Origin of the sequence: Microcoleus sp. N3A4, from assembly GCF_036701805.1 — a bacterium.
Taxonomy (GTDB): domain Bacteria; phylum Cyanobacteriota; class Cyanobacteriia; order Cyanobacteriales; family Microcoleaceae; genus Microcoleus.
Genome location: NZ_JAUBRJ010000003.1, coordinates 203683 through 261353 on the forward strand (window position 1 = coordinate 203683; position 57671 = coordinate 261353).

46 protein-coding genes (1 of these 46 running past the window's edge) are annotated in these 57671 nt (G+C 45.2%); 21 read left to right on the top strand and 25 right to left on the bottom strand.

What is annotated here, in order from left to right:
- Positions 1 to 514 precede the first annotated feature (514 nt).
- The 4 genes from QUA56_RS03300 to QUA56_RS03315 all read right to left on the bottom strand — a co-directional run bounded on the left by QUA56_RS03300 (position 515) and on the right by QUA56_RS03315 (position 1976).
- Positions 515 to 703 carry a DUF2949 domain-containing protein gene (locus QUA56_RS03300; RefSeq protein WP_333353157.1) on the bottom strand — a complete coding sequence of 63 codons (189 nt, stop codon included), beginning with the start codon at positions 701 to 703 and terminating at the stop codon, positions 515 to 517.
- A gap of 74 nt (positions 704 to 777) precedes the next feature.
- Entirely contained in the window at positions 778 to 924 is a 147-nt protein-coding gene (locus QUA56_RS03305) for a hypothetical protein (protein ID WP_333353159.1), read from the bottom strand.
- Positions 925 to 933: 9 nt separating this feature from the next.
- Positions 934 to 1338 carry a hypothetical protein gene (locus QUA56_RS03310; protein WP_333353162.1) on the bottom strand — a complete coding sequence of 135 codons (405 nt, stop codon included), beginning with the start codon at positions 1336 to 1338 and terminating at the stop codon, positions 934 to 936.
- 443 nt (positions 1339 to 1781) lie between these two features.
- Positions 1782 to 1976: a hypothetical protein gene (locus QUA56_RS03315; protein ID WP_333353165.1), complete on the bottom strand. Its 195-nt coding sequence runs from the start codon at positions 1974 to 1976 to the stop codon at positions 1782 to 1784.
- A gap of 51 nt (positions 1977 to 2027) precedes the next feature.
- On the opposite strand from QUA56_RS03315, the gene QUA56_RS03320 reads away from it, so the two are divergent.
- On the top strand, positions 2028 to 4937 hold the full coding sequence (locus QUA56_RS03320; protein ID WP_333353168.1) for a PAS domain S-box protein: 2910 nt from the start codon (positions 2028 to 2030) through the stop codon (positions 4935 to 4937).
- Positions 4938 to 5059: 122 nt separating this feature from the next.
- Here QUA56_RS03320 and QUA56_RS03325 read toward each other — a convergent pair whose 3' ends face one another.
- Positions 5060 to 5650, bottom strand: coding sequence for a rhomboid family intramembrane serine protease (locus QUA56_RS03325; protein WP_333353171.1), 591 nt, complete (start codon positions 5648 to 5650; stop codon positions 5060 to 5062).
- A gap of 470 nt (positions 5651 to 6120) precedes the next feature.
- Between QUA56_RS03325 and QUA56_RS03330 the strand changes: the two genes are divergently transcribed.
- On the top strand, positions 6121 to 6498 hold the full coding sequence (locus QUA56_RS03330) for a Mo-dependent nitrogenase C-terminal domain-containing protein (protein ID WP_333353173.1): 378 nt from the start codon (positions 6121 to 6123) through the stop codon (positions 6496 to 6498).
- A gap of 165 nt (positions 6499 to 6663) precedes the next feature.
- Here QUA56_RS03330 and QUA56_RS03335 read toward each other — a convergent pair whose 3' ends face one another.
- A complete protein-coding gene (locus QUA56_RS03335; protein WP_333353176.1) occupies positions 6664 to 6840 on the bottom strand; it encodes a hypothetical protein in 177 nt (58 codons plus the stop codon).
- A 52-nt stretch (positions 6841 to 6892) separates the two neighbouring features.
- Positions 6893 to 7075, bottom strand: a complete 183-nt coding sequence (locus QUA56_RS03340; RefSeq protein WP_333353179.1) for a ribbon-helix-helix domain-containing protein — start codon at positions 7073 to 7075, stop codon at positions 6893 to 6895.
- Between the two features lie 154 nt (positions 7076 to 7229).
- Here QUA56_RS03340 and QUA56_RS03345 point away from each other — a divergent pair, with 154 nt between their 5' ends.
- On the top strand, positions 7230 to 7463 hold the full coding sequence (locus QUA56_RS03345) for a hypothetical protein (protein ID WP_333353292.1): 234 nt from the start codon (positions 7230 to 7232) through the stop codon (positions 7461 to 7463).
- Between the two features lie 112 nt (positions 7464 to 7575).
- Positions 7576 to 8205 carry a Uma2 family endonuclease gene (locus QUA56_RS03350; RefSeq protein ID WP_333353183.1) on the top strand — a complete coding sequence of 210 codons (630 nt, stop codon included), beginning with the start codon at positions 7576 to 7578 and terminating at the stop codon, positions 8203 to 8205.
- Between the two features lie 37 nt (positions 8206 to 8242).
- On the opposite strand, the gene QUA56_RS03355 is transcribed toward QUA56_RS03350, so the two are convergent.
- The 3 genes from QUA56_RS03355 to bchB form a co-directional block, all read right to left on the bottom strand.
- Complete coding sequence (locus QUA56_RS03355) at positions 8243 to 8515, bottom strand: type II toxin-antitoxin system mRNA interferase toxin, RelE/StbE family (RefSeq protein ID WP_333353185.1); 273 nt, start codon at positions 8513 to 8515, stop codon at positions 8243 to 8245.
- On the bottom strand, positions 8512 to 8733 hold the full coding sequence (locus QUA56_RS03360; RefSeq protein ID WP_333353188.1) for a hypothetical protein: 222 nt from the start codon (positions 8731 to 8733) through the stop codon (positions 8512 to 8514). Before QUA56_RS03360 ends, QUA56_RS03355 begins: the two co-directional genes overlap by 4 nt.
- Before the next feature lie 82 nt (positions 8734 to 8815).
- Positions 8816 to 10342 carry a ferredoxin:protochlorophyllide reductase (ATP-dependent) subunit B gene (bchB, locus tag QUA56_RS03365; protein ID WP_333353191.1) on the bottom strand — a complete coding sequence of 509 codons (1527 nt, stop codon included), beginning with the start codon at positions 10340 to 10342 and terminating at the stop codon, positions 8816 to 8818.
- Between the two features lie 590 nt (positions 10343 to 10932).
- Here bchB and QUA56_RS03370 point away from each other — a divergent pair.
- From QUA56_RS03370 to QUA56_RS03380, 3 genes are all read left to right on the top strand, one after another.
- On the top strand, positions 10933 to 11373 hold the full coding sequence (locus QUA56_RS03370; protein WP_333353194.1) for a KTSC domain-containing protein: 441 nt from the start codon (positions 10933 to 10935) through the stop codon (positions 11371 to 11373).
- Positions 11374 to 11794: 421 nt separating this feature from the next.
- A complete protein-coding gene (locus tag QUA56_RS03375; RefSeq protein ID WP_333353197.1) occupies positions 11795 to 17308 on the top strand; it encodes an AAA family ATPase in 5514 nt (1837 codons plus the stop codon).
- Positions 17309 to 17991: 683 nt separating this feature from the next.
- Positions 17992 to 18195, top strand: a complete 204-nt coding sequence (locus QUA56_RS03380; RefSeq protein ID WP_333353201.1) for a hypothetical protein — start codon at positions 17992 to 17994, stop codon at positions 18193 to 18195.
- 133 nt (positions 18196 to 18328) lie between these two features.
- Here the strand turns inward: QUA56_RS03380 and QUA56_RS03385 are convergent, their stop codons facing one another.
- Positions 18329 to 18544 carry a hypothetical protein gene (locus QUA56_RS03385; RefSeq protein ID WP_333353204.1) on the bottom strand — a complete coding sequence of 72 codons (216 nt, stop codon included), beginning with the start codon at positions 18542 to 18544 and terminating at the stop codon, positions 18329 to 18331.
- Positions 18545 to 19114: 570 nt separating this feature from the next.
- On the opposite strand from QUA56_RS03385, the gene QUA56_RS03390 reads away from it, so the two are divergent.
- Together QUA56_RS03390 and QUA56_RS03395 are read left to right on the top strand one after the other, a co-directional pair.
- Positions 19115 to 20503, top strand: a complete 1389-nt coding sequence (locus QUA56_RS03390; protein WP_333353208.1) for an NB-ARC domain-containing protein — start codon at positions 19115 to 19117, stop codon at positions 20501 to 20503.
- Positions 20504 to 20530: 27 nt separating this feature from the next.
- Complete coding sequence (locus QUA56_RS03395) at positions 20531 to 21466, top strand: tetratricopeptide repeat protein (protein WP_333353211.1); 936 nt, start codon at positions 20531 to 20533, stop codon at positions 21464 to 21466.
- A gap of 349 nt (positions 21467 to 21815) precedes the next feature.
- On the opposite strand, the gene rph is transcribed toward QUA56_RS03395, so the two are convergent.
- Together rph and QUA56_RS03405 are read right to left on the bottom strand one after the other, a co-directional pair.
- Positions 21816 to 22535, bottom strand: a complete 720-nt coding sequence (gene rph, locus QUA56_RS03400; protein ID WP_333353214.1) for a ribonuclease PH — start codon at positions 22533 to 22535, stop codon at positions 21816 to 21818.
- A gap of 107 nt (positions 22536 to 22642) precedes the next feature.
- The gene (locus QUA56_RS03405; protein ID WP_333353217.1) at positions 22643 to 23197 is read right to left on the bottom strand and encodes a nucleoside monophosphate kinase; all 555 of its coding nucleotides are present in this window, start codon (positions 23195 to 23197) and stop codon (positions 22643 to 22645) included.
- A 354-nt stretch (positions 23198 to 23551) separates the two neighbouring features.
- Here QUA56_RS03405 and QUA56_RS03410 point away from each other — a divergent pair, with 354 nt between their 5' ends.
- A complete protein-coding gene (locus tag QUA56_RS03410) occupies positions 23552 to 24079 on the top strand; it encodes a P-loop NTPase family protein (protein WP_333353220.1) in 528 nt (175 codons plus the stop codon).
- A gap of 116 nt (positions 24080 to 24195) precedes the next feature.
- Here the strand turns inward: QUA56_RS03410 and QUA56_RS03415 are convergent, their stop codons facing one another.
- Together QUA56_RS03415 and QUA56_RS03420 are read right to left on the bottom strand one after the other, a co-directional pair.
- Positions 24196 to 24375, bottom strand: a complete 180-nt coding sequence (locus QUA56_RS03415; protein ID WP_333353223.1) for a hypothetical protein — start codon at positions 24373 to 24375, stop codon at positions 24196 to 24198.
- A gap of 306 nt (positions 24376 to 24681) precedes the next feature.
- The gene (locus QUA56_RS03420; protein WP_333353225.1) at positions 24682 to 26178 is read right to left on the bottom strand and encodes a GUN4 domain-containing protein; all 1497 of its coding nucleotides are present in this window, start codon (positions 26176 to 26178) and stop codon (positions 24682 to 24684) included.
- A 750-nt stretch (positions 26179 to 26928) separates the two neighbouring features.
- Here QUA56_RS03420 and QUA56_RS03425 point away from each other — a divergent pair.
- The 7 genes from QUA56_RS03425 (at position 26929) to QUA56_RS03455 (ending at position 36451) form a co-directional block, all read left to right on the top strand.
- Positions 26929 to 28380, top strand: coding sequence for a hypothetical protein (locus QUA56_RS03425; protein WP_333353228.1), 1452 nt, complete (start codon positions 26929 to 26931; stop codon positions 28378 to 28380).
- Between the two features lie 564 nt (positions 28381 to 28944).
- The gene (gene rimP, locus QUA56_RS03430; protein WP_333353231.1) at positions 28945 to 29412 is read left to right on the top strand and encodes a ribosome maturation factor RimP; all 468 of its coding nucleotides are present in this window, start codon (positions 28945 to 28947) and stop codon (positions 29410 to 29412) included.
- Between the two features lie 270 nt (positions 29413 to 29682).
- Positions 29683 to 30975, top strand: a complete 1293-nt coding sequence (gene nusA, locus QUA56_RS03435; protein WP_333353234.1) for a transcription termination factor NusA — start codon at positions 29683 to 29685, stop codon at positions 30973 to 30975.
- A 97-nt stretch (positions 30976 to 31072) separates the two neighbouring features.
- Positions 31073 to 31375, top strand: coding sequence for a YlxR family protein (locus tag QUA56_RS03440; RefSeq protein WP_333353236.1), 303 nt, complete (start codon positions 31073 to 31075; stop codon positions 31373 to 31375).
- 382 nt (positions 31376 to 31757) lie between these two features.
- Positions 31758 to 34943, top strand: a complete 3186-nt coding sequence (infB, locus tag QUA56_RS03445) for a translation initiation factor IF-2 (RefSeq protein WP_333353239.1) — start codon at positions 31758 to 31760, stop codon at positions 34941 to 34943.
- A gap of 305 nt (positions 34944 to 35248) precedes the next feature.
- Positions 35249 to 35986 carry a low-complexity tail membrane protein gene (locus QUA56_RS03450; protein WP_333353242.1) on the top strand — a complete coding sequence of 246 codons (738 nt, stop codon included), beginning with the start codon at positions 35249 to 35251 and terminating at the stop codon, positions 35984 to 35986.
- 243 nt (positions 35987 to 36229) lie between these two features.
- Positions 36230 to 36451, top strand: coding sequence for a hypothetical protein (locus QUA56_RS03455; protein ID WP_333353245.1), 222 nt, complete (start codon positions 36230 to 36232; stop codon positions 36449 to 36451).
- 370 nt (positions 36452 to 36821) lie between these two features.
- Here QUA56_RS03455 and QUA56_RS03460 read toward each other — a convergent pair whose 3' ends face one another.
- From QUA56_RS03460 to QUA56_RS03490, 7 genes are all read right to left on the bottom strand, one after another.
- A complete protein-coding gene (locus QUA56_RS03460; RefSeq protein WP_333353247.1) occupies positions 36822 to 37949 on the bottom strand; it encodes a glycosyltransferase family 4 protein in 1128 nt (375 codons plus the stop codon).
- Positions 37950 to 38674: 725 nt separating this feature from the next.
- Positions 38675 to 39883: a DegT/DnrJ/EryC1/StrS family aminotransferase gene (locus QUA56_RS03465; RefSeq protein WP_333353250.1), complete on the bottom strand. Its 1209-nt coding sequence runs from the start codon at positions 39881 to 39883 to the stop codon at positions 38675 to 38677.
- A gap of 674 nt (positions 39884 to 40557) precedes the next feature.
- Positions 40558 to 41133 (bottom strand): alpha/beta hydrolase, encoded by a 576-nt coding sequence (locus QUA56_RS03470; protein ID WP_333353252.1) that lies wholly within the window; start codon positions 41131 to 41133, stop codon positions 40558 to 40560.
- Positions 41134 to 41726: 593 nt separating this feature from the next.
- A complete protein-coding gene (locus QUA56_RS03475) occupies positions 41727 to 42035 on the bottom strand; it encodes a DUF3493 domain-containing protein (RefSeq protein WP_333353255.1) in 309 nt (102 codons plus the stop codon).
- Between the two features lie 168 nt (positions 42036 to 42203).
- Complete coding sequence (locus tag QUA56_RS03480) at positions 42204 to 43436, bottom strand: DUF445 family protein (RefSeq protein ID WP_333353289.1); 1233 nt, start codon at positions 43434 to 43436, stop codon at positions 42204 to 42206.
- 82 nt (positions 43437 to 43518) lie between these two features.
- Positions 43519 to 44220 carry a bifunctional demethylmenaquinone methyltransferase/2-methoxy-6-polyprenyl-1,4-benzoquinol methylase UbiE gene (ubiE, locus tag QUA56_RS03485; RefSeq protein WP_333353257.1) on the bottom strand — a complete coding sequence of 234 codons (702 nt, stop codon included), beginning with the start codon at positions 44218 to 44220 and terminating at the stop codon, positions 43519 to 43521.
- Between the two features lie 392 nt (positions 44221 to 44612).
- Positions 44613 to 45557, bottom strand: coding sequence for a response regulator (locus tag QUA56_RS03490; RefSeq protein ID WP_333353260.1), 945 nt, complete (start codon positions 45555 to 45557; stop codon positions 44613 to 44615).
- A gap of 156 nt (positions 45558 to 45713) precedes the next feature.
- Here QUA56_RS03490 and QUA56_RS03495 point away from each other — a divergent pair, with 156 nt between their 5' ends.
- Entirely contained in the window at positions 45714 to 46808 is a 1095-nt protein-coding gene (locus QUA56_RS03495) for a RuBisCO accumulation factor 1 (protein WP_333353263.1), read from the top strand.
- Between the two features lie 579 nt (positions 46809 to 47387).
- Here QUA56_RS03495 and QUA56_RS03500 read toward each other — a convergent pair.
- Positions 47388 to 48392 carry a DUF4349 domain-containing protein gene (locus tag QUA56_RS03500; RefSeq protein WP_333353266.1) on the bottom strand — a complete coding sequence of 335 codons (1005 nt, stop codon included), beginning with the start codon at positions 48390 to 48392 and terminating at the stop codon, positions 47388 to 47390.
- Positions 48393 to 48835: 443 nt separating this feature from the next.
- Here QUA56_RS03500 and QUA56_RS03505 point away from each other — a divergent pair, with 443 nt between their 5' ends.
- The 3 genes from QUA56_RS03505 to QUA56_RS03515 all read left to right on the top strand — a co-directional run bounded on the left by QUA56_RS03505 (position 48836) and on the right by QUA56_RS03515 (position 53311).
- On the top strand, positions 48836 to 51301 hold the full coding sequence (locus QUA56_RS03505) for an ATP-dependent helicase (protein WP_333353269.1): 2466 nt from the start codon (positions 48836 to 48838) through the stop codon (positions 51299 to 51301).
- A 257-nt stretch (positions 51302 to 51558) separates the two neighbouring features.
- Positions 51559 to 52305 (top strand): dienelactone hydrolase family protein, encoded by a 747-nt coding sequence (locus QUA56_RS03510; RefSeq protein WP_333353272.1) that lies wholly within the window; start codon positions 51559 to 51561, stop codon positions 52303 to 52305.
- A 106-nt stretch (positions 52306 to 52411) separates the two neighbouring features.
- Positions 52412 to 53311: a S1 RNA-binding domain-containing protein gene (locus QUA56_RS03515; protein ID WP_333353275.1), complete on the top strand. Its 900-nt coding sequence runs from the start codon at positions 52412 to 52414 to the stop codon at positions 53309 to 53311.
- Positions 53312 to 54200: 889 nt separating this feature from the next.
- Here QUA56_RS03515 and QUA56_RS03520 read toward each other — a convergent pair.
- Entirely contained in the window at positions 54201 to 56438 is a 2238-nt protein-coding gene (locus QUA56_RS03520) for a polysaccharide biosynthesis tyrosine autokinase (RefSeq protein WP_333353278.1), read from the bottom strand.
- A gap of 21 nt (positions 56439 to 56459) precedes the next feature.
- Positions 56460 to 57671 carry the 3' portion of an SLBB domain-containing protein gene (locus QUA56_RS03525; RefSeq protein WP_333353280.1) on the bottom strand. Its footprint extends 219 nt past the window's final position, so the window shows 1212 of its 1431 coding nt (coding positions 220-1431); the start codon falls outside the window, past its right edge — the gene reads right to left on this strand; it ends in the stop codon at positions 56460 to 56462.

A 57671-nucleotide genomic window follows, 5' to 3' on the forward strand; every position in this document is an offset into this window, starting at 1 on the left:
CACTTCCCGCCACCAAATTCGATAAGACAAGCCCCGGCACCTTAAAGGTTGCTGGGGTTTGTTTCATAATGTCTGCGATCGCTTACAATTAATCGCGGTAGGGACACGGCACTGCCGTATCCTCTATATACAGCATATTCCATGTATATGCGGTACACACAATAAGAGTCGTAAGTAAGGTGCGTCGCCACGCATCAATCTGCAAATTCCATTGAACCTGCTCCGCAGCGACGCACCCTACATAACACGTACCGCACAATATAGCTTTATAGTGTACTTCACGAACCACCGAATATGCTGTAATTCCGGTGCAACCGGAAATGATAGGAAAGCAGTTTATGTTAGCCGGCAACAAAAATGAGGACACGGCACTGCTGTGTCCCTACCGCATATTTGTATTTTAGCCAAAGTGAAAAAATTAACCTCGTACTTTTCGACAACCATTTGTGCAAGCTTTATTTGTCAAAAATCTGCAATCCGATATCCATGTTTTTAAACTCTGAATTTTAAATGGCTAAGTCGGCTGAGCTTCCATCCAATCAAATATCAGGTTTAACTGTTCCAGCGTAACTAACCCGTACTGCCACAGAACCATAGGCAGTTGGCTGCCGTCTTGTTCGCCGTGTCGTAGAGCAACGGCGATCGCAGAATTCGATATCGCCAACTCCCCCCGCAAATAATCGATCAGTTGAGCCTTTCCCATCACCTTCACCGCCAGTTTTATGCGCTATTGTAAAAATATGTAACCGCTAGGGCTGAATCAGAACTTTAATAGTCCTAATTGTCTTTTGAGAATCGGCGATGTGGTGTGATGGAAAGCGCACACAAATTGTGATAAAACTCATATAAAAAGGCGATCGCAGTCACAATAGTTCCGACCGTCAAAAATTGGGTTCCGCGATCGCTTGCTTCAAATGAATTCATTTAAAATTGCTAAAGTCCTAGCTGAAGCTGAACTCCCGCTTCTGTGCCGCTGTCGGTTTGTTTTGGAGGTAAAGGATTTCTTTGACGCTGGGCGTCCGAAGGAGTAGTGATAAATTCAAATTCGCTATTGAGTTTGAGACGAAATGTGTCGCCCAAGCTGCCCTCCCTTCTAGCAGAATTAGTCGCCGTTTGTGGTTCGCCAATCAAGTTTTGGTAGTCCGAGTCTACTGTTCTGTCCTCCACAGTCCTCAACGAGTCGCCGGATAAAGTCGTTTCCGAATTTTGGGGCGCTGGTTGCAGTCTTTGTTGGGCGAGAACCGCCGGGGTCAAACCGATAAAAATTGAGCTCAGTCCGAGAGCAGTGCCAAGAGTAGCAATAACTGCGTTCATCATCCATGCCTCTGCTAGTTGCATCCTACTATGCTTATTGTACCCAGCCGCAATTAAGTTGTACTCTATCAAAAGTAGCTGCTTGTGGAGATATCAATTAAAGTTGCTGTGAAAACTTATAACTTTCGATCGCGTCATCGGACAAGTCATCGGACAAATAGAACTGACGCAGCAACCGGGTTGAAACGACAAAATACGTCATTTCAGGAACGAGTCAACCAAAAACTCGGTTTATTTGATTAGCCCCCGTCAGGATTGGAAAAATAGTGAGTGCTGGACGCACGGGCGGCCATCCACCGGGGCATCCATCGGCTTTTTGTTTCGCGAAAATAGTTCGTTGCAGCCCGCCTAAACGCTAAAAAAACCCGGTTTCAGATACGAGTTTAAAAAAAGAATGCAACAGCAGGCAAGTTCTAAACCCTTACAGAATCTGTTTTTCCCAATTATTTAATTCTTTAATCTCAAATCTATAATAATATGAGCGTGTAGAGTGCGTCCAGGATTGATACTGCATTCATCCCGATCGCCAATGTACCCAAAGCTCCCGATCGCGCTAAGATGGCGGTGGCAGTGGTTAAAAATTTAATTACCAGCGACAAATTACGAGTTCTTAACAGCACTTTGCCTACTAAAACCATCTCAACTTCAAAATCTGCGCTCATCAGGTTGTACTTTACCGAAATGTTGTGGGTTTGTAATATTTCTGCTTCATCATGCCAATCAGATATCTGACCGACCAAATTTTTAAAATGTCGGGCCAAGTGCCAATTCGCATCATCCTTGTGGTGCCTTTTGCCCTCCAGACTTTCGGTGCTGTAGGGTTGACTGGGTGGCTGTCGCTGCGGAACGGGCGCATAGCCGTCAACGATGTTGCCGCACAACTGCGGGCAGAAGTCACATCGCGTATCCAGCAACATATTTATACTTATATCAAAACACCCCACCAAATCAATCAGCTCAATCTCGATGCCATCCGTCTCGGCATTTTGAACGTGCAGGATGCTGATAATTTGCAACGCTACTTCTCTAAAGAAATCAAAAACTTTGATAAAATTAGCTACATTCAATTCGCATCAGAAGAAAAAGATTTTATTGGAGTTGAACGCCTCGACGACGGCAGTTTGCAAGTTCAGATGTCTAATAAATCTACTGGCTATAACTTTCAAAGCTACGCGCCGTCAGAGTTCGGGGAACCAACCAAACTATTGAAAACTACTCTCAACTACGACCCCCGCATTCGACCTTGGTACATAGCTCCGGTGCTGGTAGGCAAACCGACTTGGAGTAAAATTTATACTTATTTTGACTCTCCCAAACTAGCGATTACGGCTGCTCAACCAGTTTATGGCGAGGATGGAAAACTGATAGGAATCCTGGGTTGTGACTTGACACTTTCCAAGATCGGTCAATTTTTGGAAAGTCTAAAAATTGGCAAATCAGGACAGACTTTTATTGTAGAAAGGTCTGGGCAATTGGTGGCAAATTCTACTCTTGAACCGCCATTTATTGTTAGCAACGGCGTTCCGAAACGGATTATGGCAACAAGCAGCAAGAATGCTCTGATTCGATCGACCGCCCGCTATTTGACAGAACGCTTCGGGGATTTGGGCAAAATTGACACATCTCGTCAGTTAGATTTTACGATCGACGGTCAACGGCAATTTCTACAGGTGACGCCGCTCTCAGACAGCAGGGGCCTCGATTGGTTGATTGTGGTGGCTGTTCCTGAAGCCGATTTTATGGAAAGGATTAACGCCAACACTCGCTACACAGTGTTGCTGTGTTTCGGTGCTTTGGTGGTGGCAACGGCGATTGGCGCTCTGACTTCTAGGTGGATTGTTGTACCGATTCAGCGTCTGAGTAAGGCTGCGGAGGCTTTGTCGCGGGGAGAATGGGACGGGATGGCGGTAGATCCCCGCTTGATGGCGTCTGTAGAGCGGGAGGATGAGGTGGGTGTCCTGGCTCGCTCTTTTAATACGATGGCCGGTCAATTGGAAGAGTCGTTTACTACTCTCGAAGATCGGGTGGAATCTGCGATCGCCGACAAAAATCAATTAATTATTTCTCTGAAGAAATCGCAGCAAAAACTGGCTCTCCATCTTCATCAAACTCCTTTGGGAGCCATTGAATGGAATCTAAACTTTGAAGTAGCGGAATGGAATTTGTCAGCGGAAAGAATTTTTGGATACAACCGCTTGGAAGCAATGGGACGCCACGGAGTCGATCTAATAGTTCCTGAAAGTGCTAAGGAGTATGTCAGGCAACTATCTATAACTTTGCTCGCTAATCAAGGAGGAGTTACCAGCATTAACGAGAACATCAGAAAGGACGGCAAAATTATTCTTTGCGAGTGGTACAATACCACTTTAGTTGACGCTGACGGCAGCATTATCGGGGTGGCATCGCTGATTCAGGACGTGACCGAATTTCACAGTGCTGTGGGGCAGTTGCGGGCCAGCGAGGAGCGGTTTCGCCAGTTGGCAGAAAATATTCATGAGGTATTTTGGATTAGAGAACCCAATCAAAAGCGGCTACTTTATGTGAGTCCTGCTTGCGAGAAAATATGGAATTTGAGCTATCAGAGTTTGCTGTCAGAACCGGAGGCTTTTTGGGATGTTATTCACCCGGAGGATCTCGATCGCGTCAAGGCTGCTTTTGAGAAACAGGTGCGGGGCGATTATGATGAGGAGTATCGGGTAGTGCGATCCCCTACGGGGGCTACGCCAACGGACGGTTCAGTTTGCTGGGTGCGCGATCGGGCTTTTCCAGTCCGCAGCGAAACCGGAGAAGTTTACCGCATCGTCGGCATTGCCGAAGATATTACCCAGCGCAAATTAGCAGAAGAATTCCAAAAAGCAGCCCAAACCGCTCAAGCTGCAAGCCAAGCCAAAAGCGCCTTTTTAGCTAATATGAGCCACGAATTGCGAACTCCCCTCAACGCGATTATTGGTTACAGCGATATGCTCAAAGAAGATGCCGAGGAGTTAGGTTGCGAAGATTTTATCCCCGACTTGCACAAAATTCAAACTGCCGGCAAACACTTGCTGTCTTTAATTAGCGATATTCTTGATATTTCTAAGATTGAAGCGGGGCGGATGGAACTTTACTTAGAAACTTTCAACCCGGTTAATTTAATTGAGGATGTAGTTTCGACTGTCGAATCCCTCGTGGATAAAAATTATAATAAGTTTGAAGTTGATTGTGGTAGCGACTTGGGAATGATGTATGCTGACATTACTAAAACTCGTCAAATATTGCTCAACCTGCTGAGCAATGCAGCTAAGTTTACGGAAAACGGCACTATTACCCTCTGCATTGAAAGAGTTAAACATGAAAGCTTAACAACTGAAGAAATAGCAGAACCTTCCGAATTAATAATTTTTCGCGTAGCTGATACGGGCATTGGGATTTCCTCCGAACAAATGCAGCATTTATTTCAAGCTTTCATGCAGGGCGACGCCTCAACTACGCGCAAGTACGGCGGCACGGGTTTGGGATTGACTATTAGCCGTCACTTTTGTCTGATGATGGGCGGCGATATGCACGTTCAAAGCGAGTTAGGTGGCGGTTCGGTTTTTACAGTGTGTTTGCCGGCGCGCGTTGAATTATTGGTCAGCAGTTAGTCTTGCTGTCCGGGACGCAATTGCTACAAAAGAAACCAGGTTTCTTGACAAAAAACCTACCCTTTCAGATAAGTTCGGGACAATAAACGAAGGTGACGATACCGTGCAGCATCAGTCTTATTCTAGTTGAGTCCGCGTTTCTGCCGCCCCAAAAGTTGAGCTGTTAATACCCCCCCAACAAAGCCAAAGAAATGCGCTTGCCAGGAAACTCCCGGCTGCTGCGGCAAAACTCCCCAAATTAAACTGCCGTAGAAGAAACCGACAATTAAAGATACCAAAATAGAGGTAAAGCTGCGTTCAAAATAGCCCCGCAGCAGCAAAAAGCCGAAGTAACCAAAGATTAATCCGCTAGCACCAATGTGAACGGAATTGGGCGCGCCCGTCAGCCAAACTCCGAATCCGCTGACTAGCACAGTGACGGCACTCACGATAAAAAAGTCGCTAATTTCTCGCAGCATTATCAACCAACCAAATGTCACAAAAGGGAGGGTATTGGCGGCTAAGTGAGCAAAACTGCCGTGCAGAAAAGGCATGAACAGGATGCCTTCAAGTCCGTCGAGGCTGCGGGGGCGGACTCCGTAGGCATTCAGCCTGCCTCGGAACAGGAATACATCGACAATTTCGATAATCCAGAGGAGGGAGACGAAACCGCCGAGAATGGCGGCGTGGCTTTGCAATTCGCGGGTGATAGTTTTGGTTTCTGGGTTGCTCATGGGTTGTGAGGGCGGTGATACCGATTATTTCTAATTGTAGGAGTTTCTGAGCGATCGCGAGCAAAGATAGTTGGGGCGGGGTTTCAGGGTTGTTTGCAGCAGAGCTTATTTAGAAATATGATAACTTTTATTAAAAGTTCCGCATTTTCACGTATAGAATTATTCAGCTCAATGCGTCACAATTGTAAATGAACTACAAAAGGAGAGTCAACCAAAGGTTGAAGCTAAAACGTAGAAAGCAGAATTTTTACCCTATCAATCAATCCTTGGGCTTGAAATGAGGACACTTTTTCGATCGCACACCGCATCTAAAAAAAATCAGGAACTACTTCGATCGCATAAAGTCATTAATTCAAGAAGTTCAATCCGGTAAAGTAAAACGAGATGCTGTAGATACTGATTGTAGATAATATCGCACAAGCTCTACAGAGAGTTCTTGGCACCTCGTTATAAAAGAGGAACAGAGCAAAATGAACGTATTTGAGCATACAGTCTCCTACCGAACTCTGCCAAATTGGGTAGGGTTTAGCAAACAAGAAACCGCAGTTAATGTCGCTACAAATTCTCAACCTTACGGTCAAAAGCCACACTTTGACCCCTTGCATCCGCTAAAACAATGGCTTGATAACACTGCAATTAAAAGTCAAAAGTTGGCTCGGTTGCTGTGTAAATTTATTCCCAGCCAGTGTCCGTTTGAGCGAGAAGTCAAAATTGGCGCTCGCACTTTATTTTCCATTCCCCCTATGTGCAAGTTAAATCCGCTTTACGAACAAGTCGTTGGGATTCGCTTCCGTGCTTTGTGTTATTTGGCTGATGAGTGCGGCGAGGATGTGACTCCTTATTGTTAATTCTGCAAAAACTTAAATTTATAACTGTGTTTTCACCCTCCCTTCTCCTTGTTGGGGAGGGTTTTTTTATTTTGAGATTATTTGGCGGTTGAAACCGCTAGCAACGCGATCGCACAAACTAAGTCTGCCTCCGCAGACAAGCGAGATCGAGTCGATCGCGAATTCCTACAATTTCGATTGAGGCAAATATTCCCGTGCAAATACCTCGATCGCCTCTGCAAAATCACCTGCAGTTGGGTCTAGCAGAGCCTTGGCGCGCAGTTCAGTACCCAATTCAAGTTGTATCGCTTCCATGCCAGTTCCTGCTTTGCCGCCGTAATTGCGGATGCTAATTTTTATCAATTTCGATAAGTGCGATCGCCCGACACGCACCCGCAACCCACGAGGGAAGTCTTTACGTGTCGCTTTTGGGCTTTTCAGGCCCTGGAGGTACTTCTCCTCTTTGTTGAGCTTCCAATAAAGCCGTTTCCACGAGAAAGGCTATCAGGTTAGCCGTGGATCTGCCTTGTTTGTCAGCCCATCGATCTAAAGCCTCATATACGTAGTCAGGAAACGTAACGTGAACGCGCTTACTCAATGTAAATGTTTGTTTTTGCCAACGCTCTTAATGGTACAAGCTGATGCTCTCGATCGTGTTGTTACCCTATTCTTAAAAATCTACTGACACATATTTGGGCTTATTATGTTACAATTCGTCTAATCCCATCAAGGCTCAGTCAAAAGCCAGTCCGATGCTTTCCGAGGGCTCAGGACTGGCTTTGGCTCCAATTAACAAAGGAGATACACCTATTATGCCGTATGAGAAACGTCTCAGACCCTGGATTGTGGTTCGCTTGCTTCCGAATCTACAAAGGGTCGTTGTCGGTCGCTTTCGCAGTTGGTCTGATGCAGAGGGTCATTTGCGAGTTCTCAAACAACTGCTTCCCGCTGCTCGATTGACCTTAGTTTTCGATCCGATCGATTAATTTTGGTTGCGAGTTGATAAGCGTGCGATCGCCCTTGGTTTGAGAAGGGCGATCGCAATTTCGGGCAATGTTAAACTGAACGCACAATATCAATTGAGTTGGGAAAAACACCGTGACAGCTATTCTACAAGTAACAGAACAGCCAACAGCACAGCGCTACTTCACTCCCGAAGAATATTTAGCCCTGGAAGAAGCAGCAGAGTACAAAAGTGAATATCGCGACGGAGTAATTATTCCAATGACAGGTGGAACTACAAATCACAATCGCATTGCTCTGAATATGAGCATTGCATTACGTCTTGCTCTTAAGGGACTTGACTATGATGTTTTCATGGGCGACGTGCGTTTGTGGATGACGAAAAATCGAATTTATACTTATCCCGATGTGATGGTAATTCCGGGTAAACCTGAGTATTTCAATAATCGTAAGGATACTGTGATGAATCCTCAAGTTATTATTGAAGTTTTATCGAAATCTACGAAAGCTTACGATCGGAGCGATAAGTTTAAGTTTTATCAAACGCTGCCGACATTTCAAGAGTATATTCTGATCGACCAATCTCAGGTTTATGTAGAACAGTATTGTAAGTTGGCAAACAAGCGGTGGTCGTATAGTCAGTACGATGAGGAGGATGCGGCGCTAGTTTTTAATTTTTTTCAAGTTGAAGTGCCGCTGGCAGATGTCTATGAGAAGGTGGATTTTGAGGCGGAGAATGAGCCAGAAGATAGCGGGGAGGAATAAGGGCGATCGCACTTGGTTTGAAAAGGGCGATCGTCAGTTAATATACTTCATCATGCGTCCCAATATCAATCAAGACGATCAATTCCTCTTGCGTTTCATTATCTTGCTCAAAAGTATAGATAATTCGGCAATCGGACTCAACCCAACAAGCCCAAAGCCCTTCCAATTGCCCCCGCAGTTTATGTGCCTTCAATGAAGGAGAAAATGGAGCGTTCACTAACAACTCCAAAACCGAAAATATTTTCTCACCTAATTGCGGATTTCTCTTGATAACCCGTTTAAAACTGTTGTTCCAAACTTGAGTTTTCATTCTTCATCCAGTAAATCAGCTTTTAACTGTGCAAGGTTGCCTCGCTTTGCTGTGCCGGCTTTTAAAGCCGTCAAAACCTCTCTTGCATTGTTAGCAATTTCCACTCGCCGATTTTCAATTCGCCGTTTCTGAATTAATTCAATTAACAAATCTTGCTCTTCAATTCCCAGAGATTCTACATATTCGATCGCGGTCTGGAAAGCAATAGAATTAGCCATAAAGAACTTTTCTATGTTTGAAAAGTGACAGTGCATTTCTATTTTACTAAGTAAGGCGGGCATTTGCCCGCCCAACAAATCATTAAGCCCCGACAGATTCCTTCGCTGCGTACAGCACCTCAACGGTAATCTTGTCAATTCCCCGATCGCGCGCAAACTTCTCAGTATTCCGCTTCACCTTACCCCGCACAAAACCGGGGATTTTATTCAACTCAGCTTGTCCATCCTTCGTCCAACCCATATCAGAATCAGCCGAAATTCCCTTGGTAATTACTTCCTTAGTATCGTGGCCGCCGAAGATTTCCAGCAAGTGGTCTTCCATTCCCAAAGTGAAGGAATTGTACACCAAATCTACGCACTGATTCGTGCCTTCATAACCCAAAAATGGCTTGTAGCCGATCGGGAAATTTTGGACGTGAATCGGTGCAGCAATTACGCCGCAGGGAATATCCAACCGCTTACCTACGTGGCGTTCCATTTGCGTGCCGAAAATTGCCGAAGGTTCTGCTTTGGCGATCGCATCTCCAATTTGCCCGTGATCGTCCGTCACCAGCACTTCATCACAATACTCGCTAACCTGTTCCCGGAACCAATCAGCATCGTGTTTGCAGTACGTTCCAGCCCAGACAACGTGGATTCCCATCTCGCGAGCCAAAATCTTCGTCATCGCCGCAGCGTGCGTATTATCGCCAAATACGACCGCTTTTTTGCCGGTCAAGTTTTGGCAGTCGATCGACCGCGAAAACCAAGCAGCCTGGGACACAAACCGCGTTTGTTGGTCAATGAAATCTTCGTAATCAACATCCGCACCTTGAGCGTTCAAAACTTGCTGAATCTTGCGGATACAGCGCGCAGTTTCTACCACACCCATCGGCGTAATATCCACCATCGGCGTGCCGAATTCTTTTTGCAAATACTCCCCGGCCATCATCCCCAATTCCCGATAAGGAACCAAGTTAAACCAAGCCCGCGGCAGTCTTTTTAAGTTGTGAACCGAAGCACCTTCGGGAATAACTTCGTTGACTTCTATTCCCAAATCTGCCATCAAACGCTTCAACTCGGTGCAGTCGTGCTGGTTGTGGAAACCCAGCGTTGACATACCGATAATGTTGACAGATGGTTTTTCGCTTTGGGCTTCTACTAAATCGCCTTTTTTGCGGGCTTTGTTGATGTAAAATTGGACGATTTGATCTAACGTGCGATCGGCAGCTTGCAGTTCGTTTACGCGGTAATGGTTGACATCCGCCAGCATTACATCGCCTTTAGCATCCAATTGAGCTCGGTTAACAAAGTTTTCCAAGTCTTCTTGCAGAATGCTGGAGGTGCAAGTCGGAGTCAACACGATTAAATCTGGGTGTTCTTCTCTGTCTTTGCGGGTGATATTGTCCACCACCCGTTCCTGCGATCCCCGCGCCAGTACGTGTCTGTCAACGACGCTGGTAGTTACTGGGGTGAAATCCCGTTCCCTCTCCAGCATGGAACGCATGACGTTGAAGTAGTCGTCTCCAATCGGTGCGTGCATGATCGCATGGACGTTTTTGAAGGAAGTTGCAACGCGCAAAGTGCCGATGTGGGCTGGCCCTGCGTACATCCAATAAGCCAATTTCATAGGTATTTTCCTGGTGCTGGTTGAGATTTGCCCGATCGGGCGATTACTGCTAAATTTTAAGGTTGTTTCTGATTTTCTCACCGGATGAATCCTTTAGAAATAGTAACTTTCTGAGGATTTTCAGGTTGGAGAAATGCTCAAACGCTTTTGCTGCTTGGGATTTAACTGGCAATTCCCACAACTTTACCTTTGTTTTATGGCAATAATTCTTAATTTATTGTCAAGTTTTGTTAAGAAATCTGCAAATTTTATCAACGTAGGATATCCCGGGCGCAACTTACACCTAGATTGCTGCCAGAATTTTCGCAAAGTATATATTGACTTTTTAGCCAACTCAGAATAAACTATTAATTAATACCAATTATCCAAAGTCTTGCAACAATGATGAGTGTGGGTTTGTTTCCGCTCACTATTCTGCACCGGTGCGTCGCTCAAAAATTGTGGATATTATTGAATATTTAAGGGTGGCGACGCACCCTACATATACTGTTGCATGAGTTTTGAGAATTAGTATAATTCACTATTTTCCCGGCATCAAAAGTTGCAAAGCGGGGGAGATATTGACGTAAAATCAATCCTTGACAAATCCCATGAAACTATCCAAAATAGACTTGAGCAACGTATTAGCAGTTGGTCACTCTAACGGCCAGCTAGGACTGTTAATCGATCGGGGATCGGAAGTAGAGTTTATTGAAATTAGCGCTCCCGAAGCTGCAATGCAAGGGCTGCAAATGGTTGATTTCATCGCGAATACAGATTCAACCGAACTCAGTGCTGGTATAGAATTAAAAGAAATTGCTTCAAGCCCAGAACCAATTGCGATGATGTCGGTAGATTCCGAAATGGCTAGATCGATCGGATACGACGAAGAGGAGCAAGTTTTGCAAATAGAATTTAGCAGCGGGTCAGTCTATCAATACAGCGATGTGGAACCCCAAATGTGGGAATCTCTACAAGATGCTGATTCTACAGGCAAATTTTTTAACTCCGAGATTAAAGGTTATTATTCGAGCCGGCGCGTTGATGACTAGCGTGTAGTTAGGAGTTGCACCTTTGGGCGGTGTGATTGAGGTGTGAGGCCTTCATTCAAGCAATCTCCTAAAAGCTGAGATTGTTTTTTTTGTCAGCCGTGCGATCGAGTCTCACAGTAAATCCTTGCACAAATCCTGTAGTTGTGCTTTTCATTACGTAACTGCTGAGGTGACGAAACCCCGAGGGCGCTTTTGTCACCTCAGCAGTTCTTTGCTGTCAAGGCGTGTCTTCCCACACATCCCAAAAGATATCTCTTGAGCGATAATGAAGAATAACATAGGATTTACGAAAAGAAACCCGGTTTATACGAAAAAATCTTGGGTTGGTCAACGACTAGCAACGAAGAAACCCGGTTTCTAGCCCGCCGCGCGTAAGTCCTGTAACATTGACCAAGCACACCTAATTTGAGAGAACCCAACTATGATGGCAATTCCCGGCGTTGCAGTTCTCGCTCTCATTTATGAAAGCAGCACTTCCCTGGTTTACCGCGGCCACAACGAGCAGGACAACCAACCTGTTATTATCAAACTTATCAAAGAAGACTATCCGACTCCTGAAGAACTGAATAGATACAAGCGCGAATATGAGATTACTGCCAACTTAAACCTGCTGGACGGAGTTGTTAAAGTGTACAAGTTGCAGCAGGTTAGAAATAGTCTGGCAATGATCTTAGAAGATTTTGGCGGCGAATCTTTAAAAATATTCATGGCTTCCCAAAAATTTACCAGTTTAGGATTTCTGACTACTGCCATCAAAGTTGCTGAAACTTTGGGAGAAATTCACAGCAAAAATGTAATTCATAAAGATATCAACCCCTCTAATATAGTTTTTAATCCGGCTACAGGACAAGTTAAACTTATAGATTTTAGCATTTCAACTGCATCAAACCTGGAAAACGTTCAGAATAAAAATCCCAATTTTTTAGAAGGCACTTTAGCCTATATGTCGCCCGAACAAACCGGCAGAATGAACCGGGTAATCGATTACCGCACCGACTTTTATTCCCTCGGCGTCACCTTCTATGAAATCCTGGCAGGACAGCTCCCTTTCCCCACTACAGATCCAATGGAGCTAGTTCACTGTCACATCGCAAAACAGCCAGTACCTCTCGCTGAAATTGCACCTGAAATTCCTCAAGCTATTTCACATATTGTGATGAAATTGTTAGCAAAAACCGCTGAAGAGCGCTATCAAAGTGCTTGGGGGCTGAAAGCCGATTTGGAATCCTGTCTGTTTCAGTTGCAAACATCTGATGTTATTTCCGAGTTTCCCCTCGGCAGCCAAGATATTTCCGACAAATTTCAAATCCCTCAAAAACTTTACGGGAGACAGCGAGAAGTTGAAACTCTTTTAGCTGCATTTGAACGGGTAGCAGCAACCCATAATCGAGGCAACCGCATCGAAGATTCCCAAATTTCTGTCATCAAGAAAGAGAGCAAATTTAAAAAAGAAAGTGCTCTGTCAGCGATCGCGAGAGGACAGCATAAATCCCGCAGCGAGATGATGCTGATTGCCGGTTATTCCGGCATTGGCAAATCTGCAATGGTGAAGATTTTAGACAAACCTATTACCCGCAGGCGCGGCTATTTTATTTGGGGAAAGTTTGACCAGTACAAGCGGACTATTCCTTACTCTGCCGTTGTCAGCGCTTTTTCGGAATTGGTGCGGCAACTGTTAACTGAAAGCGAATCTCAATTAGCAGTTTGGCGCGAAAAACTCCGCACTTCTTTCGGTCAAAACGGGCAAATTATTATTGATGTACTTCCCGAAGTTGAACTAATTGTCGGAGCTCAGTCTCCTGTAGCTGAATTGGGGCCGACGGAATCTCTGAACCGCTTTAATTTAGTCTTTCAAAATTTCATTCGCGTATTTTGCCAGCCAGAACATCCGCTGGTCATTTTTCTCGACGATTTGCAGTGGGCTGATTCTGCTACTCTCAAGCTGATCGAATTGATGATGACAGATGAAGCTACGCAATATCTGTTTTTAATTGGCGCTTATCGGGATAATGAAGTCAGTCCCACTCATCCTTTGATGATGACTGTGGAGACGCTGCGAAATCAGGAAGCTATCATTAATCAGATTGCTTTGTCGCCGCTGGGGGTAGAAAACATAACTCATTTGATTGCCGAAACTTTGCACAGCGATCGAGAATCTGTCAAACCGTTAGCTGAATTGGTAATCAGTAAAACCGACGGCAATCCTTTTTTTGTAAATCAATTCTTGCAAACATTGTATCAGGAAAACCTGCTAGTTTTTCACCCGCCACAGTCGGGTAGCAAGGGCGGCTGGCATTGGGATATGACTCAAATTGAGCAGTGCGCTATCACTGACAATGTAGTTGATTTGATGGTACAAAAATTGAGAAAACTGCCAAGTTCAACGCAGCAAGTTTTGCGTTTAGTGGCTTGTTTGGGAAACGAATTTGACTTAAATACTCTTTCTTTAATTCATGAAAAAGAAGCCTCGGAAACTTTTTCTCACCTGTTGCCGGCGATTAAGTCGGGACTGATTCTGCCAACTTCGGAATTGGAAAGCAAGTCATTAGATTACGTGCTGTTTCCGCTGTTAATTCTGAATTATAAATTTTTGCACGATCGCGTACAGCAAGCAGCTTACGCTCTGATCGACGACTCGCAAAAAAAGGCAGTTCACCTGAAAATAGGCAGGCAAATCCTAGAAAACACTCCGGCTCAATATCGAGCTGACAGAATCTTTGAATTAGTCGATCACTTGAATGTAGCTCGATCGCTAATTAAAGACGATCGAGAATTAATTGAACTGGCAACGCTGAATTTAGACGCCACCCGCAGAGCCAAAGATGCCACTGCTTATGTTTCAGCATTGCAGTATTTGACCGCAGGCATGGACGGTTTGACCGCCGATATTTGGGATTCCCACTACGATTTAGCCTTTGCCTTGCACATGGAGCGGGCAAATGTTGAGTATTTAAACGGTTTTTTTGAGAACTCCGAAGAATTTATTAATATAACTTTGGAAAAAGCGCGATCGGCATTAGAAAAGGTAGAAATTTACAACCTGCTGATCGTGCAGTACACCCTCCGGGCGAAGTACGAAGAAGCCGTTAAAGCCGGAATCAAAGCTTTGAACTTGCTGGGAATTGACTTGCCGCTAGACGGGCTGCAAAAAGTCATATCCGAAGAATTTGCAGCAGCCACAAACTTTTTAGCAGGTAGAGAAATAGCTTCCCTGATTGACGCCCCCGAAATGACTGTACCCGAAAAAAAAGTTGCCGTCAAATTAATTACAAACTTGCTCACATCGGCGTACCTCAAAAATCCCGACTTGTGGAAAGTCAGCGTTTTAAAAGGAGTCAATCTTTCTCTACAATACGGTTTAGTACCCGAAGCCTCTCTTTGCTATGCTGGCTACGGTATGTTCTTAAACGCAGTTTCGGGAGATTACAAAGCTGCGTATCAATTCGGCTTGCTCTCGCTGAATCTCAGCGAAAAATCTGGCAATATCGGCTTGAAGTGCAGAGCTTGTTCATCCCTGGTAAGTATTTTTTATTACTGGTTCAACCACATCAAAGATTCCCACGCGATCAGCAATGAAGGATATCAAGCAGCTTTAGAATCAGGAGATTTAGAATATGCGGGTTATATCCTGTCCAACCGCATAGCTAACTCATTTTTTCAAGGTAAAGAAATCTCGCAAATTCTGGCCGACACGAGCAGGTATTTGCAGTTCAGCCAAAAAACCAAAAATCAGCTCGTAACCGATATATTATTAGGGGTAGAGTTAATTCTACGCAACTTGAGCAAACTCACTCCTGAAAAGTTTGTATTTGACAGCGAAGATATCAGCGAAGCTGAATACGTACACAACTGTCAAGCTCATCAAAATTTGTACTCGCTGTGCCTTTATCAGATTCGCAAATGCCAGGTAATGTACTTGTACGGCAACTTCAACGAAGCCCTGCAACTAGCTTTGGAAGTAGAAAAACAGCTATCTTTTATTACCGGAGCGATACCCGCTACCGAATGGAATTTTTTCTTTTCTCTAGTTTTAGCGGCTGTTTTCCAAAATGTTTCAGAAGACAAGCAAAAGCAATATCTCGAAAAGTTAGAAGCCAATCAAAAACAAATGAAAATTTGGGCAGACAACTGTGCCGAAAATTTTCTGCACAAGTACCTTTTAGTACAAGCAGAAATAGCCAGAATTTCCAAAAAAGATTCAGAAGCTGTAGAGCTGTACGATTTTTCTATAAATTTAGCCCAAGACAATGAGTTTGTCCAAAATGAAGCGCTAGCCAATGAACTAGCAGCCAAATTTTGGTTGAGTAAAGGCAAGTATCAATATGCCAAAATCCACTTGCGCGAAGCTCACTCGTGCTACTTGCGCTGGGGTGCAGTCCGCAAAGTAGAAGATTTAGAACAGAAGTATCCACAATTGCGGGAAATGACGCCGCTCAACGGAAGTTTTAACAACAATCAAACTACAACAACTATTCATACTTCTACTGGCAGTGATGCGAGAGTGCTGGATTTAGCAACTGTAATGAAAGCATCTCTGGCGATTTCCAGTGAAATTGTCCTAGACAAGTTGTTGGCTTCTTTGATGAGGATCTCGCTGGAAAACGCGGGCGCACAATCCGGTTTTTTAATCTTGCTTAGAGATGGAAAACTGTTAATTTCAGCTCAAGCGTCAGTAGTTGCTGAAGATGTAGCGGTGCTGCAATTTACGCCTGTTGAAGAATGTCAAGATTTACCTGTGGCGGTGATTAATTATGTGGAAAGGACTCGCTCGGACTTGGTGTTGAGCAATGCGGCGGCTGAGGGGCGATTTACGGCCGATCCTTACGTCGCCAAACACCAGCTCAAATCTCTTTTGTGTACGCCGATCGTCAATCAAGGCAAACTAATCGGCATTCTTTATTTAGAAAACAACTTAACTGTCGGGGCGTTTACTCCCCACAGATTAGAAGTTTTAAGGTTGCTTTCTTCCCAAGTTGCTATTTCTTTGGAAAATGCTCTGCTTTACAATTCGGTGGAGCAGAAAGTGCAAGGGCGAACGCAGGAATTAAATGAAAAAAACGAGCGTTTAGAACAAACTTTGCGCGAACTAAAACTAACTCAAGCTCAGTTAATTCAAACGGAAAAGATGTCGAGTTTGGGGCAAATGGTGGCTGGTGTAGCTCACGAAATTAATAATCCTGTAAGTTTCATCTACGGAAATCTCAATCCGGCTAGCGAATACGTGAAGGACTTGCTAAAATTGATTGAGCTTTACCAGCAGCACTATCCCGAACCTGCTGATGAAATCCTAGAGGAAATAGAAACAATTGAACTGGAATTTTTGATCGAAGATTTGCAAAAGCTCCTGGATTCTATGAAAGTGGGAGCGGAAAGAATCCGGGATATTGTGCTCAGCTTGCGGAATTTCTCGCGCCTCGATGAAGCGCAAATGAAGTCGGTAGATATCCATCAAGGCATCGACAGTACGGTGATGTTGCTGCAACCGCGCCTGAGAAAAGAGGGTGGCCGTTTGGGAATTGAGATGATTAAAAATTACAGCAAGCTACCATTAATTACTTGTTATGTGTCTCAGTTGAATCAGGTATTTATGAATATTTTGACAAATGCGATCGATGCGCTCCTCTTAGCAAGAGATTGCCAGGACAGCTCTCAGAAACAGCCTGCTATTACAATTTCTACAGAGGTGACAGACCGGAATTCTGCTATAATTAGAATTGCTGACAACGGCCCGGGGATGAGCACTGAGGTGCTGCACAAGATATTCGATCCGTTTTTTACAACTAAGCCGGTGGGTTCTGGTACTGGTTTGGGATTGTCTATTTCTCACTCGATTGTTGTTAGTTCTCACGGCGGAAATTTGACTTGCGTGTCTGCACTGGGAGAGGGTTCAGAGTTTGTTATTGAAATTCCGATCGCCCCACGGCAAGTTTTGTAAGGAAATAAAGAAAAAGGGCGAATATAAGGCGAATATAGGGCGAATTATAGGGCGAATAGAATTCGCTTCTTGTCAAACCAAGTCCGCCTTCGCGGACTAAGAAAATTGGGCTTTGCTGATTTACGGTATGAATCAACTTTTATCCGAAGTTACAAAACTCACCATACTTGGCCCATAGCAATTGGGAAATCTTGAATTCATACCTGTATTCAGCAACGCCGCTACTTCAATTACTGGGGATGGCGATTTGCCTCCTTTAGCAATTTTGTAGCTTTCAATAAACTGTAGTAGCGATTGTGATATGGAAGTTGATATTTTTTCAGCTTGCATTATCTTAGCAATTGGTAATTACAAAGATTTTTACTCAATTATAGCACAAGTAGTAAAATCGAGTTAACTCTACTATTTACAGGGCGACCGCCTACGGGATAGCTCCGCTTCACGCACTTTTTTGAAGCGCTGAAGAAGCACAGGCGGGACGCGGGCTTTTTGCCCACCTTAGTTAAAATGCAAAACTGCTTCCCCATCATGGTATTCACTGTTGTCGATCGCGTGGGGGAGTCAGAAACCGGGTTTCTTGAGCTATCTAATGAGGATGTTGAGATTTTCGTAGAAACCCGGTTTTTTTGGTATTTATGCGTAAGTGCTATATTAATTAAGGACACTGATATGTGTTGCCATGCTTGTCTATACAAATCTTTGTCGATCGGCTATTCTTCCACAGGGTATCAGTTTTAGCTGTTGGGGTAGTTGAGGTACTCCCAACTGCCGCCAATACCCACGTCGAAGGGGCGATCGCCGACATTAGTATTAATAAGGGGAAAATCAAAATTTTGCAATTCATTTTCGTGTCTCCTAATCTAATTGTTGAGTGGAAAACGATTTAACGCTAACTGTTGTTGGTAGCGACATCTTCGTAACTACTTTTGGATTGATTGGTATTGAATTCATGACAGACGCACTATAAACTTAAAAAAACCACTTTCTCGTGATGACAATTTTCACCCTACTTGCTGTTTACTAAAGCGCTGTGTTTGTACAGACTTCCTGACCGTTTGGATACTGAACACAAGCGTAGAATTTGATGCCAGCGTCCCGCATATCCGTGAAGTTCACTCCCGAAACTTTAGCGAAATATTCAACGTACTTGCGACCTGATTCATCTTTAAGATATAGGCGCGAATCTCTGGGAACATCAGCTTTCACCCAATTAGCGTTGCATCTTTGTGAATACATTAGGTGAATTTTTACTTCGCGTCGCTGGTAACCACCTAAGCCAATAGTTGAGTAAGATCCCCCTGATGTGAATCCTATTTCCCATATTGGCTGCACTTTGTATTTTGTGGATCTTGTCCAGAGTAGTCGGCTCGATCGCTAGGCGCCAAAGCAATAGGAGTAGTGAATATAGCTAGTAAGACAAGTCAAATAAGCTGTCTGTTCATATCTAAGCTAAAAGAAACTGTGGTGGGTATTCCATTGGAAAAATTTGGATTCAATAGTAAAGTGGGCATTGCCCACCCTACTCTGTATCGCCGACTTCTCCATTTCGCTGTTCTATTTGTTCTGTGCGTTCGCGATCGTATCCTTTATATTCTTCAGGCATTGCATTTGCTCCTTTTATATTGAATTGAGTCTGGGAAGTTTTTACTTAAATTTGCTTCCCACATTTCTAATATCTCAGATACAAATTAGCTTGGCGGCTCAGTTTGGCTCATTCTTTTAGCTCACTAAATAGCTCACTGCTTCCGTTACTGAACCAAAGTGAGCTAAAATTGGCTCGGAGCACCGTTGGGGTAATAGTAAAGCATGGCTGATAAGCTGAAGGCATCAGAACAGGGGCTAAAAATCGTTGACGAAGCGAGACGCAAGAAACGCTGGCAGAAAATTTCTTTAACATGGGTACAAGCTGCCGCAACCTCAGAAGCCACACTAAAGCGATTTTGGGCAAGAAAGTCTGCCATTGATGGGTTTACCTTTATTGCAATTTGTAAGTCTGTAGGTGTTAACTGGGAAGAAGTTGCTGAACTCAGCCAAATTCAGAAAATAGAGTTACCTGTGGTATCTGTTGCAACCACAACACCTTCACTGGAAGACCAAATTAACGTATTACCACTACAACCAACTGACGGTTACAGCAAAAACCAGCGTGGGGTATGGATTCCCAATTTACGATGCCGAAAGGTGTGGGGAAGAGAGAGTTTCAGCGAAGAAGTGTTACACCGGCTAAACGACCCGCAAGAAGCACCTATCCTCTCTCTATGCGGTAGTGCGGGGTACGGCAAGACAGAAGTAGCCTGTAAAGTTGCTATGGCAGCAGTGCGTAACAATCTCTTTGCTGATGTGCTATGGGTCAAAGCAAGAGACACCGAATTTTTAGATGGTAAAATCAGCCAGTCAGAACGAGATGAGGCGCTTAGTTGGAATCAGTTACTTCAAGAGATTGCCCATCAACTAGATGGCTGTTCGGTAAAGCGAGTTCACCAGCGCATTAAAGAAGAAAAGAGGCTGATTGTACTAGACAATGCTGAAACTGCACAACTTGAGGATATTTTACCCAAACTTAATGAAATGCTTAACCCTAGTCGGGTATTGCTAACCAGTCGCTTTCAAACCAATGCTTGTTATGTTGGACTGATTAATATTCCGCCCTTGGAAGAACACTGCTCTTACCAGTTGTTGCAGGATGAAGCGAAATACAAAAACGTCCCTGCACTACTACAAGCAGACACAGCTCAACTTCAACAAGTCTATCATTTATCTTGCGGTGCTCCGCTTGCATTACATTTCATGGTTGGGCGTGTCTTGGACGATGGAACATTGAAGCCAGTGTTGTCGGCACTAGAACAAGCTAGCGGAGATGTTGAAAAAATTTACGAGTTTTCTCTAAAGACAGCTTGGCAGCGAATTAGCGATGCAACTAAGAACGTACTCCGTTACATGGGGGACTCTGATGCAGGTGTGACTTGGGAAGAATTGTCTGGTGCTAGACAGGTACAGGAGTCAGACTGGAGCATAGCGCGACGCGAACTGAGGCGATGGTATTTGATTGAAGACGAAACAGATGCCCAAGGTAAACCGCGATATAACTTACATCCTTGGGTAAGACGCAGCTTGCGAGGAGGATTGGTAGATAAGTGGCAACTGTCACTTCAGGAATGGGAACAGATAGCAAAATGGAAGTACGATATTGACTAATCCAGACAATTAAATGGAAAGGTAATTATGGCTATAGATTTCACATCACATGAAGATAGAGCAAATATATTTAGTGATTTGAGCGGGATGGCTACGCTCTGTTTATCCCGAAATGATGAAAGTGAAGATTCATTCAGCTTACTATTTTATGTCTGGGAAAAAGTCAGTATAAAATTATGGTTTTTATGTTACTGGAACGATTATTTTCGCTGTGGCAATATCGTTCTTAAAGCTGCTATACATATAAATGATGTCAATGTTCAAGCACAGCTATTAGGTGAACTGGGCTACGCTTACATGGAAAGCGAAGATTTTGTCCAGGCTCAGCAATGTTTCCAGGAATCGCTACAGAAGTATCAACTGCTTAAAGAATTTTTAAAAGAATGTAAGTTGCTACGCTATTTGGGAAATTTGGCAAATCGGCAAAAGCAGTATGAACTTTCTTTAGAGCATTATTATCAAGCTTGGGAAATTTTGAAGACCAAACGCAGTCAAATACCTATTGACGATCAATTGGCTCTTCATGAAGCAGAGTTACCAAATGTTATTGGATGCGTGTATCTTGAGTTGAGAGATTTTTCGGCGAGTTATCAGCAGTTTAATCTATCTCTAAAAAACTATCAAATTTTGCTAGAAGATTATCCTAATGTGAGAATTCGATATCGCTACTATCAAGCCGATCCACTAATGAATTTGGGACAATGGCACTTTCTACAAGGAGATTACGATCAAGCTAGACGTTACTATCAAGACTGCCTCCTACTCAGCAGAGAAATTAGTCGCAATGATACAATAGCTAATGTACTACTAAGTTTAGCTGAGTTAGCAGAGGTAGAGGGCAACAAGGAAGAGGCTATAAAACTAGCAACTGAATCTGAGCTTGTTGCTGGTACTGAAATTACCTCTGTACGGGAGCGAGCTGCTATTTTCAAGGAAAAATTGCTGTCAAAGACAATCTTTTGACTCTGGAATAGTGAGACTATACCGGATTTATTCTAAGCTGTCGCGCATTTAAATTGCATATTAGAGGCGGGCGGGATGCTCCCACCCCTACTCCCCACTCATTGTTTGATTGTTTTTTGACAGACAATTTAAATGCCGCAACAGCTTATTTCTATATACAGCATATTCCATGTATGTGCGGTACACACAATCTTGTAGTAAGTAAGGTGCGCCGCCACCCGTCAATCTGCAAGTTCCATTTAAAAGGTCGCAGATCCGCACCCTACTGATTAACATCATACAATATAAATATAGCGGCTACTGTAGTTCATAAATGTGGAATCTGCTGTATATTATGAATTAGATTGACCTACTCCACCAAAGCTTGCCGCTGAGCCTCCAACAATTCCTGAATTCCAGTTTCTGCCACATCCAAAATTTGATTTAACTGACTCCGGCTGAAACTTCCTGCTTCCGCAGTTCCCTGAATTTCGATGATATTCAAATCTCCATTCATTACCACATTACAATCAATTTCAGCCGCCACATCTTCAAGATAATTCAAATCTAAAAATGGCTCGCCTTCCAAAAGCCCCACAGACACGGCCGCAACTTGGTGAATAATGGGCGATCGCACTAAATCACCTTTTTGCACCAACTTGTTCAAAGCGTCAGCCACAGCCACAAACCCGCCATTAATTGAAGTCGTGCGAGTCCCCGCATCCGCTTGCAAAACATCCGCATCGACAAGTATTGTGCGATCGCCCAATAGTTGCATATCCAAGCACGATCGCAAACTGCGTCCAATCAACCGCTGAATCTCTTGAGTCCGTCCCGATAATTTCATAAATTCCCGCTCTTGGCGCTGCGGCGTAGATCCCGGCAACATTCGGTATTCCGCTGTCAGCCAACCTTGTCCGGTATTCTCCAGAAACCTCGGCACTCCAGGCTTGATTGTAACGCTGCAAAGTACCTGAGTATCGCCGCTTTTCGCTAGCACGGAACCGCTAGCAAATTTGGTAAACTCTCGATCGAAACTAATCGGACGAAGTTGATTTGGTTGTCTGCCATCGGCACGTTTTGTGGACATAAGTTATTTGTTATTTGTTATTTGTTATTCGTTATTCGTTATTCGTTATTAGTAACAATCAACAAATAACAGCTACTGCCAACTACCAACTACCAACTGCCTACTGACTACGGACTACTGACAATTTTTAGAATATCCTGCTGGACTTGTTCTGGGGATCGATCGCCATTGACAGTTAACAGCTTCTTGCGATAGTCGTAATAATCTAAAATCGGGATCGTTTGCTCGTGGAATAAATCGAGCCTGCGCTGCAAAATTTCTGGACTATCGTCCGATCGATCCCGCTCGATCGACCTGCTCAGCAAAACCTCGATCGGCACTTTCAACCAAATCGCCCAATCTAGCTCCTGCGCCAAATCCTCTAATAAAAAATCCAACTCCTCAGCTTGAAAAGCCGTTCGCGGATATCCCTCCAACAGCCAGCCATTAAAGACATCCCACAGCAGCAGCCGGCTACCGATAAATTTAATCAAAATTTCATCGGGAACTAGCTCCCCTTTTTCCACATAAGGCACCGCCAACTTGCCCAAGTCTGTTTCACCTGCGATTTCCGCGCGGAGAATGTCCCCTACTGCAAGCAAAGGAATGCTCAAATTGCTGCACAGTTGTTCAGCCTGCGTTCCCTTCCCCGCTCCTGGCCCTCCCAGAATCACCAATCTCACAGTGCCTGCTCCTAGTGCCGCGACATTCAAATTTTACGCGATGTGTACCTTTTCTTAACAGTCCTGGATTTCCCAAGACTCTCATCGCCTTGCTTTTTTACCCTCTAACTATCTAACTGTGGCGCTCCCCGCCGTATTTTGGTAAAAAACCGGGTTTCTGCGTAAGTGCTAATAGAGTTCAAAAATCGAACAAACGACTGCTAATGCCTCTGCCGCTAGCTTTTGACAACTTGTATATCTAGCGTTCGATCGGATGTGCACTCAGCCCAGTACACTATATATTGTCAAGCAGGCTTCAGCCGCGCCAAGGTCGGAGCTGCACTCAAGACTTAGTTGCTGATTAAATATTGCCCTATGGTTGCTCAGTTACAAACCCCTAAACTCAATTTAACCCACAGCTTGCCCTACACAGTTCAAGGGCTGGTGCAAGTTTTTACAGGCCCGCACCGCTGCTTTTTTACCAGTGTCATGGCTGGGGCCCTCAGAATTGCAGGACAGGGAGCTCCGGTACTGGCGGTGCAGTTCCTCAAAGGAGGAATTAATCAAGGACACCAGCATCCAATGCGGCTGGGACAAAATTTAGATTGGGTGCGGTGCGATTTGCCACGCTGCATTGACAAGGCCGATTTAGATGAGCTTGAGACGCGATCGATCGAACAATTGTGGCAGTACGTTCAAAATGCGGTGCGCGAAGGTCGTTATTCTTTAGTTATTCTCGATGAATTGAGTTTAGCGGTTAATTTGGGCTTGATTCCCGAAGCAGAAGTAGTGGCATTGATTGACAGCAAGCCGCATCATTTGGATATGATTTTTACCGGGCCATCCATGCCTCAAAGAATTTTGGATGTTGCCGACCAAATTACTGAAATTCGCCGCAGTTAAGGACAATGATTCAAGTTGCGATCGCCTTTTTAGCGGTCGCATTTTTTATTATCTAAAAAAAGAGGCGATCGCTTAGCTCAAAGAGCGATCGCACGTTTATCAATTTAGCAACAACATTACGCTGGAACTACCGGATCGAACACAACACTCAATCGATCCGCCGGAACCATCCGCTTGAGAATTTTCAAATGACCGTCTGCATCAGACCAACTGCGAAACTCACCCACAACCACCTTTTCGACATTCGGAAGCGAGCGAACTACAGTCCACGGCTTGAGACGTTTTTCTTGCAACATAATTATATCTCCTTGGTAAATTGGAGTCAAAGCCAGTCAACCATGCTTTTCCAGGGCCGAAGACTGGCTTTTGACTTTGTAAACTTGCCCTTCTCTCAAAACATAGCACAAAAAAAATGGTTTGTGATTATATCTTATTTTCCGCTTTTTTTATACCTATTTTCTACATAAGATATGATTAAACTCAAAACTTGTTAACTACTTAATTCGCAACTCAAAACTATTTAATTACTAACACTTCCACTTCGCTAGCGTGCAGCGTGACTAATAACTTCTGCCTTCTGCCTTCTGCTTTCTACCTTCCTTCTACAAATCCCGCCGCGACAGCAGAAACCAGACCCCACCCAAACCCAAAACACCGCACAAAACCCCGCCTTCCCACCCAAAAACAGCCCCTGCCGGCAAATGTCCAGGCTTGGCCTTAGAAATAAAATTCAGATCCGAATAGTATACCCACTGATTGTTAACCCGCCAACCCACTCGATCGCCAAACTTCTGCCAAACTTTAGCATCATAAACACCAGCCCTTCCCCCCAACTTTACCCACAAACCCTTTTGCACAGAAAAACCGAACCTGCGGTGACTGTACCGCACCCAAAGTTGGTCGATAGTCAGCAAATCCTTAGCTGGAAAATTCCTAATATCTTCCTCCGTCAAATAACCCCTTGAAATTTGCTGCATCGCCTCCAGCATTTTTCCAGAAGTTTCCTCATCAGCACCGCGCCAATTTTTAGCCGCCAGCAGCCTTTCCAACTGAGAATAATCAATCCCTTTTTCCGACTCTAAATTTAGAGAAACTAGCGGAATCTGAGTCACAGGTTGAGTGGGTATATCGGGACTAAGAACAGTTGCCTGCTGCAAGTTTTTCCGTGCTGGGACAACAACACGAGGTTTTAAAGCCTCCAAAACTTCCACAGCAGATTTGTAGCGGTCTTTAACATATTCCTGAATCAACTTATCCAAAACCTGACCTAAATCCTGGCTAATTTTTGTTCCTTTCGGCAAAGCGTCCCTCCAAAGCCAGCGGCCTTCAAGCGGGTCGTAAAGGTTATCGTGAATGTCCCCGTAGATATCCAGATAAGGCATAACGGAAGTCAGCAAGCGAATGCAAGTCACCCCCAAACTGTAAAGGTCGCTAGCAGGAACAGCCCTACCGTGACGCTGTTCAAGAGCCGCGTAGCCGGGAGTTCCCAACTTAGTTCCTGTTTTTGTTGGAGCAGCAGCTACTACCTGTTTGGAAACCCCAAAATCTATCAGCACCAACTTACGATCGCGATATCTGCGGATCACATTCTCAGGCTTAATATCGCGGTGAATTACATTTTTTTCGTGAATAAACTTCAACAAAGGCAACAAATCTAACAGCAGTTCCCTAGTTTTAATTTCGCTATAAGCACCGTACTTGTCTAACTCATCCTTTAAATTATTGCCATCAATAAACTCTTGCACCAAATACAAGCGCCCATCTTCCTCAAAATAAGAAATCAATTGAGGAATTTGCGGGTTTTTCAGTTCGTATAACCGCCTTGCCTCTTGTTCAAACAGTCGAATATATTTTTTAAAATGACCTGGCTTACGCTGAAATTCTTGAGGGGGCGACAACTGTTTAATGACGCACAATTCCTCAAATTTTCCATGATTGACAGCTCGGAAAGTCCTGCCAAATCCCCCGTCGCACAGCGGCTCAGTTGCTGCATAAAGGTCTTTTAACAGCAGCTTTGAACCACAATTAAGACAATACTTTGTGCCTGGTGGGTTCTGACGCTTGTCTCTTGGGCAATCGAGATTAAGGCAGTATGTCATATATTAGAAAAATGCGAACAAAATTATACTGAGGGTTTCATATTATTCAAGAGTCCGATCGCGAGCTGGTTTTTGTAGAGACGAGACCCCGAACCTTACGGAGGCGGCAGCCACCCTCGCGGAGGGGGCGCTCTCGCCCGACAGTCCCTGAGCAAGTATAACTCTCTTGAGGGTTTGACCTCAAACTAAAAGTCCAAATCTAACCTTAAACTCCGATCGGTGCAATACATTTGATTTAGCGGTCATTCGATTTTAGATTTTAGATTTTGGATTTTGGATTGACTTGCGCGAGATAAATTCGGGGGCTTGAGGATTTTCGATTTGAGATGCTTTCGATTGATTCCACGGATCGATCGCGTGGCGGGTACCACCTTTGAAATTATTGTCAAATAGCCAGTAGATTAAACAGAAATAGTAATTTATTCTCCGCCTAGTTAGCTTTGCAACGCCGAAAAAAAACTTATGATTCCGCCTGAGATATAATTTTATTACCAGAGAGAAGCAGACTAACGGGAGCCGCAGCTTCCGTCAAGTTCGATCGACCTTAATATTTTACGAGTATAATTTTTTACCTAATCAGGCCAAATCAACAATCCAAAATTCTCCAACAAACCCACGTTAAAATAGATACTAGCTGGCTCGATCGCAATCCGAGCGCGACCAGACAATTAGCCAGTTTTCTCTGTTTCCTTTCTTCAGCTATTACCAGTTACATTTATTTCGCTCGATCAACTTAATTAGGAACTGCCAGTGATACCAAAACTACCGCCCTCTCCAACTTCCAAATCCCGCAAAGAATCACCAAAAGTACCCTGGTTCGAGCGGTTCATGGCACTGGTCGCCCTAGGAAATTTAAGCCTAGTATTATTTGACATCAGTTATGTCCCCTGGCGAGATTTCTACTTCCGGCAACTGCCAGTTCTCACCCAAGTATACGACTCATTTAAAGGCATTAAACCCCACCGAGACACCCAGAAATATCTAGAAACCTTAGAAGAATTAAAAAGTCAAGTAGTGCAAACAGGCTTGCCCTCTCCCCAAGTAGCAGCCAAATTGCAGGAAATAAACAATCTGAGCGCGAAAATGATCGACGAAGATCCATTTCGAGTAGCATCAAAAAGCGGCACCCTAGAAAAAATTAAAGACCGCATACGCGATCGCGCCCCGAATCCCCAAGACTCCGCCAAACAATCATTCCAAACATTCTGGAGCCAAGACTATTTAAACAAACAAGGCTGGCAACAAGAAATCAACTGGTTTGATACCAAAATCAAGCCATTAATCGCCACCAACTATTACCGCGAGATCGGAGAAAACGGCGATTTCACCGACAACTTCTGGCAAATAGACCTGCCTTTTATTGCCATATTCGCGATCGAATTTTTAGCCCGCACCTACTTCATCAGCCGCCGCCACCGCAGCGTCACTTGGCGAGCAGCCATGCTCTGGCGGTGGTACGACATCTTCCTGTTCCTCCCATTCTGGCGCCTGTTGCGAGTATTACCCGTCACAATTCGCATTCACCAAGCCAAAATGCCGGATCTCCAACCCATACGCACCCAAGTCAGCCGAGGTTTCGTCGCCAACTTCGCCCAAGAATTGACCGAAGTAGTAGTAATTCAACTCATCAACCAGATGCAACAATCAATTATCACAGGCGAACTAGCCCGTCAACTATTTCAATCCCAAAAACAGCGCTATCTAGACATCAACAATATCAATGAAATAGAAGCGATCGCCACCCATCTAGTGCAAATAACCGTTTACAAAGTCCTCCCCCAACTCCAGCCAGACCTAGAAGCCCTCCTCCGGTACAATATAGAAATATTTCTCAAACAATCCCCCCTCTATCAAGGATGGAAGCAAGTACCCGGACTGGGAAACCTGCCCGCACAGCTAGCAGAGCAATTAGTTGCAGAACTGTCCAAATTAGTCACACTCGGCCCCCAAGATGCCTACGAAGCCTTCAAAATTGCCAGCGAAGACCCCATCGGCACCAAACTCTCAAGCCAGCTAGTTCAACATTTTGGGCAAGCTTTAGGAACCGAACTGCAACAGCAGCAAACTTGGCAAGAAATACAAGTGCTGCTGTGCGACTTCCTAGAAGAGTTTAAAATCAACTACATTCAGCGGTTGAGCGAAGAAGACTTCGAGAAAATTTTAGAACAAGCCAAAGAACTGCAACGGATAGCCCCGCGTTAGGAAGATTTCAGTGGTTATTGGTTATTGGTTATTGGTTATTGGTTATTGGTTAGTTGTTAGTTGTTATTTAAATGACTAATTCTCAATAACCAATTCTCAATGACCACTTCCCAATGACCAATTCCCAATTCCCAATGCCCAATACCCAATTCCCATGCCCCATTCCCAATTCTCCCACTCTCCCCTCCGGGAATAGGCGAGATCCGAAGGCGGTTTGTCACTGGGCGGGCGATCGAGCTAAACTGAGAACAGAGGCCAACTTCGATCGGAAGGAGTCCTCAACTTCTTGGAAGAAAGTGTTTTACCTAGGAGTGGGTCAAGCCCACTTTTTTTGTTGCATTAGTCGCAGGAAAAGAACTCAGGGCGTCAGACTTGCAAGTTAAGGACTGCTCTAGTAGGGGTAATCCCCCCGTGATAGCCCCGGCAGGGATGTTGCGTCAAGTCCCAAAGTTGAAGACGAAAGTCGCAGCGACTCAATAAAACCACCTCAAAACCAAGCAATCTCAACACCAAATTTTTCCATGCCCGTGTCCGAGTTCAGGAGTTTTAACTTAAGTATTCGATATGACTCATCCTCTAATCCCACAAATCATTGACTTAGCTACCCCCGTTGCGGAAACACTGGGATTGGAAGTAGTGGGAGCAGTGTTTCACACCAACCAAAATCCTCCCGTCTTGCGGGTAGACATCCGCAACCTCCAGCAAGACACCGGTTTAGCCGACTGCGAGCGGATGAGCACAGCTCTGGAAGCCGAGTTAGACGCAGCCGAAATCATACCCGACGCCTACGTGTTAGAGATTTCCAGTCCCGGCATATCCCGGTTGCTCAGCAGCGATCGAGAATTCATTACCTTTAAAGGTTTCCCCGTAACAGTCAAAGCCACCGAACCGGACTCGCGAATCAAAGAGTGGAAAGGACTGCTCGTCTGCCGGGATGAAACAGCGGTTTATCTCAATCAAAAAGGGCGACAGGTTAAAATTCCCCGCCCTCAGATTGTCAAAGTTGAACTAGACGAAGGAAAGGAGAGGTAAAGGGAATTTTTGAGTTTTGAGTTTTGAGTTTTGAGTTTTGAGATTGCCTCGCAGCAAGTTGAAAACGCTTCGCTGCGAGTTAATTTTTAACAATCACATCTTTAGCAGCGGGTTGAATAGGAACAACAAATAAATTGTTACAGCACCCAGCTACCCTAATCCTATCAAGTAACTCATCAATCATCTGCCATCACTTTTTCTCGAAAATTTCCCAGTACCAATTGCCGATTACCAGTTACTTATTACCAAACAAAAAAAGGAGTGTTTTATATGTCAATGGTTCCCCTGCCCGGACTAAAAGAAATGGTCGAAGGTATTAGCAAAGAACGCAATTTACCAAAACACGCCGTCCAAGCAGCCTTGCGAGAAGCCCTGCTCAAAGGATACGAACGCTACCGCCGCACCCAAAAACTCGACCACTTCAGCGAAGAATACTTCGACAACTTTGATGTAGAACTCGACGCAGAACAAGAAGGTTTCCGTGTTTTAGCCAACAAAACTATTGTCGAAGAAGTCACCAATCCCGATCACGAAATCTCACTTTCCGAAGTGCAAGAAGTAGCCACGGAAGCTCAACCGGGCAGCATCGTGCTCGTAGACGTAACACCAAATCAAAAAGAATTTGGTCGCATGGCAGCCATCCAGACCAAACAAGTCCTGGCTCAAAAACTGCGCGACCAACAGCGCAAAATGATTCAAGAAGAATTTAAAGATTTAGAAGAAACCGTTCTTCAAGCAAGAGTACTCAGGTTTGAGAGGCAGTCGGTAATTTTAGCAGTCACCAGCAGCTTCGGTCAGCCAGAAGTAGATGCCGAACTCCCGAAGCGCGAACAGTTGCCCAACGACAATTACCGGGCCAACGCTACATTCAAGGTTTATCTCAAAAAAGTAGGCGAAGGCTCTACTAGAGGGCCGCAGTTACTTGTTTCTAGAGCCGACGCAGGTTTGGTGGTTTACCTGTTTGCTAACGAAGTACCAGAAATAGAAGACGGGGTGGTGAGGATTGTCGCCGTAGCCAGGGAGGCAAATCCGCCCTCCCGGCACGTCGGCCCCCGGACTAAAATAGCAGTTGATACTCTCGATCGCGACGTAGACCCCGTAGGAGCCTGCATCGGAGCGCGGGGATCGCGGATTCAGGTAGTAGTCAACGAATTGCGCGGCGAAAAAATAGACGTGATCCGCTGGTCTCCAGACCCCGCAACCTATATTGCCAACGCTCTAAGTCCCGCTAGAGTAGACGAAGTGCGTTTGGTTGCCCCAGAAGGCAGGAGGGCTCACATTTTGGTCGCTGAAGACCAACTCAGTCTTGCCATTGGCAAAGAAGGTCAGAACGTCCGCCTCGCAGCCCGCCTGACCGGTTGGAAAATCGATATCAAAGATATTGCTAAGTACGATCGCGCCGCCGAAGACACCAAATTGGCAGCAGAAGCAACTAGGCTCGAAGAACTAGCAGGCGATTACTACGAAGACGACGAAGCATCAGACTTCGACGGCTACGAGGAAACCGCAGAATTTGAGGAAGAAGAGGCAGCCACCACGGAGGAAACCGAAGCCGCAGTCTAAAAACTGCTACATTCACCAGATTTTCTCTCTTCGGGAGACAAGGAGGACTCGTCCCCTACTCCCCCTCTCTCCTCTCCCTCTCCCCCTCTCACAAGAAATGAAACCGAACTACCGGTGCTGTGCAAGTTGTCGAAAAATAGCTAATAAGGAAGCTTTTTGGCGAGTAGTCAGGCTCTATCCTTCTCATCAGGTACAATTAGATCGTGGCATGGGCCGTTCTGCTTACCTTTGTCGGGAAGCCGAATGCCTCAAAGCAGTTCAGAAAAAAAATCGACTTGGGCGATCGCTCAAAGCGCCTGTGTCTGACGAACTTTACCAAACACTTTGGCAGCGTTTAGCCACATCTGACTGTGCCTCAACCGGGCGAAAAACCGACAATAGTTCGGCCTCGACTGTATAAACCCTCTTGGCAGCCCTACCAGTAATTACCGGTAGCGCCAGCTCTAAAACCCCAATCCGATCTGCCCACCAGTCTGGAAAGATTTGTGTCAGATTAGATAAGGGTGGGGTACTAGCAGAGGTATCCTCAAGGTGGAAAGGCAAACTTTGAAGCTTGATTTGTGGGTTTTGCCAAAATTCAGACTTCAGAGTTCCAAGTTCCAAAACACACTTGAGAATTCTCCAAACGCAGACTTCAGCGAGTTGCATCTTTTTAGATAAAATTGCTGAGCGAGTACCAAAACCCCGATTCCTGACACTGAATCAATCACAGCGAATGATGTCGTCATTAGAACAAAAAATCACAATGTAAAAACTGGTTGGCACAAAAGAGGGCAGAGTGGATGAACAACGGCAAAGTAAGAATTTACGAATTATCACGGGAACTAAATTTGGATAATAAAGACATCTTGGCAGTTTGCGAGCGGCTCAATATTTCAGTCAAGAGCCACAGCAGCACAATTACAGAATCAGAAGCAGAGCGCATTCGCAAAACGGCGGAAAAATACGTAGCCAGCAGCCACTCTTCCCCCGGCAAGCCAGCTCCCCCCGAAAGAGCAGCAGCGCCATCTAGAGAATCTGGCCCTCACCCTAACGACCAACAAAAAAAGCAGCAAATTTTAGAAATACGCAGTCCAAAAGTACGGCAGGCTGGTGCAAACTCCCAGCCTGGGGGCAACGAGGAGAACAAAAACCAGCCTGCGGCAACCGTGGCAACTCCTCCCAAGTCGCCTGCAGCTCAACAACTCCAGCCTCCAGCTAAACCGAATATCAACCGACCTGTACTGTCGAAGCCAAATGTCGCTGTGTCGGCGGGTTCGTCAGAAACATTGTCGGAAACATTGTCGGAAACTGTAGGTGCGATCGCCCCGGAAACAACCGCCCAGGCTCAAGCACCAGCGGCACTTCAACCGCCGTCGGAAAAGGCTCCCGAACGCACCCAGCGCCCGCCGATCGCCCCTCCCGGGCCGTCGGCAAAACTCACGTCGCCGCCAGTCAGACCGGCGTCCGAGTCGGCAAACCGCACCCCACAAAATTTGGGGAACAAGCCGGTGCTCAAACTTGCCCGAACCGAGCAAGAGCAATCAGAACAGTCAGAAACTCTGGAAGCGCCGGCTAAACCGAGCCGCCCCAGCAGACCTGCACCTGGATCTGCGACCGAATCTCGCGACGCGCAAAGACCTCGCCGGGAAGGCGCGGGTGGCCCAGTAAAAACTCAACTGGCCGATCGACCCCAGCCCGGTGGCCCGCGGCGCAGCCTGGCCCCCGCAACGTCAGCTACCGGCCTCCGCAGCCGGGGCGGTGACACCGGAGCCGCAGGGGATGACACTGACGATAATGAAGAAGATAATACGCCGGAGTCCGGGATTCTTCTCCTCGAAAGGCCCTCCCTCCCTCGTCCTGCCAAAAAGACTTCCGTCATTTGGGAAGAAGATGACGAAGAAAACTCAGATGCTGCCAAAGCTGCTAAAGCTGCCAAACTCAAGCAGCGTAGTCGTCTCAAACCTATAGATGACGATGACGATGACTTAGAAAATGGCTTGGATCTGCCGGCACCAGTTACCGTCAGCCTCTCCCTAGCCCGCCCAGCTAAAGCGAAGTCACAAGCAGCACCCAAGTCAACACCAACTCCGGGCGCACCCGGAAGCAGCGGAAAAAATAAGAGACCAGGCCCTTCTCACGATAAAAGTTCTTCTTCTGGTTCTAGCGGGGGACGCGGCAACCGGGGCAAAACAGCCGAAGCTAAGGTAGAACGTCCTGAAAAGCTGCTGCTGAGCAGGCCGATGACCGTTCAAGAACTAGCAATTACTTTGGCAGTTCCCGAAACCGAAATTATTAAACGGCTGTTCTCTAAAGGCATTGCGGTCAACATTACCGAAACCCTGGACATTTCAGCGGTGAGAATGGTAGCCGAAGAAATGGGCGTAGAGGTAGAAACCCCAGAAAAAGTAGCCCCAGCGGAAAAACTGATCGAGATGCTGGACGCCACAGATATGGAATACCTCCAGCGCCGTCCGCCCGTGGTAACGATTATGGGCCACGTGGATCACGGCAAAACTACTTTGCTAGACTCGATCCGCAAAACAAAGGTGGCTCAGGGAGAAGCTGGGGGGATTACCCAGCATATCGGCGCTTACCACGTGGATGTGGTACACGAAGGCAAGAGCCAGCAGGTGGTATTTTTGGATACGCCCGGCCACGAAGCCTTTACAGCGATGCGGGCTCGGGGAACGCGAGTTACTGACATCGCCATCTTGGTGGTGGCGGCGGACGACGGGGTGCGACCTCAGACAATTGAAGCTATTAGCCACGCGAAAGCGGCGAAAGTGCCAATTGTCGTGGCTATCAATAAAGTAGACAAGGAGGGCGCTCAGCCGGAACGGGTGAAGCAAGAGCTTACTGAGTACGGCTTGGTCGCAGATGACTGGGGCGGCGATGTCACGATGGTTCCAGTCAGCGCTATCCGAGGCGAAAACCTGGATACGCTGTTGGAAATGATTCTGACAGTCGCGGAAATGGAAGACCTCAACGCTAACCCGAACCGACCTGCTAAGGGTACGGTGATTGAAGCTCACCTCGACAAGGCAAGGGGGCCTGTGGCAACTCTGCTGGTGCAGAACGGCACTCTGCGAGTGGGCGATATTGTGGTCGCAGGCTCTGCTCTGGGCAAGGTGCGGGCAATGATCGATGACCGGGGCGATCGCGTAGACCGAGCAACTCCTTCCTTCGCGGTGGAAGTGCTGGGGCTGCGGGAAGTTCCTCGCGCCGGAGACGAGTTTGATGTCTTCGGAAACGAAAAAGAAGCAGCGGCGATCGCAAGCGGAAGAGCTACATTCCAACGAGATTCGCGCCTGCTGCAAGGCGGCCGGATCAGCCTCAGCGGCTTCTCTCAACAAGCTAAGGAAGGCGTTCTCAAGGAACTAAACTTGATCTTGAAGGCAGATGTTCAAGGCTCGCTCGAAGCAATTGTCGGCGCTCTGACTCAACTTCCTCAAAAAGAAGTTCAACTCAGGCTGCTGCTATCTGCTCCTGGGGAAATCACAGAAACGGATATTGACCTCGCCGCAGCCAGCAATGCTGTGATTATCGGGTTCAATACTACTCTCGCCACCGGCGCTCGCCAAGCGGCCGACCAAGCGGGCGTAGACGTGCGGGAATACAGCATCATCTACAACCTCTTGGATGACATTCAAGGGGCGATGGAAGGCCTGCTGGAACCCGAACTGGTGGAAGAACCTCTCGGAAGCGTGGAAGTGCGCGCTGTCTTCGCGATCGGTCGCGGGGCTGTGGCTGGATGTATGGTACTTTCTGGCAAGGTCATCCGCAACTGCAAGGTTCGGGTACGCCGCGGCAACAGTGTCGTTTACGAAGGTGTCCTCGACTCCCTCAAACGGATGAAGGAAGATGCCAAGGAAGTCAATGCTGGCTTTGAATGCGGCATTTCCTTGAGCGGGTTTAGCGACTGGACGGATGGCGATATTATTGAAGCCTACCGGATGGTTACTAAGCGCCGGACTCTATCTCAATAGTTTTGAGTTTTGAGTGTTGAGTTGGAAGAGAAGTTTTGAGTGAAAGGAACTAAATTGCCTCTAGCTCGCAACTATTCTCTTCACTCAATACTCCAAAATTCATCATCACTCTCAACTTTTGTTTTTCACTTAAAATTCAAAATTCACGCACTCAAATAGGACTTACGGAAAGAAACCGGGTTTATTGCCAACATCCTCGGTTCGATCGCTAGATATGTACTCCTCGCAGCAGGTTTCAGGGTCAAGAGTGCGTCCGAGACTCTCAAAACTCAAAATTCAAAACTCATAACTCATAACTATTTAAAGTGCGTTCTTTTTGGTCAGATCCTTTCTTGTGGATTCACCTTTCTGGGGCGGCTGCACTGCCGATTTTCCTGGGACTGTGTTTGCTGGGACTCGCCGTGGGTTCTCCCCTGCTCCCTGTCTGGTTAGAAGTGTTGTTAGTGGCTGTAGCAGGTATTGTTCCTGTACTTTGGATGCAGTGGTTCCGCCCTTTTTACATTTTCAGTATTTTAGTCGTCGCGGTGAAACCGCAGAATTTAACTAATGTGCAGCAGCGGATTCTGACTCGGTTTAAAACTAAGTTAAATCAAGGAGTCGCTCTGTTTGCCGCTGTTTTGCTGGGAGTAATTTTGTGGCAGCTATACCGATTAGCTCCCCTCGCGGCTTCGGTGGCTCCGTTTCCTCCTTCTTGGCGGTGGGCTGGATTGGTGTTAGCAGCCTCTGCTTTTTTAGCTAGCAATTTGTTTTTGCAGGTGTCTGCTAGTGTCATGGCGGTTTTGCTGACGCCCGAATCAGAATTTGCAGCGACAAAGCCTAATGTTTTAGAAAAAATTCGGCAGGATTTTACGATCGCGGGTTGGCAAGTCGATCGACTTTTGCCGGCTTTTGCCGCCGAGACAACTGCCGCGGAGGCTGCACCCGCAGAGCCAATGGGGCCAGCGTCCGGCATAGGAAATTCGTCAGCCGGCAGTATTGTCAACCCCCAACCTGCCGACACCAACGGCGCTACATCCCTACCCGAACAGTCGATCGAAAAGTGAAATCAAAAACGAATAGAGACAGAATTGTTGTTTAAGCTACTTTACTTTAGACAGATGTATGCTGAAAAAAAAATAGGTAATCTCCCTGCTCTGATAGAAATTATTAATAGTCTTAATTTATTTAATTTTTAATTGCAGGTTGTGGATATTTTATATTGGCTATTTGGAGAGAAGAATCTATAATATAAAGTGTCAAGCTAAGCTTTCAATCCTTACAGGCGATTACAACAGAGGTATAACAATATGGCGAATTATCTACCGCTCGCACAAGAACCTCAAGCCGCAGAGCCGATCGAGCTGTGCGAAGATTCTGAAATCTGGGGCAGTCTCAAATCCGCGATCGGCGCAAGTTCAGGATTTCAACGCTGGCAGCTAGAACTCAATTTTGAGCGTCAGCAAAATGCCACCATCGATCAGCAGGTTCGCTCCTATCTGCGCGAAACATTAGAAACTTTGGCTTACTGAGTTCCCTAAAACCAAATATTGTCAAGGTTTGTGAATTTTTGCAAATTCAGCAGGCATCCTCTTCAATATGCTAAGTGAGTGTCCAAAGTGAGCGCAGAGCGCAACTTCGGACATCAATTTGCAGGGAGAGTATTTCTGCTTACTGAGTCGGGATTAATTCCCGCATTCTACTTGCAACACACTCTCAGAAAAATCAAGAGAAAATCAGCCTGAAACCCCCCATACAAAGCGGCTGCGGCCGCTATATATTGACTTGGCTGTTGCCGAAATTCTTTATGATAATGCTGAAGCAAAATAAAATTAACAGTGCTAGAGTGGCAGTAGATCGACCTGACTGCAAACCTTTTGCACCGTAACTCCTATTTAGTTTTCATTTTGTGTTCATTTTCTGCAGAATCTGCTCTCCGCGCCTAGCAGCAACTTGTGGCCAAGTCAAATCCAAAGCTCGCTTGCGGGCGGCGGCTCCCATCTTAGCCCGCAAATCAGGAGAATTAGATAGTTTGCGAAGTCCCTCCACCCAGGCGTCAGTATCGTAGGGAGGAAGAATTATGCCCTCAATGCCATCACGCACAACACCGCCTCCTCCCATCGGTGAAGCGAGAATGGGCAAACCATGACCCATTGCCTCATAGATGACGAGTGGGCTACCTTCCTCAAGACTGGGAAAGGCAAAAAAGTCAGCTTGGCGATAGGCAGAACTGTAGTCCAAGGCATAATCAAAGTGAACCACATCAGGACGTTCCAGCAAATGACTGCAAGTTTGAGCGATCGCCGGTTCGAGTTTGCCAAAAATTGTCAGTTTTCCCTTAATCCCTGCTCGCTCCCAAGCCTGCAAGAGCAGGTGAGTCCCTTTGCGGACGCAGGCAAAACCTAGGAAAAGGACGTTAACTTCCTCTGAGGGCGGTTTTTGGAATTGATAATTGGGGAAACGCTCGGGCGACCAACCTTCAGTCGTTAAAAGCAGTTTCTCTTCAGGAACTCCAGCTTCTTGAAACGATTTTACTACTGCCGGACTGGGACAAAACAGAAAGTCAACTAGCTTGAGTTTTTGCTCTTCGGTCTTAATTGTTTCTGGGGTAATTGTGTGTTGAGGTTGCAATTCCAAGCGAGAGTAAGCATCGTCAAGGATACTCTTAGCTTGCCTTTGACAAGTATTAACTCGCTCCCAAAAAATCGGCTTGCTCTGCTTGTTAACGCTCTTTACAGTATCTAATGAGAGACCGGGCCACAAGTAGGCAGCATCAAAATTTTTGAGATCTTTGAGAAAACGCTTTTCTGTCTTAATTTTGGGAAGACTGGGGCTGCGGTAATACAGTTTTTTCAGAAATGACGGAATTGCTTCAACTATATTGGAGCCGCGGCACGAGCGATCGCAGCTCGGGACAACCATGCGAGCCTTCAGCTCAGGGTGTTGCCATTCTTTGCACACTGAAAAAAATACGTGGCTGATGGCTCGGTCATTGCAATGAATTGGGAATAAAGCACTCAGTTTTAACATGGGATTCATCTTGAGTTAACTAGAGGTTTTCTACTGTTTTCTAAACACGGACATAAGAAAATGAGGCTCGGTTTGGAGACCAGTCTCGTTTGATTTAAAAGTAGATTTCGCAGCCTGACAATGATTGTATAGTGACAAGATAACATTTCAGTAAATACACTGACAAGGCCCTGAACCCAAAATTATGTATTTTTACTGTAAAGAATGAAACAGCAGCATCCAAAACGGAGTGAGAATTTTTCCAATATATTTAGCGTCTTACTAAATAGGGCTTTTCAAGCGTTTTAGATAACTTGGCGGTTGAAATTGCTGCTACACACTCTCCTCCTGGATATTACGTACTAAAACAACTGACCGAAAACATCCAGCATACAAGCTCCCGGATCGCGGCCGCAGATCGGGTCTCACTCATCTGGGCATCCGATCGAAGGGAGAATGGTACAGGGCGCTTTTGTGGCATCTAAAATCTCAAATTTCAAATCTCAATTCCATCGACTGGGTAGTAAACCCGGATTTGGTATAGCAGAAGGAACAAGGAAGAAGGGAGAAGTTAACCATCCCTGCCCCCTCCTTGGGGGAAATCAGAAGGTAAATGCAATAAAATCGATGGTTTGGGCTATTAAAAACGTCACCTTCCAAAGGGCGTTGTGGAGAAAAAAACATCCTACCTGCTTTTATTAATAAAAAAAAGCTAGGATTTTTTAAGGACAACCTATTTCACGACTTTAGTCTGCGGTTGCTAAAACTGCACTTTTAGCTTTCGCGATCGTCAAACATTTTTTAACAGCAGCAATGACATCTTCCACATCTGCATCTGTTAATTTTGCCGAAATCGGCAAGCTAACTGTATGCCGCCCAATGTAGCCAGCATTCGGATAATCTTCGGTATGCCATCCAAACATTTTTTGATAGACAGGATGTTCCGGCATACTCATATAATGTACGCCGACACCGATATTTTCAGCATTGATAGCGTCGAGAAATTCGTCACGGCTGATTCCAGTTTTGGCTTCATCTACCAGAATGGTATACAGGTGATAAGCATGAATTGTATCCGGTTCGGGGTTGGCTGGCAAAGTAATCGGCAAATCCGCAAATGCTTCGTTGTAGCGCTGCCAAATCTGCTCCCGCCGCTGCCAATAAGGCGTGACTCGTTTCAATTGATGAATGCCGATCGCAGCTTGCAGATCCATCATATTGTATTTAAAACCGACTTCCACCACTTGGTAGTGCTTGTAACCCGAGTCGCTGAAGCGCTTCCAAGCATCTTTGCTCATACCGTGCAGCGCTAAAATGTTGAGCCTGTCAGTATCTTCTTGACGGGCGGCCAGAATCATTCCTCCTTCCCCGGTCGTAATGTTTTTGGTAACATAAAAGCTGAAGCATCCGAAGTCGCCAAATGTGCCTGCTTTCCGCCCCTTGTACTCTGTTTCGATCGCGTGAGCGCAGTCTTCAATTAACTTCAAGTTGTGACGGCTAGCAATCTCGCAAAGCGCATCCATATCGCAGGGACGACCTGCGAAGTGAACAGGCAAAATTGCTTTAGTTTTTGAAGTGATTTTAGCTTCGACTTGAGCCGGGTCAATATTCATTGTCACCGGATCTACATCCGCCAATACCGGTGTTGCCCCTGCATGGATGATGGCATTAACGGTAGCGCAAAAAGTCATCGGAGTAGTAATGACTTCATCCCCCGGTTCCAAGCAAGCAGCGAGGACGCTCAAGTGCAGTCCCGCCGTACAGGAATTGACTGCAATCGCGTACTGGGAACCCTTGTAAGCATTGAATTCGTCTTGAAACTTCCTGACTTTAGGGCCTGTACCCAACCAACCTGTTTTCATGGTTGCCACCACTTCTTGAATTTCAGCATCTTCGATCGCCGGAGCGCCGAAAACCAAGAAACGGTCTTTTGAACGAATAGGATTGTTGTTCATGTTCCTAATGTTACCGAGTAAGTAAGCTGCTACCGATTTAAATTGAATCCAGATCCGGGCAGGATGCCCGTTCCACAATAATTGTCGAAAAATTGACTTTCAAATTAGATGCACAACAGCTTAGAGTAGAAGGATGGAAAGTTTTAATTAATGGTGTCTCAGCGTTTTTTATTTCATTTTTTTTGATTCAAGAGTTTTTCCTAATACGTTGCGTAATGGCATCTTTTATACCACGAGCTTACTGATCGCCAGCCGTTTTTCCGCATCGCTATACTCTGACAGCGTTTCCATATCTTAAGATAGATAATCTGCAATGTCCACCCGATCGTATTTCAGTTTATGAGGGATACACAAGCTCTTGCCCGCATTTTTTGGTTCAAATACTTTTTTCACCACAAATACCGTTACTCGATTTAAACTTTTTGTAAACTGTCGAACATCTATCCAGAGATAGATTGTACAGCCAAGTTATACGATTTGAGATTTGAGATTTGAGATTTGGGAATGACTGATTGCCGTCAGGTTTGGAGCTTGTCTACCGTTGATTTTTTTTAAAACAGGTGTCAAAATTAGGCAAATTTTGCAAAAATAAAATGTGACTCCCCTGTAATTTATGCAGGTTGAGCAACATTGTGCGATCGGTCGAAGCAATCAACCGTCCTTGACAAAATTCACTACAATCTAGGCAGACGAATCTTGTTCAAAATATCTTGCAGCCGTTCTGAAACGCCGCCCAATTGTTCTGACAAAGCTACAAGTTTACCGTAAGCTTCAACTAAGCGATCGCCCTCAACATAAACTTCTGGAGCCGGATAATTTTTCATCGCTTCCAGCAGCGTAATCTCGTTATCATTAGTTGCAGACAGCACCAATGCCTCGCGCAAAGCTTCTCGATTTGCATTCCCAGAAGGAGTGCGAATTACCTGACCCACTTCATCGAGAATTATTTCCCCAACCTGGCTGTTGAGCGTTCGATCTAAAAAGCTTTGACTGACTTTCACCGGTCTCGTCAGACTGCTGCGAACAGCTTCCGGCTCTTTTTTTGCCTTTCCCAGCAGCATTTCTAACGCGGGCGACATTTTCCCAGTTTCTGCAAAGATTTCTAATTCGCTGACTGGTAAAGTCATTCGGATCGCACTGTATTTGAGCACTACCTTTTCGGCAGCCGCAGCAGGACTGCTGTAAAATACAATTCCCGCACCTGCGGCTAAAAATAACGTCCACCGCTCTTTGAAAAACGATCTGCCCATAGTAAAACCTCCCAACATCTTTTTCTACTTCGACTTTGACACATCTCATTAATTACTGCACAGACTAAGCTCTTCAGGAAATGCCAAATTATTCGATCGCCCAACACTTATACCATTTTAGATTTTAGATTTTAGATTTTAGAATTGCCAATGACTGATGACGATCGTGGTTTGGAGCACGGGCCTACAGTTGCATGATTTTGGGGAACTGGTATGACGTATATCGGACGCTAGCCAAAAAACTCTATTTAGTGTGTTGGTACGGGCTGAGTTGTGCGCGGTACGCACCCTACTGATTCTATCTTCCAATCTCCCGCTCTTAGCAAAATAGCCAACGCCAGCTCTTCGATCGGTAAAGGCTGGCGCTGGGCTTAAATTTATTTTATATATTTAGGGTCTTTATGAAAGCTGACCCCAATTGAACCAATTACAAGCGGTTTATGATTAGGGTCTTTAAATTTGCTGACCCCACTTGAACCCACACTTTTATCGTTACAGGGATCGCTGACAAACCAGGATTTCATAATAATTTCTTTATATTTCTAACTTTTCCTTGCCTCAGATAGATTTTTGTCTCGATTTGTAAAGTTTTGTTACTTGGACTTCGGGGATCGGCCTTCGGCGCGCTGCTCCCAGCGAAACAGGAACACCATCAGAGCCACGACTCCGACTTGGAGCGCAAAATTGGGCAAAGCAGAGCCAATTTCCCGGCCAGAGGCAATTTTAGCGAGGAAAACCAAGCCGCCGATAAAGCCCGAAGCGCCACAAGCTACATAGACAAACTGGCGCAGAGGCCGATAGGGAGTGGCTATTTCTGCGGTTAAACGCTCGTATTGTTGGCGGCTGAGGTTGCGGGGGTTTTTTGGGATGTACGTGCGATCGTCCGAATTTGGGGCTGCCATAGATTTAGGAAATAAGTAAATTAGGATTGGGCAAAAAAACCCGGTTTCTACCAGAAATCCTCTGGTTGACGCGGTAAATACAGCCGAAAAACCGGGTTTTTGGTACTGTGCGTGCAAGAGAGAGTGAATATTAGACTATAACAAATATCTCACAACTGCCGAAATAAATCACCGCTGAATCCAAACCACAACTGTCTGCAAACAGCCGACAAAAACACCCAAAATGCCTCCTAAATTTACAATTCCCTGCAACTCGCTTTGGACAATTCCCTGAATTGCTAACTCCAACTCTTCAGGAGAAGTACCTTTTACTCGATCGACAATCACCTGGTCGATATTCAAAATTGGGATAGCCTGAGCTACAATATTTTCTAAATCCCGCTCTAGATAGCGCTCTAAAACCAAAGCCAGTTCTTTGCTGACAATTTCCAGGGAAGCGCTCATCACCGCTGAAGTTTGCAGTCGATTGAGAATCAACCGCGAAACATTTTCCCAATCAATAGATTTGCTCAACCCATCAAGTACCTCTGTACCCCGCTGTTGAACGTAGCTGCGAACGCTGTCGCGCATAGTTTTTCGCAACTGTCTCACAGTCGAAACCGGTAAATTTTGCATCGACAAATTTTGCAGCCATTCCTGAATTCGCCCGCGAATTCCCAAAGAAATAGTTAACTCTGCTAACCGCTGATTTGTCGCTTCTCTGTCATCTAGACAAAAAGTCCGCAGCCGAGTTAAAGTGTTTCGCAAACCAAACAAATTTGCTACTACCCAATAAGTGCCGCTAGTTTTTTCTCGAAACCCTTCATCGATGATCGAAATATTGCGATCGGTCAAAAAGTCAATTAAAGCCTGACGCAGCACTTCCGGGGGTATTACTACCTGCAACAACCACTCAGCAAGCTGAGCTGCCTGAGCTTCTGTTAGCTGAATCTCCAGCAAAACTTGGTCAAAAATTTGATTTAGCTGAGCTTCTAAAAAATCTTCCCGGCGCGCCAAAACTTTGAGAATTCGCGGCACAGATTCCCCCAGCAAATCTCGCAGAATGTTAGCGAGAATTTTAGCGGTTTTTTGCTCTGCGTCTGCTTTTACCTGATCCAGCGCCAACTGCAACAGCCAGAGAATTATCGACTGCATCCGCTCAGTTTGCAGGAGGCGGCGCGCCAAGTTTTGCAGTTCCTCCGGCGTCAGCAGCGAACCCATAATTGTGTCAGAAATTCGCTTTGCCAAGCGCTCTTGGTTGCGGGGGATCAAGCCTGGAGTGAAAGGCAACTGCCGCCCTTTGATGTAAATAGCTCGATAGGGGCGGAACAGCATTTTGATAGCTATATCATTAGTGAAATAGCCAATAATTCCTCCCACTACAGGTGGGGCCAACAACAGCCAAATGTCAGACGGATTCATCAATAATTGGGAATTGGGAATTGGGAATTGTTGATTGTTGACTGTTAACTGTTGACTGTTGACAACTGACAACTGACAACTGTCAACGGACTAATACCAATACTCCCATCATAGCTCCGGCAATGGGGTAGTGGGTGGCGGCGGAAAATCCGGCTTGGCGGGCGATCGCAACTTGCTGCTGGCCGATCGGGAATTTTTCTAAACTAGGATTAATGTAGGCATATTCTTGAGTCATGCCAAATTGCTGAGCAATCGGTACTACGAGAGTATCTAAATAAAACTGCTGAAAGCTCCGCATTAGGGAATTGCTGGGGCGGTGGAGGTCGAGAATAGCTGCTTTTGCACCGGGTTTGAGGACGCGGTGCAATTCTTGAAGACTGCGGGGAATATCAGTCACGTTGCGGAGGCCGTAACCCATTGTGGCGCAGTCGAAGTAATTGTCGGCAAAAGGCAAGTCTAGGGCGTCAGCTTCTACCCAGGAAATGGGACTTGCAGGAGTGAGAAAAGGTCGATCGCGCGTGGCGGCAACGGCCAATTGTTCGGCGGAAAAATCTACTCCAAACACGCAACCCGTCGGCCCTGCTTGTTTGGCCAGCAGCAAAGCTAGATCCCCGCTGCCGCAGCACAAATCTAAACAAGTATTTCCCGGGCCCGCACAGCTCCATTTCACCGCCATTTGCTTCCAAATCCGGTGTTGCCCAAAGCTCAACCAGTCGTTCAATTGGTTGTAAACTGGTGCAATTCGATTAAATATAGTTTTAATTTGTTCGGCGTTATTAGTCATTAGTCATGGGTCATTGGTCATGGGTCATTGGTCATGGGTCATTGGTCATTAGTCATTAGTCATCAGTCATTGAGCCGCAGGAAAAAATAGTTAATCCCTCCATTCATCTCATGCTGTCGCCAGTCATTAATGCTTTTTTATTTGTTAGCGAGCGGTGATATTTTGTCTTGAATCATTGGTTTGCTATCATTTTCGACTTAAGACACAGAGCCGACTAATAACTAATGACTGACAACTAATGACTGATGACCCCGCCCAAAAACAGGTACAAGCTCGCGACAATCGTCGTGGAGATTCCAAAATTTTAGACTTTTGTTCAAGCTCCAAGATTCACTGCGCTGCAAGTAAATCTAAAATCTAAAATCTAAAATCTAAAATCGACTGACTGATGACTAATTACCCTGAAAACTCGTCAATACCAAAGCAACTTGTTGAGCTGCGAGGTGAACTGTTGTGAGTTCGTCGGGGCGCAGGGAACAAGGTTGCTTCCACTGGATAGACATCAGGGCGATCGATCGACCCTTGTGAATCACCGGGACGCTCAGGTGAGCTTGAATGCCGGATTTCTGATAGTGCGGCACACTCGCTAGGGCGGTGTCGTTGGCAATATTCACAGCACCCTGAATAGTTTGAGAGGCGATTGCCTCGCGGACCAGAGGGTCATCTGCCAGCCAATTTTCCACAGTTTGGCCGGTGGTGTGACTGCCTTGGACTGGCATTAAAACAGTTCCTTCCACCAGTTGCAAAATGCAAGCATCCGCCAAAAAATTATCGCTTACAGCAGTAGCAATTGGATCTAAGCTTGCTTCCAAACTCGGATAATCCACAGCCGTTTGCATGATTGTTGCTAACAGTTGTATTTGATTTTGGGAGCGGTGCAATTCCTCAGTCCGCTGCTTGAGAACTTCATAAGTCTCGGCCGCTTTTTGCACAACCATTTTCAATTCGTTCGGGTCCCAAGGCTTGGTGATATACTTGTAAACCTGTCCTGAGTTAATGGCATCCACCAAGTCTTCAATGTCCGTAAAACCAGTCAAGATAATTCTGACCGTATTCGGAAACTGGGGCACGGTTTTGCTCAGAAACTCCGTTCCCTTCATTTCTGGCATCCGCTGGTCGGAAATGATCACGGCGACCTCGCCTTCGATGCCGAGGACTTCCAAGGCGCGAATTCCGCTCTCAGCTTTGAGCACGTTAAAATCTCGTCGGAAAGTGCGGTAGAGTAAATCCAGATTGTCTGGTTCGTCGTCTACTACCAGCATTTTGGGTTTTTTCGGTCGGTGTAGGGTCATGAGCTGGCGTTTAATTTGATCTAGCTCTGGAATGGCATTATACATAACAATAGGATAAACTCCCCTTTATAAATTTGGGCGAGCAACTATTCTGTAACAATAGTCTCATAACTCACTTACTATCAATCTATAGCTCTGCGGCGACAGAAGCCTTGCTGGTATCCAATCACACATAACTTAGCGCTGATTTTTAATCCAATTATGACTGATACACCGCAAGATTCCTTCCCTCCAGCATCTGAACCCTCCACCAATGCTGTGGATGTCGAAAAGTTAATTCGATCGCTCCGCCGAAAAGAAGGCACTTGGGTAGAGTGGGGACAGGCCTGCACTGCACTCCAAAAAGCGGCATACAACTCTCAAAGGATTTTTGAAGAAACTGGTTTTGAGCCAATTCAGCAAAATCAAGTCAGCGTCGCAGCCCAAGTTTACACCAGCATGGTCAACGCTGGGGCTTCAGAGGAAGTTCGATCGCACTTCCTCCGCAAAGGTAGTGATATCTTATACGAGTTTCGGATTCTCTCTCAAGTAGAGCGGGCTGGGGCGGCGGCTTTGATGCTAGCACACAATTTGGATGTTGACGATGCTCGCCAAGTTGCTAAAGCGATCAAGGAGTTTTCGCACTTCGGCAGTCTTCCCCAAGGGTTCACAGACACTCCAGGGGATGCTGTAGCTTACCAGTGCTGGCAATTGGCGAGACAGAAAAGCGATTTGCAAGAGCGATCGCGCTTAATTGCTCGCGGTTTAAAATTAGCTAGCAGCCAAACCGCTAGGGGGCAAATCGAGCAGTTGCTCGTGGATTTTACCGTAGTTTCGAGAAAGGAAGCGCCCCGCTTGCCCGTCTACCGGCTCGATTCTGAGGAACAATTGCCCCGGGTTGTCCCGGTTGTGGGCAAATTGCCGCTTTCTACGACAGATTTGCTGGCAGTGCCTTTGCCGGAGGAAATCGAGCCGTTCCGAATGGTAAAATTTTCGGGAGCGGGAGCTTGGGTGGCGATTCCCGGATGGCAGGTAATCTTGAACGCGGAAGATCCGGTGGCGGTTTTGGAAATGAGCGATCGATTGCCGGTACCGCTGCAAGGTAAAGTTGAAGAAGTTTTGATTATTGCCGATCGAGCCCAAAGACAGTGGGATGCTGACAGTTATTTCCTCGCCGATAACGCTGGCAATTTAGAACTGTACTGGTTTGAACAATCCCCGGATATTCCTATTTTGGGGCGAGTTGTTCTGGTGATGCGTCCGAAAAAGATTGTGGATGAAGACTATACCAAAGATGGATGGCAAATTGATGATTAGTCAGTTGTCAGTTGTCAGTGGTTAGTTGTTAGTTGTTAGTTGTTAGTTGTTAGTTGTTAGTTGTTAGTTGTTAGTTGTTAGTTGTTAGGAATGAAAAATAAATAAGGTGACTAATAGAGCAATAGTTTACCTTGGATCGAGGCTTCTGGGGTTTAATTGTGCAAGTTATTTATTTTTCATTCCTTAGCCTACGAAAGAGCGCCCAAGCGCAACTACATACCTATGACTGGTACGTAGTTGCGCTTCAGCGCTCTTAGGAATGAAAAATAAATAAGGTGACTAATAGAGCAATAGTTTACCTTGGATCGAGGCTTCTGGGGTTTAATTGTGCAAGTTATTTATTTTTCATTCCTTAGTTGTTAGTTGTCAGTTGTTAGTTGTCAGTTGTTAGTTGTTAGTTGTCAGTTGTCAGTTGTCGTTGGTTTTAAGAACGGGTTCTCCGGCCGTTCCACAATACATAAATTTTACGTGGGTGGAATGACTAATGACTAATGACTAATGACTACTGACTAATGACTACTGACTAATGACTACTGACTACTGACTACTGACTAATGACTAATGACTACTGACTACTGACTACTGAGGCGGTTTCGGTTCTTGAATTTTCGGAACAGAATGCTGTTTCTTAAATCGATTAAAGCCGTAAACCGCAGCGGCAATTAACAGCAAATAAGGACTGTAAGCCAACAGCCAAATACCCAAACCAAACAAACCGAGCGTCAATTCACCCACAGAATGAGTCGCTTTCCCCCAAGTTTCCTGCACCCGCAAACCTAGAGAAGGTTCGGGAGTTTGTTGAGCCGATACTGCAGCTTCTAGAGTTAAGCTAATAGTCGAATAGGCTACTTGATTTCGCAAACTTTTTAACTGAGCGTCAATGCGTTCGATCGACTCCCGAATATTGCTCAACTCTTGAGCAGCTTTGAGCACGTCGCCGACAGAACCCGATCGCTCCATAATTTTTAACACCATTTGCTCCGATTTGCGGAGGTTCCGCAGCCTAGCCTCATTGTCAACTAATTGATCGGTAACATCCTCAGCCGTCAGAGCACGGTTCTCTACAGTTCCGAGTTTTGCCAAAGTGTCTAAAGTAGTTTCTAACCGTTCTTGAGGCACGCGAATCTCCACAGACGCGGTTTGGCGGACACTCGAATCCGGCGGCTTTTGATTTTGGAAACCCAAGATATCGCCTTGCTGTTTTTCGACAATATTAGTAACAGATTTAGTGCTGGCGTCAATAGATTTGACAACTACACTGAGTTCGGCTTTTTTAATCAGTTGGGGACGGGTTGCTGGAGTTTCTGCTGCTTTTTTTGATGCACCAGGAGTTTTTGACCTTTGGGCTGCTTGCTCGGGTGCTGGTGGGGGTGGTGGAGCCGATGCGGCAACTTGGTTTTCACGGCTGCTGGATGAAGCTCCGCCGGGTGGAGCGCTGCTGGTTGAATCTCCTCCGCAGCTAGGCAAAGCAACGGCTGAAGATAAAGTTAAGAATACCGCCACAGCAAAACGAGTTGTGCTGTTGTTGGCTGGGTTTGGGTTTGGCTTGGGCGGGGGGGAATTGATTTTGAGGTGAGTTTTCATTTTGGGTGACTCCTATAAAAAAGGCTTGGGTATTGAATTTTATGCTGGTTTCAATTTAAGCTCGAATAGATAGCATTAGTTTAGCCGATACCGAAATGGAAACGGTAGAGGTTGAATACTTTGGGATTTTTAACCGCAGATAAACGCAGATGAAAGCCAATAAATATCGGTGTGATGACCGAAAACAATTTGGTCGCAAGTCCCCGGATTCATCCGTGGAGCGAGAAAAAAGCTCCTCGCTCCCGCCAGTGCCCAGATTTCTGAGCGGGGTCGCTTTATTCAATCTAAAATCTAAAATCTAAAATCTAAAATCGATTGACGGTTTGGGTTCTGGGCATAGGCGATCGCAACTAAAGCAACTCGGTGTCTGATACCGTTTAAAAAGGCTGAACGCGACAAATATTTTTCTAATCTAAAATCTAAAATCTAAAATCTAAAATCGAATGACAGATGAATTTGATACTGATTTTATGCGATCGACAACCAATACCGATCGCCCGGATGTAGCCTCAGCGCTTTCAGACTCAGTGGCTGCGGCGATTTTGCGAGAACAAGCTTGCCTTAAAATTCGCGAAAGCTTGCGTGCGGGGCAGCAGGACATGGCGGATTGGGAAGGCGGCCCCCTTGCTGTTTCGGCGGTTCCCGGGGCCGGGAAGTCTACGGGAATGGCTGCTGCGTCGGCAATTGCGATCGCCCGCAACCAGCTTCACAACCGCCGCCAGTTAATTGTCGTGACATTTACGCGATCGGCTGCTGCTAATATTAAAGCTAAAATTCGCGAAAGACTGCAACAATTGTCTTTATATCAAGGCGGTTTTGCAGTGCACACTTTGCACGGTTTAGCTTTAAATATTGCGATGCGCCATCCCGATTTGTCGGGTTTAAATTTAGAAAATTCTACTTTAGTTACTCCAACTCAAAGTCACCGCTTAATTCGCACTTGTGTAGAACTTTGGATCGCTGAAAATCCCCGCCGATATCAAGTTTTGTTGGAAGGACAGCAATTTGACGGAGAGGAAACGGAGAGATTGCGGCGACAATCGGTTTTGCGGACGGAGATTTTGCCGCAGTTAGCTAAAACTGTGATTCACGAGGCGAAATCTTCTGGTTTGTTTCCAGAAGAGTTGTTAGAAATGAGCGCTCTTGATTCGGGCGACGGTTATGAAATTTTAGCGGTAGCTGGGGGTTTATATCAAAAATATCAGGCTTTGTTGAGGAGTCGGGAATTCATCGATTACGACGAGATGATTTTAGCAGCTTTGCGGGTGTTGGACAATCCGAGGGCGAGGGCGATCGAGCAAAAGCAAGTATTTGCCGTTTTCGAGGACGAAGCCCAAGATTCTACACCTTTGCAGACTCGGCTTTTGGAAACATTGGCGATCGATCCCGAGCGTCCTAACTCACCTCCCAATTTTATCAGAGTTGGCGACCCAAATCAAGCAATTAATTCTACTTTTACACCCGCAGACCCGATTTATTTTCGGAAATTTTGCGAAGACTGCGAAGTGGAAAACAAGTTAGCGACAATGGACGGTGCAGGCCGCAGCACCCAGGTGATTATCGATGCAGCTAACTTTATGTTGAAATGGGTAAACAGCTCGAAATTAGCGGGAACGGAACAGCCTTTTCGCGACCAAACTATTAAGCCAGTACCCAGCGATGACCCGCAACAGAATGCAAATTCCGCCCCCATTGGTCGAGGCTTAGAATTGCATACTCCCCGCGATATTTACCATACAGTTGAGTTAATTGGGAAGCGGGTAATTGAGTTAGTAGAGGAATTTTTACCCGCCGATTTTGAATTCGCAAGGAATGAAAAAGCTATCGATTTAGGCGCAGAAGCGAGCGATGGGGAAAATAGCGCAAAATTGCCGTTAGAAAATCTGAAATCGATGGCTATTTTGGTGCGGGAAAACAAACAAGGCAAGTTTATCAAAGAAGTGCTGGAAAATCCTCAAAAACACGGATTAAGCTTTGATTTGCGGAAATACGGGATTAAAATAGAGGATGTGGGAGAGCGCGACAGACATTCTCAAGTGCCTTGGGAAATCTTAACATTACTGCAATTTCTCGATCGCCCGCACTCTCCAGACTACCTGAAAGCAGCATTAAAGATTTTGAGCGATCGGCAACTCATCCCCAAACAAGACTACAATGCTTTTGCTACCAGCCCCGAGCAATTCCTTTACCCAGGCCCGCTAGACCCGCAGCAGTCAGAACCAGTTCGCAAATGCCGCTATTTTTGCTGCGGTTTGCTGCAAGCTAGCTTAGAACTGCCACCCTACCAAATCATTTCCTTCTTAGCCTTAGCGCTGCAATACGACCAAACAGAATTAGCCACCGCCGACAAATTAGCAGAACGGGTAGCAATCCAAACAGCAGGCAACAATTCAATGCGAAATATTTTGGACGTACTGAGCGAAATTGTCAGTTCCGAAAGATTTGAACCTGTGGATGCAGACGACAAAATAGAAGAACGCTATACCAGCAAAGGTCAACTAACAATTATTACCATGCACAAAGCTAAAGGATTAGATTGGGATTGTGTATTTTTGCCGTTTTTACACGAACAAACCATCCCCGGAAATTTGCGAGTTTTGCCCCAAGCCCGATTTTTAGGAGATTTCACTTTAGCAGAGGTAGCGAGAGCACAAATTAGAGCAAGTTTGCACGAAAAATATCCTTTACCAAATCTAGGCGAAGCGTGGGAACAAGCAGGTTATTTGAAAACAGCAGAAGAGTTTCGACTGCTGTATGTGGCGATGACGCGAGCAAAAAGCTTGCTGTGGATGGCTGCGGAGAAGAAAGGGCCTTTTAGTTGGAACAAACCAGAGAATTTACAGGAGCAAAAACCTTGTCCGGTGATGCCTGTTTTGAAGCAGAGATTTCCGGGTAATGCGATATTGTAAAAATGGTAATTAGGTACTCAAAAACTAAAAATTACATCTTTTGCCATTGTCAAGAACGGGCAAGATGCCCGTTCCACAATAAAATTAAGTTTTGTGGAACAGGCAAGATGCCTGTTCCTAAATAGGTAATTGAGAATGGTGAAAGATGTAAGTTGAAACGAAGCGCTTCGCTAACCGGCCTTCGCGGTTCGTTAAAAAAATATCATTCAAAAATGAAATAGAATTGCTATAGAGCAAAATTTGCACTAAAACTCCCTATGACAAACTCAGAAATTCGCACAGCTAACATCACATTTCCCAACGGAGATTTGCAAATCGCCGCTTACCTAGCCCAACCCGCAGCAGAAGGGCAATTTCCCGCAGTTATCGTGATTCAAGAAATCTTTGGCGTCAATTCGCACATCCGCGAAGTTACCGAAAGAATAGCAAAAGAAGGATATGTGGCGATCGCCCCAGCCATTTACCAGCGTCAAGCCCCCGGCTTTGAAACGGGCTACACACCCGAAGACATCAAAATCGGCAGAGAATACAAAGAAAAAACCACAGCTTCCGAACTTCTCGGCGACATCCAAGCCGCCATCGATTACCTCAAAACTCTACCCTCTGTCAAACAGCCAGGTTTTGGCTGCATCGGTTTCTGCTTTGGGGGACACGTCGCCTACCTCGCCGCTACTTTGCCCGAAATCAAGGCTACAGCGTCGTTCTACGGCGCTGGTGTCGCCACTCTAACCCCCGGCGGTGGAACCCCGACGATCGCCCGCACAGCAGACATTAAAGGCACTCTCTACGCCTTTTTCGGCACTCAAGACCCCAGCATTCCGTTAGAACAAGTTGACCAAATCGCCGCTGAATTGCAAAAACACCATATTTCTCACCGAATTTTCCGCTACAATGCCGATCACGGCTTCTTCTGCGACCACCGCGGCAGTTACGACGCTACCGCAGCAGCAGATTCGTGGGTGCAGGTGAAGCAGCTATTTCATCAGCAACTTCAACCAGCTTAGAGAGTGGAAGATGGGGAGATGGGAAGATGGGAAGATGGGGAGAGTGGGAAAATTTTTCTACTGACAAGTGACAACTAAATTACTGACAACTGACAACTAAACTGACATGAATTCCAAATCTACAGGTTCTCAAAGCGCAAAAGCATCCTTTTCAATGGATGATTTTGCTAAAGCCCTCGAACAGCACAATTACGAGTTCCAGAAGGGACAAGTAGTGCGCGGCAAAGTGTTCGAGTACGACTCAAACGGCGCGTATGTTGATATCGGCGGCAAGTCTTCGGCTTTTTTGCCGATCGAAGAGGCTGCTTTGAGAACGGTAACTGATTTGTCGGAAGTGGTTCCGCTGGATGAGGAACGGGACTTTTTGATTATCCGCGAACAAGATGCAGATGGCCAAGTTACCTTGTCTCTGCGGCAGTTACAAATTCAGCAAGCTTGGGAAGATTTAATTGAATTGCAGGAAACTGGAAAAGTTCTTCAGGTGCGGGTTTCTGGGGCGAATAAGGGCGGCGTGACTGTAGATGTTCAGGGAATGCGCGGTTTTATTCCCCGATCGCACTTAGTGGAACGCGATAACATAGAATCGCTGATCGGTCAATCTTTGAGCGTGAATTTTTTGGAGGTCGATCGCGATCGAGAAAAACTCGTACTTTCCCAGCGGATGGCCACTCAATCGAATGCCTTCAAGGATTTGCAAATCGGTCAGTTGGTGGAAGGAAAAGTCAGCAGCATCAAGCCTTTTGGCGTTTTTGTGGATTTGGAAGGAGTTAGCGGTTTGCTGCACATCAAGCAAGTCAGCCAAAAATACATTGATAACCTTGGAAAGCTCTTTGCTCCCGGTCAACCCCTGAAAGCGCTGGTGGTTGACCTCGATGAAAGTCGCGGCCGAATTTCGCTTTCTACTCGGGTACTGGAAAATTATCCAGGGGAAATGGTGGATAAAATGGCGGATGTTATGGATACCGCAGAAGAGCGATCGGAACGCGCTCGAAAAACTCTTTCTTAGGTCGCGATCTAATTACCACCCCGACTTCTTTAAGAAGTCGGGGTTCTAACAGCGAGCTCGTTTTACGTTTAATTAGATTAATTTACCGATCGGGCATTTTACATCGACTTCTTACTTCTTTCTGCGGTTATACAGCATATTCCATGTATGTGCGGTACACAAAATCTTTTAGTAAGTAAGGTGCGTCGCCAACCGTCAATCTGCAAGTTTCATTGAACCGACTCCGCAGCGACGCACCCTACATAACACGTATCACACAATATAGCTGAAAAGTGTACTTCATGAACCTGGAATATGCTGTATAATATCGTTTCCGGTTGCATCGGAATCATAAAATCAAGTCAACAGTCAACCGATTTTAGATTTTAGATTTTAGATTTTAGATTTTAGATTTTTAACAGTCAACTGTCAACCGATTTTAGATTTTTAACAGTCAACTGTCAACCGATTTTAGATTTTAGATTTTATATTTTAGATTTTTAACAGTCAACTGTCAACCGATTTTAGATTTTAACAGTCAACAGTCAACAGTCAACCGATTTTATATTTTATATTTTATATTTTAGATTTTTAACAGTCAACTGTCAACCGATTTTAGATTTTTAACAGTCAACTGTCAACTGTCAACTGTCAACCGATTTTAGATTTTAGATTTTATATTTTATAGCCTTTCTCAGAAAGATGAGGTACGTAGTTGGGCTTCAGCCCTCTCAGTTTAAGTGGTTATATAATCTGTCAATCATACCTCATCTTTTTGAGAAAGGCTATAGATTTTTAACTGTCAACTGTCAACTGTCAACTGTCAACTGTCAACTGTCAACTGTCAACTGTCAACTATCAACTGTCAACTATTCCGCAGCAGTGCAACCGGAATTGATATAACTCCATTTTATCGTCCTTTAACCCCATTAGCTACTACTCCCAATACTTTAAAATCGGCTATATTTAGTTGATCTAAAGCTTTGCTTACCATGCCCCGATCGGTTTTTTCTATTTTTACTATCAGCACTGTACCATCAGTTTGAGAAGCTAGTAAATGACCGTCAGCTAAACCAATTAAAGGTGGCGTATCGTAAATTACTAAATCAAATAAGGCTAGGAATTGTTCCATTAAATAGTGCATCTTTCTGGAAGAAAGTAATTTAATGGGATCTGGGGTAATTGTACCAGCAGTCAGGACAAAAAGATTGTCATTGTCTGGCAATCGCTGGATGGCCTCATTTAAGCTTAAATCAGAAGTCAAAGTATTACTTAAACCTTTAATATTTGATAAGCCAAGGTATGTGTGCAGTTGAGGAAAACGCAGATTAGCATCCACTAATAATACTCGTTTACCAACAGCAGAAGAAGTTTTAGCTAAATAAACTGCTACAGTGGACTTACCCTCACCTCTAACCGTCGAAGTGATGGTTAAAGAACTTATGGGATGTTCAGCACTCAATAAGTGAATATTTGTGTATAAGTAGTGAAATGCCTCTATCAAAGGAAAATCTTGGTAATTAGACGCTATTATTCGTCTTGAGTTTGGACTGTTAGAAGTTGAACTGACGCTAGTGAATTTAGGTGGAGCACTTTTCCCTCTAAGGGATTTAATTTTCATTGCTTTGGCGATCGGAATTACTCCCAAAAGAGGACGTTTAGTTGCAGATTTAATTTCTTCGGGAGTATGGAAAACTGTATTTAAAACTTCTACTAGGAAACCTATAGCAATACCTAGTAAACTGCTAATAACGATCGCGATCGCTAAGTGGCGGCGAGTTGGTTTTTCTTTTACTGCATGGAGAGTACCATTATCGTCTCTGACTAACTCTGGTTTAGCTATAATTTTCCAAGAGCTATCAATTTGACCAGCATCTAGTTGTAAAGTTTTTTGTTTACCTAGGAACAGTTTAAGATTATCTTTAGCTAGTTCTAGTTCTAATTGTATGCCGTCATAGCGACGTTGAGCCTGGGGCATTTCATTTATTTTGTCTTGCAGTGATTTTTGGTTATTAGCTAGCACCCGCTCGCGAGCTTCCAACTGTTCTATTTGTGCTTTCATCTGAAACAGAACAGATATAGCTTCTCTTTGCATTAAATCCTGCAAACTTTGCTGCTTTTCCCGCAAAGATTGAATGGGAAGGCTATTTTCATAAAATTGAGTAGAGCTTAAAGCTAATTGCGACTCTATTTCATTGACTTTTCCCATTAAACTTTCATAAGACTTAGGACTAATATCAACAATCCAACGATTATCACCATTTGCAGAGCGTTGTTTGTATATTTCATATTGACGGATACTTTGTGCTGATTGTGCTTCCACTTCTATGCGAAGATTAGCCAAAGAATTTATCTGATCTGATAGCAGGCGGCTACCTACATCTGGCTGATTAAAGTTATACTTAATTCTTAATGCTTGTAATTCTTTTTGCAATTTATCTACTTTCTGCTGGAGTTGTGGTATTTGTTTGTCGATAAAGTCAATACCTTTGCTGCTAATTTTTAACCGCTCTTGGCGCATATATTCCATGTAATATTTTAAAGTTTCTTCTAACACATATTCTATGCGATTTGAGTCGCGATCGCGGTAACTAATTTCTAATAGTTTAGTACCCGCCTCTTTGCCATCTTGTACAAAAGTAATCCGCTGGACATCCAGGTTGTTAATAAGATTTTTATAATCAAACCGTGGATATTTTGTTTGCAATCTTTTCAATAATGGTAATAACACTTCAGGGCTTTTTAAAACCCGCGTTAAGCTTTGATAGTCCACCGAATAATTTTCTTGCGATGAGGATTTAACTTTGCTCAGTTCTGTGATACCCAAACTATTGTCTTGAGCTTGGACAAAGAGCTTTGCTAGCTGATCGTCAGAAGTAATCGGTTCTACTAAAACCGTAAATTTTCCTTGGTATTCAGAAATAGTTTTTTTGGCATTCCAGAGAATGAAACTACCACTCAAAGTAGCTATGGCTGCAGATACTATGACCATCACCAGAACACGACGCTTGAGTACAGCTAGTACCCAATTCATATCAAGCACTTGGTCGTCATCTTCTGGGCTACTAGCTAGGTAATTAGCGGAGGGAACAGACAGATATTGACCGTCAAGGTCATTTTTGAGAGAAGAAAACAGTTTTTTATCCATAAGACAAATGTTATTTAATTCCTAATTAACTAAGATTTTGAGTAGCTCTATGAGTCTGGTGGGAACGAGAATTCCACCAATAATATTATTAGCTGGTGTGAGAATATTGTTAATGTTGTCTATCCAGACAGTAGTCCTCGAACGTGCCACTATAATTATGTCATTATCTTGAATAATTGGGTTGGTTTGAGCATCGATTCCCTGATTCAAATTAATTGGTACTTGGGAGCGAGATATAGTGCCATTAGGATTCAGCCTAATCAGTTCTACAAATCTAGAGTTGGCACGATTTTGCTTGAAACCACCAGCACTCAAAATTGCTTGATTTAAGGTAGTATTAGCAGGTAATTTCAACGCCCCCGGAGTATTGACTTCTCCGATAATACTCACTTGCACAGTCGCCGAAGCAAAGCTAGAAGTAGCTAGAACAGAAACTTCTCCTGGGTCGATAGCTGTCGCTGTAGGGACAAAGATGATATCTCCTTCTTGTAATATAGTATCTTGAGAAGCATCTTGTTCTTGCAAATATTGCCAAAGGTTGATAGTGCTGATTTGTTGTTTGCCATTTCTCGTATAACGTTGGAGTTGGATTTGGCGAATATCGGCAATTGATGTGATGCCACCAGCTAGTTGTAGAGCACGAATGATGGTCGGCTGTCCGTTGGTTCTTTGACCATTTTGGGTATCACCACCGATCGCAACATACCTACCGGGGCGCTTAACCTCTCCTAATACTGACACAGTACGGGGTTGATCTGCTGGTATATAAAAATTAGATTCACTAACTTGATTTGTTTCTGCTAAGTTAATTTTTTCTTGAGGGGGAACCAATATTTGATCTCCATCTCGCAACGTTAGGTCTTGGGTGGTTTGACCTGTTTGTAAATAATCCCACAGGTTATAAGTGATAGTTATCTCTTGGTTGGCCTTGAGGCGGCGTCGGACAATTACTCGGCGGATATCAGCGCTAGCTCGAATACCCCCAGCTTTTTCTAAAGCTTGAGGCAGCGTGGGAAACTGAACTGACGGTCTAGTTCCACCTCCATTAGCTAGGGGCAATAAGTATGAGCCGGGACGACTTATTTCACCAGACAACCAAATATTGAGCGGGCGGGCAGCTTGTAAGCTGATGGTAACTAAAGGTCTTTTGACGATCCGGCCATAAGCTCTAGTGATAACTTGGGCTGCCTGTTCTAAAGTTAATCCTTGAAGGGAAATACTACCAATAATGGG

What these genes read in the sequence shown, in the direction of transcription:
- QUA56_RS03300 (WP_333353157.1), bottom strand. Translation starts at nt 703, where the DNA reads ATGGGAAAGGCTCAACTGATCGATTATTTGCGGGGGGAGTTGGCGATA.
- QUA56_RS03305 (WP_333353159.1), bottom strand. Translation starts at nt 924, where the DNA reads ATGAATTCATTTGAAGCAAGCGATCGCGGAACCCAATTTTTGACGGTC.
- QUA56_RS03310 (WP_333353162.1), bottom strand. Translation starts at nt 1,338, where the DNA reads ATGCAACTAGCAGAGGCATGGATGATGAACGCAGTTATTGCTACTCTT.
- QUA56_RS03315 (WP_333353165.1), bottom strand. Translation starts at nt 1,976, where the DNA reads ATGAGCGCAGATTTTGAAGTTGAGATGGTTTTAGTAGGCAAAGTGCTG.
- QUA56_RS03320 (WP_333353168.1), top strand. Translation starts at nt 2,028, where the DNA reads ATGCCAATCAGATATCTGACCGACCAAATTTTTAAAATGTCGGGCCAA.
- QUA56_RS03325 (WP_333353171.1), bottom strand. Translation starts at nt 5,650, where the DNA reads ATGAGCAACCCAGAAACCAAAACTATCACCCGCGAATTGCAAAGCCAC.
- QUA56_RS03330 (WP_333353173.1), top strand. Translation starts at nt 6,121, where the DNA reads ATGAACGTATTTGAGCATACAGTCTCCTACCGAACTCTGCCAAATTGG.
- QUA56_RS03345 (WP_333353292.1), top strand. Translation starts at nt 7,230, where the DNA reads ATGCTTTCCGAGGGCTCAGGACTGGCTTTGGCTCCAATTAACAAAGGA.
- QUA56_RS03355 (WP_333353185.1), bottom strand. Translation starts at nt 8,515, where the DNA reads ATGAAAACTCAAGTTTGGAACAACAGTTTTAAACGGGTTATCAAGAGA.
- QUA56_RS03360 (WP_333353188.1), bottom strand. Translation starts at nt 8,733, where the DNA reads ATGGCTAATTCTATTGCTTTCCAGACCGCGATCGAATATGTAGAATCT.
- bchB (WP_333353191.1), bottom strand. Translation starts at nt 10,342, where the DNA reads ATGAAATTGGCTTATTGGATGTACGCAGGGCCAGCCCACATCGGCACT.
- QUA56_RS03370 (WP_333353194.1), top strand. Translation starts at nt 10,933, where the DNA reads ATGAAACTATCCAAAATAGACTTGAGCAACGTATTAGCAGTTGGTCAC.
- QUA56_RS03375 (WP_333353197.1), top strand. Translation starts at nt 11,795, where the DNA reads ATGATGGCAATTCCCGGCGTTGCAGTTCTCGCTCTCATTTATGAAAGC.
- QUA56_RS03385 (WP_333353204.1), bottom strand. Translation starts at nt 18,544, where the DNA reads ATGTATTCACAAAGATGCAACGCTAATTGGGTGAAAGCTGATGTTCCC.
- QUA56_RS03390 (WP_333353208.1), top strand. Translation starts at nt 19,115, where the DNA reads ATGGCTGATAAGCTGAAGGCATCAGAACAGGGGCTAAAAATCGTTGAC.
- QUA56_RS03395 (WP_333353211.1), top strand. Translation starts at nt 20,531, where the DNA reads ATGGCTATAGATTTCACATCACATGAAGATAGAGCAAATATATTTAGT.
- rph (WP_333353214.1), bottom strand. Translation starts at nt 22,535, where the DNA reads ATGTCCACAAAACGTGCCGATGGCAGACAACCAAATCAACTTCGTCCG.
- QUA56_RS03410 (WP_333353220.1), top strand. Translation starts at nt 23,552, where the DNA reads ATGGTTGCTCAGTTACAAACCCCTAAACTCAATTTAACCCACAGCTTG.
- QUA56_RS03415 (WP_333353223.1), bottom strand. Translation starts at nt 24,375, where the DNA reads ATGTTGCAAGAAAAACGTCTCAAGCCGTGGACTGTAGTTCGCTCGCTT.
- QUA56_RS03420 (WP_333353225.1), bottom strand. Translation starts at nt 26,178, where the DNA reads ATGACATACTGCCTTAATCTCGATTGCCCAAGAGACAAGCGTCAGAAC.
- rimP (WP_333353231.1), top strand. Translation starts at nt 28,945, where the DNA reads ATGACTCATCCTCTAATCCCACAAATCATTGACTTAGCTACCCCCGTT.
- nusA (WP_333353234.1), top strand. Translation starts at nt 29,683, where the DNA reads ATGTCAATGGTTCCCCTGCCCGGACTAAAAGAAATGGTCGAAGGTATT.
- QUA56_RS03440 (WP_333353236.1), top strand. Translation starts at nt 31,073, where the DNA reads ATGAAACCGAACTACCGGTGCTGTGCAAGTTGTCGAAAAATAGCTAAT.
- infB (WP_333353239.1), top strand. Translation starts at nt 31,758, where the DNA reads ATGAACAACGGCAAAGTAAGAATTTACGAATTATCACGGGAACTAAAT.
- QUA56_RS03455 (WP_333353245.1), top strand. Translation starts at nt 36,230, where the DNA reads ATGGCGAATTATCTACCGCTCGCACAAGAACCTCAAGCCGCAGAGCCG.
- QUA56_RS03460 (WP_333353247.1), bottom strand. Translation starts at nt 37,949, where the DNA reads ATGTTAAAACTGAGTGCTTTATTCCCAATTCATTGCAATGACCGAGCC.
- QUA56_RS03465 (WP_333353250.1), bottom strand. Translation starts at nt 39,883, where the DNA reads ATGAACAACAATCCTATTCGTTCAAAAGACCGTTTCTTGGTTTTCGGC.
- QUA56_RS03470 (WP_333353252.1), bottom strand. Translation starts at nt 41,133, where the DNA reads ATGGGCAGATCGTTTTTCAAAGAGCGGTGGACGTTATTTTTAGCCGCA.
- QUA56_RS03475 (WP_333353255.1), bottom strand. Translation starts at nt 42,035, where the DNA reads ATGGCAGCCCCAAATTCGGACGATCGCACGTACATCCCAAAAAACCCC.
- QUA56_RS03480 (WP_333353289.1), bottom strand. Translation starts at nt 43,436, where the DNA reads ATGAATCCGTCTGACATTTGGCTGTTGTTGGCCCCACCTGTAGTGGGA.
- ubiE (WP_333353257.1), bottom strand. Translation starts at nt 44,220, where the DNA reads ATGACTAATAACGCCGAACAAATTAAAACTATATTTAATCGAATTGCA.
- QUA56_RS03490 (WP_333353260.1), bottom strand. Translation starts at nt 45,557, where the DNA reads ATGTATAATGCCATTCCAGAGCTAGATCAAATTAAACGCCAGCTCATG.
- QUA56_RS03495 (WP_333353263.1), top strand. Translation starts at nt 45,714, where the DNA reads ATGACTGATACACCGCAAGATTCCTTCCCTCCAGCATCTGAACCCTCC.
- QUA56_RS03500 (WP_333353266.1), bottom strand. Translation starts at nt 48,392, where the DNA reads ATGAAAACTCACCTCAAAATCAATTCCCCCCCGCCCAAGCCAAACCCA.
- QUA56_RS03505 (WP_333353269.1), top strand. Translation starts at nt 48,836, where the DNA reads ATGACAGATGAATTTGATACTGATTTTATGCGATCGACAACCAATACC.
- QUA56_RS03510 (WP_333353272.1), top strand. Translation starts at nt 51,559, where the DNA reads ATGACAAACTCAGAAATTCGCACAGCTAACATCACATTTCCCAACGGA.
- QUA56_RS03515 (WP_333353275.1), top strand. Translation starts at nt 52,412, where the DNA reads ATGAATTCCAAATCTACAGGTTCTCAAAGCGCAAAAGCATCCTTTTCA.
- QUA56_RS03520 (WP_333353278.1), bottom strand. Translation starts at nt 56,438, where the DNA reads ATGGATAAAAAACTGTTTTCTTCTCTCAAAAATGACCTTGACGGTCAA.